Source organism: Sedimentisphaera salicampi (assembly GCF_002117005.1).
In the GTDB taxonomy this organism is placed as follows: domain Bacteria; phylum Planctomycetota; class Phycisphaerae; order Sedimentisphaerales; family Sedimentisphaeraceae; genus Sedimentisphaera; species Sedimentisphaera salicampi.
In genome coordinates this window covers 2,364,528-2,422,198 of record NZ_CP021023.1, presented here as the reverse complement: position 1 = coordinate 2,422,198, position 57,671 = coordinate 2,364,528, and the positions used below count along the sequence as shown (strand labels likewise).

General features: G+C 49.0%; 40 protein-coding genes and 1 tRNA gene (2 of these 41 cut by a window edge). 13 read left to right on the top strand and 28 right to left on the bottom strand.

The window, feature by feature from the left end:
- The 17 genes from STSP1_RS09175 to STSP1_RS09090 all read right to left on the bottom strand — a co-directional run.
- Positions 1-855: the 5' portion of an alpha-mannosidase gene (locus STSP1_RS09175; RefSeq protein ID WP_161491692.1), read on the bottom strand. It extends 2,919 nt beyond the left edge of the window; 855 of the gene's 3,774 nt are visible here — the first part of the coding sequence; its start codon is at positions 853-855; the stop codon falls past the left edge of the window.
- 651 nt (positions 856-1,506) lie between these two features.
- On the bottom strand, positions 1,507-2,676 hold the full coding sequence (locus STSP1_RS09170; protein ID WP_085756051.1) for an aldose epimerase family protein: 1,170 nt from the start codon (positions 2,674-2,676) through the stop codon (positions 1,507-1,509).
- 168 nt (positions 2,677-2,844) lie between these two features.
- Entirely contained in the window at positions 2,845-3,984 is a 1,140-nt protein-coding gene (locus STSP1_RS09165) for a 4-phosphoerythronate dehydrogenase (RefSeq protein WP_085756050.1), read from the bottom strand.
- A gap of 125 nt (positions 3,985-4,109) precedes the next feature.
- Complete coding sequence (gene rpsI / locus STSP1_RS09160; protein WP_085756049.1) at positions 4,110-4,607, bottom strand: 30S ribosomal protein S9; 498 nt, start codon at positions 4,605-4,607, stop codon at positions 4,110-4,112.
- 19 nt (positions 4,608-4,626) lie between these two features.
- Positions 4,627-5,055: a 50S ribosomal protein L13 gene (gene rplM / locus STSP1_RS09155; RefSeq protein ID WP_085756703.1), complete on the bottom strand. Its 429-nt coding sequence runs from the start codon at positions 5,053-5,055 to the stop codon at positions 4,627-4,629.
- A gap of 304 nt (positions 5,056-5,359) precedes the next feature.
- Positions 5,360-7,735 (bottom strand): glycoside hydrolase family 2 TIM barrel-domain containing protein, encoded by a 2,376-nt coding sequence (locus STSP1_RS09145; protein ID WP_085756047.1) that lies wholly within the window; start codon positions 7,733-7,735, stop codon positions 5,360-5,362.
- 172 nt (positions 7,736-7,907) lie between these two features.
- On the bottom strand, positions 7,908-12,572 hold the full coding sequence (locus STSP1_RS09140) for a right-handed parallel beta-helix repeat-containing protein (RefSeq protein ID WP_085756046.1): 4,665 nt from the start codon (positions 12,570-12,572) through the stop codon (positions 7,908-7,910).
- Positions 12,573-12,600: 28 nt separating this feature from the next.
- Positions 12,601-14,220, bottom strand: coding sequence for a right-handed parallel beta-helix repeat-containing protein (locus tag STSP1_RS09135; RefSeq protein ID WP_161491691.1), 1,620 nt, complete (start codon positions 14,218-14,220; stop codon positions 12,601-12,603).
- Between the two features lie 14 nt (positions 14,221-14,234).
- Complete coding sequence (locus STSP1_RS09130) at positions 14,235-15,731, bottom strand: sulfatase-like hydrolase/transferase (RefSeq protein ID WP_085756044.1); 1,497 nt, start codon at positions 15,729-15,731, stop codon at positions 14,235-14,237.
- Positions 15,732-15,734: 3 nt separating this feature from the next.
- Positions 15,735-17,240, bottom strand: a complete 1,506-nt coding sequence (locus STSP1_RS09125) for a sulfatase family protein (protein WP_085756043.1) — start codon at positions 17,238-17,240, stop codon at positions 15,735-15,737.
- A 10-nt stretch (positions 17,241-17,250) separates the two neighbouring features.
- The gene (locus tag STSP1_RS09120) at positions 17,251-19,113 is read right to left on the bottom strand and encodes a LamG domain-containing protein (protein ID WP_085756042.1); all 1,863 of its coding nucleotides are present in this window, start codon (positions 19,111-19,113) and stop codon (positions 17,251-17,253) included.
- Positions 19,114-19,425: 312 nt separating this feature from the next.
- Positions 19,426-22,131, bottom strand: coding sequence for a pyruvate, phosphate dikinase (gene ppdK, locus STSP1_RS09115; protein ID WP_085756041.1), 2,706 nt, complete (start codon positions 22,129-22,131; stop codon positions 19,426-19,428).
- A 222-nt stretch (positions 22,132-22,353) separates the two neighbouring features.
- Positions 22,354-22,698 (bottom strand): C-GCAxxG-C-C family protein, encoded by a 345-nt coding sequence (locus STSP1_RS09110; protein WP_085756040.1) that lies wholly within the window; start codon positions 22,696-22,698, stop codon positions 22,354-22,356.
- Positions 22,682-23,335, bottom strand: coding sequence for a dTMP kinase (gene tmk / locus STSP1_RS09105; RefSeq protein WP_085756039.1), 654 nt, complete (start codon positions 23,333-23,335; stop codon positions 22,682-22,684). Before tmk ends, STSP1_RS09110 begins: the two co-directional genes overlap by 17 nt.
- On the bottom strand, positions 23,332-25,197 hold the full coding sequence (typA, locus tag STSP1_RS09100; RefSeq protein WP_085756038.1) for a translational GTPase TypA: 1,866 nt from the start codon (positions 25,195-25,197) through the stop codon (positions 23,332-23,334). Before typA ends, tmk begins: the two co-directional genes overlap by 4 nt.
- A gap of 314 nt (positions 25,198-25,511) precedes the next feature.
- Positions 25,512-26,858, bottom strand: coding sequence for an ABC transporter permease (locus STSP1_RS09095; protein WP_085756037.1), 1,347 nt, complete (start codon positions 26,856-26,858; stop codon positions 25,512-25,514).
- A gap of 125 nt (positions 26,859-26,983) precedes the next feature.
- The gene (locus STSP1_RS09090; protein WP_085756702.1) at positions 26,984-27,616 is read right to left on the bottom strand and encodes a PH domain-containing protein; all 633 of its coding nucleotides are present in this window, start codon (positions 27,614-27,616) and stop codon (positions 26,984-26,986) included.
- Positions 27,617-27,750: 134 nt separating this feature from the next.
- Between STSP1_RS09090 and ispH the strand changes: the two genes are divergently transcribed.
- The 5 genes from ispH (at position 27,751) to STSP1_RS09065 (ending at position 35,271) form a co-directional block, all read left to right on the top strand.
- Positions 27,751-28,584 (top strand): 4-hydroxy-3-methylbut-2-enyl diphosphate reductase, encoded by an 834-nt coding sequence (ispH, locus tag STSP1_RS09085; protein WP_085756036.1) that lies wholly within the window; start codon positions 27,751-27,753, stop codon positions 28,582-28,584.
- 284 nt (positions 28,585-28,868) lie between these two features.
- Positions 28,869-29,540, top strand: coding sequence for a TetR/AcrR family transcriptional regulator (locus STSP1_RS09080; RefSeq protein WP_085756035.1), 672 nt, complete (start codon positions 28,869-28,871; stop codon positions 29,538-29,540).
- A gap of 23 nt (positions 29,541-29,563) precedes the next feature.
- Positions 29,564-30,931, top strand: a complete 1,368-nt coding sequence (locus tag STSP1_RS09075) for an efflux transporter outer membrane subunit (RefSeq protein ID WP_085756034.1) — start codon at positions 29,564-29,566, stop codon at positions 30,929-30,931.
- Between the two features lie 37 nt (positions 30,932-30,968).
- Complete coding sequence (locus STSP1_RS09070) at positions 30,969-32,168, top strand: efflux RND transporter periplasmic adaptor subunit (RefSeq protein WP_123807026.1); 1,200 nt, start codon at positions 30,969-30,971, stop codon at positions 32,166-32,168.
- Entirely contained in the window at positions 32,161-35,271 is a 3,111-nt protein-coding gene (locus STSP1_RS09065) for an efflux RND transporter permease subunit (RefSeq protein WP_085756032.1), read from the top strand. Before STSP1_RS09070 ends, STSP1_RS09065 begins: the two co-directional genes overlap by 8 nt.
- A gap of 140 nt (positions 35,272-35,411) precedes the next feature.
- On the opposite strand, the gene STSP1_RS09060 is transcribed toward STSP1_RS09065, so the two are convergent.
- Positions 35,412-36,515 carry a formylglycine-generating enzyme family protein gene (locus STSP1_RS09060; protein WP_085756031.1) on the bottom strand — a complete coding sequence of 368 codons (1,104 nt, stop codon included), beginning with the start codon at positions 36,513-36,515 and terminating at the stop codon, positions 35,412-35,414.
- 229 nt (positions 36,516-36,744) lie between these two features.
- Between STSP1_RS09060 and STSP1_RS09055 the strand changes: the two genes are divergently transcribed.
- On the top strand, positions 36,745-37,737 hold the full coding sequence (locus STSP1_RS09055; protein WP_161491690.1) for an alpha/beta hydrolase: 993 nt from the start codon (positions 36,745-36,747) through the stop codon (positions 37,735-37,737).
- Here the strand turns inward: STSP1_RS09055 and STSP1_RS09050 are convergent.
- The 5 genes from STSP1_RS09050 to nusA all read right to left on the bottom strand — a co-directional run bounded on the left by STSP1_RS09050 (position 37,715) and on the right by nusA (position 44,258).
- Entirely contained in the window at positions 37,715-38,467 is a 753-nt protein-coding gene (locus STSP1_RS09050) for a YebC/PmpR family DNA-binding transcriptional regulator (RefSeq protein ID WP_085756029.1), read from the bottom strand. The genes STSP1_RS09055 and STSP1_RS09050 overlap by 23 nt on opposite strands.
- Positions 38,468-38,530: 63 nt before the next feature.
- Entirely contained in the window at positions 38,531-39,739 is a 1,209-nt protein-coding gene (locus STSP1_RS12640; protein WP_193432578.1) for a hypothetical protein, read from the bottom strand.
- A gap of 27 nt (positions 39,740-39,766) precedes the next feature.
- A complete protein-coding gene (rbfA, locus tag STSP1_RS09040; RefSeq protein ID WP_085756028.1) occupies positions 39,767-40,165 on the bottom strand; it encodes a 30S ribosome-binding factor RbfA in 399 nt (132 codons plus the stop codon).
- Positions 40,166-40,187: 22 nt separating this feature from the next.
- On the bottom strand, positions 40,188-42,944 hold the full coding sequence (gene infB, locus STSP1_RS09035; protein WP_085756027.1) for a translation initiation factor IF-2: 2,757 nt from the start codon (positions 42,942-42,944) through the stop codon (positions 40,188-40,190).
- Positions 42,945-42,983: 39 nt separating this feature from the next.
- The gene (gene nusA, locus STSP1_RS09030) at positions 42,984-44,258 is read right to left on the bottom strand and encodes a transcription termination factor NusA (RefSeq protein WP_085756026.1); all 1,275 of its coding nucleotides are present in this window, start codon (positions 44,256-44,258) and stop codon (positions 42,984-42,986) included.
- 681 nt (positions 44,259-44,939) lie between these two features.
- On the opposite strand from nusA, the gene STSP1_RS09015 reads away from it, so the two are divergent.
- Both STSP1_RS09015 and STSP1_RS09010 read left to right on the top strand, forming a co-directional pair.
- On the top strand, positions 44,940-47,003 hold the full coding sequence (locus STSP1_RS09015) for a penicillin-binding transpeptidase domain-containing protein (RefSeq protein ID WP_085756023.1): 2,064 nt from the start codon (positions 44,940-44,942) through the stop codon (positions 47,001-47,003).
- Positions 47,004-47,043: 40 nt separating this feature from the next.
- Complete coding sequence (locus STSP1_RS09010) at positions 47,044-47,790, top strand: hypothetical protein (protein WP_085756022.1); 747 nt, start codon at positions 47,044-47,046, stop codon at positions 47,788-47,790.
- Positions 47,791-47,869: 79 nt separating this feature from the next.
- Here STSP1_RS09010 and rnr read toward each other — a convergent pair whose 3' ends face one another.
- The 3 genes from rnr to dapB all read right to left on the bottom strand — a co-directional run bounded on the left by rnr (position 47,870) and on the right by dapB (position 52,170).
- The gene (gene rnr / locus STSP1_RS09005) at positions 47,870-50,119 is read right to left on the bottom strand and encodes a ribonuclease R (protein WP_085756021.1); all 2,250 of its coding nucleotides are present in this window, start codon (positions 50,117-50,119) and stop codon (positions 47,870-47,872) included.
- 757 nt (positions 50,120-50,876) lie between these two features.
- Positions 50,877-51,377 carry a GNAT family N-acetyltransferase gene (locus STSP1_RS09000; RefSeq protein WP_085756020.1) on the bottom strand — a complete coding sequence of 167 codons (501 nt, stop codon included), beginning with the start codon at positions 51,375-51,377 and terminating at the stop codon, positions 50,877-50,879.
- 1 nt (position 51,378) lies between these two features.
- Positions 51,379-52,170 carry a 4-hydroxy-tetrahydrodipicolinate reductase gene (gene dapB / locus STSP1_RS08995; RefSeq protein ID WP_085756019.1) on the bottom strand — a complete coding sequence of 264 codons (792 nt, stop codon included), beginning with the start codon at positions 52,168-52,170 and terminating at the stop codon, positions 51,379-51,381.
- A 158-nt stretch (positions 52,171-52,328) separates the two neighbouring features.
- Between dapB and STSP1_RS08990 the strand changes: the two genes are divergently transcribed.
- Together STSP1_RS08990 and STSP1_RS08985 are read left to right on the top strand one after the other, a co-directional pair.
- Positions 52,329-52,760: a glycine zipper domain-containing protein gene (locus STSP1_RS08990; protein WP_085756018.1), complete on the top strand. Its 432-nt coding sequence runs from the start codon at positions 52,329-52,331 to the stop codon at positions 52,758-52,760.
- A gap of 119 nt (positions 52,761-52,879) precedes the next feature.
- Positions 52,880-52,952: transfer RNA gene (locus STSP1_RS08985), tRNA-Glu, on the top strand.
- 58 nt (positions 52,953-53,010) lie between these two features.
- Here the strand turns inward: STSP1_RS08985 and STSP1_RS08980 are convergent.
- Both STSP1_RS08980 and STSP1_RS08975 read right to left on the bottom strand, forming a co-directional pair.
- Entirely contained in the window at positions 53,011-53,406 is a 396-nt protein-coding gene (locus STSP1_RS08980) for a four helix bundle suffix domain-containing protein (protein ID WP_085756017.1), read from the bottom strand.
- Positions 53,407-53,920: 514 nt separating this feature from the next.
- Entirely contained in the window at positions 53,921-54,106 is a 186-nt protein-coding gene (locus tag STSP1_RS08975; protein WP_077540241.1) for a hypothetical protein, read from the bottom strand.
- A gap of 559 nt (positions 54,107-54,665) precedes the next feature.
- Here STSP1_RS08975 and STSP1_RS08970 point away from each other — a divergent pair.
- From STSP1_RS08970 to STSP1_RS08960, 3 genes are all read left to right on the top strand, one after another.
- The gene (locus STSP1_RS08970) at positions 54,666-55,535 is read left to right on the top strand and encodes an electron transfer flavoprotein subunit beta/FixA family protein (protein WP_226997478.1); all 870 of its coding nucleotides are present in this window, start codon (positions 54,666-54,668) and stop codon (positions 55,533-55,535) included.
- A gap of 61 nt (positions 55,536-55,596) precedes the next feature.
- The gene (locus STSP1_RS08965; protein ID WP_085756016.1) at positions 55,597-56,625 is read left to right on the top strand and encodes an electron transfer flavoprotein subunit alpha/FixB family protein; all 1,029 of its coding nucleotides are present in this window, start codon (positions 55,597-55,599) and stop codon (positions 56,623-56,625) included.
- A 30-nt stretch (positions 56,626-56,655) separates the two neighbouring features.
- A protein-coding gene (locus STSP1_RS08960; RefSeq protein ID WP_085756015.1) for an acyl-CoA dehydrogenase family protein crosses the window boundary here: on the top strand, positions 56,656-57,671 show its 5' portion. 775 nt of this gene lie beyond the right edge of the window; only the first 1,016 of its 1,791 coding nucleotides appear in the window; the start codon lies at positions 56,656-56,658; its stop codon lies off the right edge, out of view.

Genomic DNA, 57,671 nt, shown 5'->3' with positions numbered 1-57,671 from the left:
GCTGGTGAGCATCATCTCTCCCTTGTATTTCGGAAGCCTTTCCTTCTGGGCGGGAGTTATATCGTGATAGATCTGCTCAGAGGAGCTGAGAACCACATCAACATCTGAATCCTCATTGTTCAGGCTTGATACTGCTTTCTTAACGTCTTGCTCTCTGGGAGCACCGCCCGTATCACCTACACCGTAGTAGCGGTAGTCGGCATAAACTCCGGTAAGCCTGCCTGTATTGTTAATGCGGTTTACCCATTCCTGATCTGTATCCATTCTTCTATCCACACTCGAAACATACGCTCCGGGATTAAGTGCAGCTATAACGGAATTTCCGTCCGGCCCTTCCCATACTCCCACGGGGAACGGGATGCCAATAGCTGAGCCCCATGTAAGCTTCTGTGTTGAAAAGCCTTTCAGGCCGGCGTGGGCGAATACCGAAGGCAGAGAGTGCGGGAATCCGAAGCAGTCCGGCAGGAGGAAGTCCTCGCTCTTTTTGCCGAATTCATTCTGGAAATACTCGTTGCCGTAGAGTATTTGGCGAATTATTGATTCCGGCGATGGTACGAGCACATCGCATTCGTCCACCGATGAGCCAACCACATGCCAGCGTCCCTTGTCGATATATTCCTTGAGCTTTTCAAATTTATCCGGGTAATACTCTTCCATCATTTTGTAGCGTACTGAGCCGGTGAAGTTGAAAACGTATTCAGGATATTTCTCAAAAAGCTCGAAGTTGTCTTCGAGAGTTGCCTTAATGAATTCGTTTATAGTTTGTTTGTAGTGCCAGCGCCATTGCGTGTCAAGGTGCGCATAGCCTACAGCATAAAGTGTTTTATCTTCGCTTAAATCTCTCGACTGTGCCAAACAGAATTCTCCCGTAAAAACCAGAAATGACAAAAAAATCCCTGCGGTTAATTTAAAACCCATTTTCAAACCCTTCAATTGTTTCTGAATAATCCTTAAACGCATACACCCCTGTATGCATAAAAATAACTATAACTAAAAAAGATTTATTTTAAAGCACCGTTTCCAAACTTAAAAAAGCGGTGTGCGACAATTTTTTGGGCAAAGCTTTTTAAAGCTGAATCTATCCGCTTGTTCCGGCCCGCCTTCGGCGGGCCTCCACGTGCGGCTCGGTTTAAATGTTCGCCTCGTAAAATCGCTGCTGAATACTAACGACAATCAGAGCCACGCATGAAGTCCGCCTACGGCGGACGAAATAAGTGGACAAAAGGCAATGAGAAGCAATAGGTATAAGTTTTTTCCGCCGAATTTTCACGCTTCGCAGGCAAGGCGCTCGCGCAGGTTCGCCTCTACTTGCCAACAAAACCAGCAGACAAAAAATCCTTAGCGAGTTTTCCGCCGCAGGCGGACTGGCTCAGTAATATAGATAGCAATAAATTCTACAAAGCATTGCAACATAATGATTTGCATTTTGCCAAAAAATATTGTCGCACACAAAAAGCGGCAGTTCAATTAAGTTCTGCCGCTTTGATTTATGCTTTTTATTTAATTTTATTTAGTTTTGAATTTGTAAATAGTTTTTGTGTTGTAAACCTCTCCAGGCTTCAGGATAGTTGAGGGGAACTGAGGTTTGTTTGGTGAGTCTGGGAAGTGCTGCGTTTCAAGACAGAAAGCGCATCTCTGAACGTATCTTTTGCCTTCCTTGCCCACGATTGTTCCATCAAGGAAATTGCCGCTGTAGAACTGAAGGCCTGGCTCTTCTGTCCAAACTTCCATAATTCTGCCGCTGTCAGGCTCGTAAACCTTGGCCGCAAGACCCATACCCTTGCCTTTATCGAGCACAAAGTTGTGGTCGTAGCCTTTGCCGTATTTCATCTGTATATCAGCAGAGTTTATGTGTTTGCCGATTTTCTTCGGCTCTGTAAAATCGAAAGGCCCATAAACATCCACGATCTCGCCGGTGGGGATAAGCCCTTCATCCACAGGCGTCATTTGTGAAGCATTTATCATAAGTTTATGGTCGAGGATTTTCCCGCTGCCCTGTCCATCAAGGTTGTAGTAGTTATGCTGGGTGAGGTTCACAGGCGTAGCCTTGTCCGTTTCGGCCTTGTAATCTATTACCAGCTCATTGCCGGTAGTGATAGAATAAGTTACAACGCAGCGGAGGTTGCCCGGGTATCCTTCCTCTCCGTCTTTGCTGAGGTAGGTGAGAGTGAGGTTTGCAGCATCTTCAGTTACTGAATGCGTAGCAGACCACACACGCTTATCGAAGCCCCTGTCCCCGCCGTGGAGGTGGTTTTCGCCGTTGTTTGTGGCGAGGGTGTATGTTTTGCCGTTCAGCTCAAACTTGCCCTTGGCAATACGGTTGCCGTATCTTCCGATAAGGGCGTTGAAGTAATCGCTCTTCTCCTCGAAATCCTTGAGATTATCGAAGCCCAAGAGGATATCACCGCTTTTGCCGTTCTTATCCGGCACGTTGAGATACGTCATTACCCCGCCGTAGGTAATAATTCCGGCATCCATACCTTTGCCGTTATCGAGCACGTATTCGTACACCTTCTGCCCGTCTTTGGTGGTGCCGAAGAAGCTCTTCTCAACAGAAGGCTTAAGACTCTGTTTGGGGCATTTCTTGGGTGAGTCGTTCTTCTGGGTTTCAGTGCATGATGAAAGCACTAAAACGCAAAGCGCTAATGATAAGATTGAAAGTTTACGCAACAGCATTTTAATAAGCTCCTAAAATTGATTAACAATATAACAGTTGTATTATAGACATTGCCGGCTTTAAGTCCAGCAAAATACAGTCTGCATGCTTTTACTGTCAGTATAATAACAATAAAAACGCTGTTTTTACAAAACTTTTTTTTAAGCCTCACTTTTTTATGCCTTTTTTTATCTCTCAGGCGGCGGGAAAACCGCTTTGCACAATGCAGCAGCATCCTCTGGTGCTGAAACGCTCTTTACCGTGCTGAATTCCCTTCTTACAGGATAATCCCTGCGGAGCCTGTCGAAAAACTCCGGGCGTTTATCCTTATGGACAGAGAGAATTTCACGAAGTGAGCTGTCATCTTTTTCAATATCATAAACCTTCTTAACAGCTTGATTAAGACGGCATTCTATACTGCCTGCTCGGCCGATTTTGATCTTCTCCACATCTGGACGCGGAAGGAAGTCTTTTTCGTCCACTCTCCTTGAGAGCTGGAAATGGCTGCACATAGCATTAACCACCATCCTCATAGCCCGCACTTTTGCCTCAATAGCGTGGCCTGCGATATGAGGGGTAGCTATAAAGGCCTTTTTCAGAAGCCTTGCAGGTATGTCCGGCTCGCCTTCCCACACATCTATGACCGCATCGCTCAGCCTGCCCGAATCAAGGGCTTTCAATACTGCCTCGGTATCAGCGACAGCGCCTCTTGAGGTGTTTATAAGGACTGCACCCGGCCGTATTTCAGATGCAAAATCATTACTGAAATAATGCAGTGTTTTATCAACGCCCGAGCGTATAAGCGGGGTATGGAAAGAGATAAAATCGCAGCCGAGAATTTCATCTATCGGACGATATTTTTCATCTCCCGAAGCTCTTCTGAGGGGCGGGTCGTTGAGAATCACATCCATACCAAGCCCTCTGCACCTGCGTGCCACCCTTGAGCCAACGTTCCCCGCTCCGACTATCCCGATAGACTTTCCCTGAAGCGAGAAGCCCCTTGTGCAGGCGAGATTGAGAAGCGAAGCAGTAACGTAATCGGCTACGCTCACGGCATTGCAGCCTGCGGCAGAGGCGAACGCTATGCCATGCGATTCGAGGTAATCCTTATCTACGTGATCAGTGCCAACGGAAGCCGTGGAGGCAAATTGGACAGTGCTGGCGGCAAGCTCTTCTTCGCCGAGCTTTCTTACACTTCTTCCAAGATAGGCATCGATATCCTTGAAATCTGAAGGGCTCATATCGCGGCCGTGTTTGATTAACGCCTCGCCCAGTCCCTCAAGTGCCTTCTCAATGAAGGGAATGTGTTTGTCTGCTAAGATCTTCATAGCTGGAATTATATAAGATTAAGATTACATTTTGAAGCTAAAAACAATAACAATGGGGTTGAAAGGCGTTAAAAAAGCCGCATCGAATAACGAATGCGGCTTTGTATTGCAATTTTTTGAGAAGATTAACGTTTTGAGAACTGGAATCTTCTTCTTGCTCCCGGCTGACCCGGTTTCTTACGTTCTTTCATTCTCCCGTCTCTTGTGAGCAGGCGTGCATCACGCAGAGGTTTTGCGAATGAAGATTCGTCGTAGTTTGCCATGGCTCTTGCAAGACCCAAAAGAGCAGCGCCGGCCTGTCCAGTAGTGCCGCCGCCTTCGACATTGATAAAAACATCAAAGCTCTTCATCGCATCGCATTCTTTCAGCGGTGCGAGAACTGCTTCCTGATCCTGCTGGAGCCTGAAGAATTCTTTGAGCTTCTTGTCGTTTATTGTAAGTTTTCCTGAACCCGGTTTGATCCTTACGCGGGCTACAGAGCTTTTTCTTCTCCCTACGCCCCAGAAAAATCCGCCTTTATCCGGCTTTGCCTTCTTCTGCTGAGAAGAACCCTGCACTGCCTGAGCATCGCTCTGGCCTGCTATTGATGGATCAATGAGCGGGGTTTGTGTATTTTCATTCATTTTATAAAACCCTTTTCAATTATAATTCCAACTTTTCCGGCTTCTGTGCTTCATGTCCGTGCTCCTTGCCGGCATAAACTTTCAGCTTCTTAAGCATAGCATCGCCGAGATTGTTCTTAGGAAGCATCCTTTTTACAGCAAGCTTAACCACCTCATCAGGCTTCTTGCTGATCATTTCGCTGAAAGGAACGATCTTCCTGCCGCCCGGATATCTGGTGTAGTGATCGTAGAATTTAATTTCCTGCTTGCGTCCGGTAAGCTTAATCTTATCGGCATTAACAACCACAACATAATCCCCTGTATCAACGTGGGGGGTATATGTAGGCTTGTTTTTGCCCATCAGTATCGGGGCTATCTCTGCTGCCAGACGGCCGAGCACCTTGTCTTCTGCATCAATCAGAAGCCATTTGCGCTCCACCTGCCCCTCTTTTGCCATAAAACTTTTCATTTCAAGCTTTCTCCACATCTATTTTATTAACCTGCCTTCATCGCAGCGTCCTCTATTAAATGAACGGGTTAACCAAGGAACAGCAATAAGCTTTTCTGCGAAACTGTGGACATCTGCAGAACCGCCTACGGCCGCCGAAATCGCTGCAATTGCGTTGGCTGTACGATTACACGAAACGGTAATGTTAGTTAATGAATTATAAATTTCAACAGATTTATTGCTATTTTTGCAAAAAACTTGAGCGGGAGGCATAAAAGAACTCCCGCTCTGTGATTAACCCAAAAACGTGCTGTCGGGGCACATATCAATCCTTCTCGCCGGAAGAGGCGGAAGATACCTGAATCTCGCCGGGCTTGAGCCCTTCAGAACGGGCTTTCAGCTTAAGCGGCTCTCCGCCTTCCATCCGCACTATACAAAGGCATCTGCCCTTGTATGCCGGCCAAGACTCTGTTTCCGTAAAGCTTCTGAGGCACTTCAGATCGCCGTTTGAAAGGGAGAGAACCTCTCCGCCGCCTGTTGCGCTGAATTCGATTTCATTTCCGGCATTTTTTACAAGCCTGCCCTGAGAATCCAGAACCTCAGCCTTTATGTGGCATATTCCGTCTTCACGGGGGGTATCTTCGGCTGTAAGCCGTATTTCTGCGGGCTCGCCTGTGGTTTTCAGTTCATAGCTGCAAACTTCTTTGCCGTTTTCGATTCCTTCTGCCCTCAAAACGCCTTTCTCGTAAGGAACGCCTCTAAACTTGATTATACCGTTCGGAAAATCGGCAAGCTTTTTCTCTTCGATTTTCTTATCGTTCACATAGATCGCTGTTTTTTCACAATTAGAATATACAGCAAGATCAACTTTTTCCTTGCCTTCAAAATTCCAGCTTTCAGTGAGATTAGGCCAGCCCCACTGCCCTATTTTCGAGAAGTCGTCCGGGTCCTGCTGGTAAACCGCTGCATATACGCTCTTATTATCAGACCAGAACGCCTCATAAAGGTAAGATTTTGTCTTTCTGAAGCCTGCGATATCGAAAAGACCTGCGCTTGAACCGATTTTCGGCCAGCCTGATTCGCCCAGATAATCAATACCTGTCCAGAGGAAAACCCCTGTGTTAAAATCGCTGCGAGCGGCATCGAGCCAAGGTGCGCTCTCAATCTTAGCATAACGCCTCTTATCGCTGCTGTTGAAATATGTGTAGGATTCAGTGCTCACAAACGGCTTATCGGGATTGGTCTCTGCCAGCTCATCCGCCCACTGCTCGCCGTAGTTGAGGGCGATAAGATCCATATACTCGCAAGACTTTAGAATATTCTGCACTTTCTTCTCAACGTTGTAATCTCCGCCTCTTCGCATACCCGAAACCACAGGCCTCGTGGGGTCGTGGTATCTAACAAAACCGCCCAGCATTTTGAGGTATCCGTTCTGCTCTTTGCTCCCTGCTGGGAGATTCTCATTTCCCACGCTCCATATAACAACGCAGGGGTGATTTCTGTCTCTTTTGATGGTGCTGAGGTAGTTATCCCGCCACTCATCGCGGAAGTGTTCATCGGCAAATTTCTCATTCTCCCATTTATCCACAAACTCATCCATCACGAGAAATCCGAGCTCATCGCAGATATCGAGAAATTCCGGCGAAGGCGGGTTATGTGCGGTTCTTATCGCGTTGCAGCCAATCTGCCTGAGGTTTTCAAGCCGCCTCTGCCATACTCCTTTCGGAACAGCCGCCCCGAGAGTGCCTGCTTCGTGATGAAGGCATACGCCCTTGAAATCCATATTCTCGCCGTTGAGAAAGAAACCTTCTTCTGCATCAAACCTCAATCTGCGTATGCCGAATCTTGTTTCGCGGGTGCTTTGGGTGTTCCCGCCGGCAGAAACGATGCTTACGGCCTTGTAGAGATGGGGCGCCGTGGTTGACCAGAGCTCTGGCGAATCAATCTCAAGCTGCTGATTTATCTTGAGCTTCTGCTTGAAGCGGGCGGTTTTCTCAGTTGAAACCTCTTTTATTTTCTCGCCATCAGGGCTGTAAATTTCTGTTTTGAGCGTGAAATCCTGCTTTTCCCCGTCATTTTTTACGGTGGTTTCAATCTTCACAGAGGCATTTTCACTGCTCACCTGCGGAGTGGTTATATACGTGCCCCAGTTAGTTATGTGAAGGGGGTTTCTGAAGGTAAGCCACGCATTGCGGTAAATCCCGGAGCCGGAATACCAGCGGCAGTTCGGCTGGTCGGAATTGTCCACGCGCACGGCTACAGTATTCTCTTGACCAAATTTTACGTAATCTGTGATATCGTGGTAGAAGGTTGTGTATCCGTCGTACTGCATTCCGAGCGAGCGGCCGTTAATCCAAAGCTCGCTGTGGCGGTAAATACCATCAAACTGGAGCTCAACCCGCCTGCCTTCGTGTTCAGCGGGGATTGAGAATTTCTTGATATACCAGCCTATACCAGCCGGAAGGCAGGCATTTCGGCCAGTGTTATCTTTGCTGAACTCCCCTTCTGCGCTCCAGTCGTGAGGGAGGCTTAGCTTACGCCATGAGCTGGAGTCGTACTGCGGGGATTTGAAATCGCCGTCTCCGAGGTGGAAACGCCAGTCGCTGTTGAAATTGTGCCTTGCGGGATAATCTGCGAGAGTGTTAGAGCAAAATAACGCAAAAATAAGGCACAGAGCCGCATAAATAGAAGTTTTGGGCATAATTGAAATCCTCAATCGATATTATAATGTACATTTAACTTTTCTGCATAGCTGATTTTCATCTTACTGTTAAATGTTTATGCAATGAATAAATCTGACAAAAATAAATTTCAGATTTCAGAATGGACATTAATTTCAAGAAAAACCTCAAATTGCTTAAAGGCGGATAACATTACTGACCAATTTCAAATGCCCCCAAATCGGGCAGGCCGACAATCGGATTTCCTCTGAAATCTTCCTGAACCTCAAGGCCGATTTCCAGCCCCACGCTGTCTTGGGGGAGTTTGGGAATTTCGATACCCGCATCCTGCACTTCAGATGTGTTGGTTGGGATATAGTCAAGCGGGTCAGTTCCGCCGAGATTAGTGAATACAGGCCAGCCGTAGATAGGAGCCGAATCTTGAATGGGCATAGTTGAAGGCCAGATATCCTGATAGATGTACATATTATTTTCAAAAATCACATTGCTCACCTGCCCTGAATCCCCAGAATCATGAGATGTATCCCCATACATACAGAAGATGTTGTTTGCGATAAGAAGCCCGTCTGTTGTTTTTTCAATCCTGAAACAGGATCTCCCATCACCCTTAGTGTATATCGTATTGTTATAGATGTAAGTATTGAAAGGGCCTGTCTTTGCATTCCCTGAACCGACATAACCTCCTGCAAATATGGTTTTCCCTTCCTGTACAGCCCCGTTTTGCCCCTTTACCCTGAAGCCGTCATTAACGCTAACGTTGTAGCGGTATGCGCAGTTGTAGTTGTTGCCGAGGATCTCGATGAATCCGCCTTCGTTGTCCATGCTGAAGTTATACTGAACTACAACATCTGAGCAGTTGAAGTCTATATGTGCGCCGCAGGAATCGGCCTTGCCTCTTGCGTGCATAAAGCTGTTTTTCTCTATAAGCACATTATGGCAGCTCCAAGGCCATATCCCGCTGCCCCTGCCGTGCATTCTCGGGTCAACGTACGCCCCGCTTGCATCAACGGTGTTCCCGCGCACGAGCACATCTCTGCACCTTCCCGGCTGGATGCCCGGGCCGCCTATATCAGCGAGCGAATTGTTCAATATCTCTACATTCCTTGTATAGCGGCTTTGGTCGCTGGTTTGTCGCGTATGCACGCCCAGAGCGTAATGGCCGGTGGTCTCGATGCGGCAGTTTTCTATTGTTATTCCGTCGAAATACGGATCGCCCCAGCCCTGAGCCAACACTTCTATTCCTTTGCCCATATTCGATGTTGGGTTCCTGCCTCCCGAGCTCACCGCAACTTCTGCGAATATATCGTGGATATACAGATCAGAGAGCTTTATTCCCTCCTGCACCTGCGAACCTGAAGCGAAGGCGTAAACGCCGTAGCGCTGCGTTTCTGCGCGGGGGTCTATAGCCTCCTGGCCGTCGGAGGTGATTTCAATCCCGCTCACCTCAACGAAGCTCGAATCAGTTATTTCTATGCCGGCAAAGAAGCCTGCTGAATCAATTACAGGCTTATCGCCATCAGACCAAGAGCTGATTACAATAGGAGCTTTTTCGGTGCCGCTGGAGGTTATCTGCAGAGAGCCTTCGAATGTCTGCCCCGATTTAAGCAGGATCGAATCGCCCATCTCATAGCTTTGAGAGCTCGCCTTGGAAAGTGTTTTCCAAGCGGACTGCGGAGTAAGGCCGGAGTTTGAGTCGTCTCCGTTTTCGCTGTCCAAGTAGTATTCTGTGCCGGGCTGGAGGATAAGCCAGCTTTCAGCGAGAGCTGAAAAATCCAGCAGGTTCACAAAATCGTCTCCGCTTTCCGGAGCTATATCAGCAGAAGGCCTCATTGGAGCCCCGAGCCACTGATAAACCATCATCATCAGATCGGTATGGTCAACGAAGCCGTCTTCGTAGATATCAGCTCCGCCGCTCTGATCGGCTTGAATAGTCAGAAGCCTTGCGCTGCCTGCGGGCACAGTAATCGGTACTTCATCAGAGCTGCGTCTGAGCTCGCCGAGAGGCTGCTGCTGGGAGCCGAGCTGATCGTAAACTGCCCAAGCTCCGGTTTCGCTGCCGAGCTTCAGCTTAACATCTCGCTCTTCAGGGCTCAAGGCTGCAGAATCCATAAGCATCGCATAATAGAGATCCGGAGAGCTCTCACTCTCAATCACCTGCCAGAAGCATTCATTTTCCACATAAAAGGGCATATTGGTTCGCTGAGCCTGAAGCTCGGAGCTTATCTCGGTTTCAGCAAGCATAAGCCTGTCGTAATCATCCCAGCTCACGCCGTCTGTCTGGTATGCCTTCCTGCACCACGGCATTGCCTCAAGCTGCTGCTTAGTTTTGTAAGGCACGAAAAGCGGGAAGCCGGATGCGGATGTGGGGAAGAAATTATCCCATCTTCGTTTTGTATTGAAGAAGATTGAGGTAAGGTCGTATTCGGGCACGTCTTTATATGCGTTCCAGCATTCAAGGTTGTTGATAACGTATGCCGTGCTGTCAGGCGAGTAATTATTCCAATCGTGGTTTACATCCTCCTTTCTCAGGTGAGCATAATCGGGCTCGGGGGCAGCAGCAGCCACAGGCGAGATGCCCTTTATCTGCTGCCTTGAGGGAATTGAGGGGAACACCCCTGATTCCACTATCTTAAGAAAGTTCCACATCCCCTGCCTGTATGTATCGCTCCACCAGTGCGTATTTGGGTCTATGCCTCTTTTGTAAATCGGATTTTCCGACGCCGTAACTGAATTAAAGCGAAACACCTCAGCACCCATGGCAAGCTGAGAGAGCAGATGACGCAGAACGATATGGCCGTTCCGCATGCCGCCCCATTCTGCTATTCTGTTTGAGGCGAGCCAGTCTCCAGCGAGATTGCAGCCCCACGATTCAACCTGCCCGGACATCCATAAGCCTACGCGTTCGGAGAAGCTTAGATCTACAGCATTGACGTTGGAATTTTCCACGCCCGGCATCAGGATGTCTTTGTAAGCGGGGAAATAAGTGGAGGCCTGAGAGGGCGTCATAGCCGAGAAGATTGCCCCTTTTCCGCAGAGCATTATTTTTGCAGGCTCTTCGCCGATCTGCTGAGCCCTTTGAAGCACAGCATCCATATGCGGCTTATATGCGTCGATATAGTTGGTTGTATGAAGCTCTTTTGTTCTGGCCATCATATAACATTCGCCGTCCACCACAGAAGCCTCGTAGCAGTCTGCGAGGTTTTCTGCAGACATATAGAGATTTGCGCCGTGACCGATTTTCAGGCAGAAATGGACCCCTCTGGATGCCAGCTCTTCGCAGTAGGCCACCATACCTTCGGGCGTTACATCCGGATCGCCGCCGTTTGGCCCGATAACCTTTGGATTATGGCTTGCGGCAAAAACAACCCTCTGCGGATCTCCGCCGAGCATATTTTTCCAAGGCAGCATCGCATCTTCAACCTGCTGGCCGTGGGCTTGGATGTTTTCGGGAGTCATCTCCCAGCCGAGCCAGCTTTCGAAGTAGTGAATGAACCAAATCGGCCTGCCTGAATGAGCCTGCTGGCCGGCGAAATTATCGAGGCTGCTGGAGAGCTGGTCTAAATTTGAATCAACCTCGCCCAGAACGCCTCTTCCGTCTATTGTCTGCGACTGCTGCTTCCAGTCGTCGCCTGATAAATCCACAACATAGAAATGGTCGTCTCCCGTGATCGGGCCTGCAAGCACGATTTTATCGAGCCCGCCGCTGCGGTCCTCAAGCCTTGCGGCATCTGTGAAGTGGTAAAGGGGGTGGGCGTTTGTATAATCTGACACTTTGCATCTGTTTGTTTCTGGACTTTTAGAGGTGTCGTAATTCACGAGATACAGATCATCGCCGTAAACGGTGAAAAGCTCGGTATCGGGGTACTCAGCTCCATCTTTGAAATCCCCCGGAATACCCTGCTGGAGGAGGTATCTGCCTGTGGGTGTTTGCTCAAAGGCATTTCCATAGTCTTGGTCGAGATAGAGAAGCTCGCCGTCATTAGCAAATCCAGTGAGTCTTGTCTCCTCAGAGCCGGATTCGGGATGCAGCACGCCCCAGTGCGCAGCGATTTCCTCATCTCCGTCGCCGTCCATATCATAAGCCCAGGGGATTTGTTTGTCTGTCCAGCCCATTCCAACATAGCCCCAGGCAACCGTAGGGCCTACATCATCGTAGAGCGGGGCTGTGAGCTGTGAGTATGAGGGGCGGGCAAACGTGTCGAGATCGTAAATTTCGATATAACGGTTTCCTGCAAAGCCTCTCTTAGCATAGAAAACCGCAGCCTCCTCACCTCCTGAGCCGTCGTAATCACCAGTTACCACACGCCTTACAACGCCTTTATTCTCGGGCGTTTTAGATGCAAGCTGATTTCCGCTCTCATCAAGGAAATACACGTTCCCGTCAACCCCGCCTGTGATAATAACGGTTTGCCCGGAGCTTGTCTGCCCTGTATCTGCGCAGTACATAGCCCCAGAACCCACAGACCATTCGCTCAGAAGGCTGCCTTCGCTTGAGAGTATTCTGAGCTTGCCGTCGGTTCCGGGGATGAGTATCTCCTCGCCCGGGCTCTGCGTGTTTGCCTGCGCTGCCTTTATCATAATGTTAAAGCTCACGGGCGTTGAATACTCCCAGAGAAGCGGGCTGCCGCCCTGCGGGTGAAGTGCGGGGCGGTCGTAGGCCTTGATCTTCCCGTGAACGGACATACATACAACGTAATCCTTCACTCCAACATCATCGAAGTCTGCGGCGGTAACGTGGATTATGTTATCGCCGCCTGTATTGTAAGGCTGGAAGGCGGACTGCGCCAAAGCCTGAAAACTAATTATGCACAACAATAGAAAAACAAACCGCTGATTTATTAAAAAACGCAAGAGCATAGCAATTCCTCAATACAAATAAATAACGTTAATCGATTTCAAAAGCGCCGATATCCGGCCTTCCTTTTATTTCATTTCCTGCAAAATCGTGCGGGGGCTCAAGCCCTATATCAAGGCCGATTTTATCGCCCGCAAGCTTGGGGATTTCTATTCCCTTATCCTTTATCAGCTCTTTATTTTCGGGTATATAATCTTGGGGCAGCCATCCGCGGGGCTTTTGGAAATCAGGGCTTCCATAAATCGGGGATGAATCTTTGATGCCTAAATCTTTCGGAAGCGTATCTGGGCTGCAGTAGAGATTGTTCTTGAATATTACCGGCTCAAAGGGATTTTCTGAGCGGGCTTTCTGGCCATCCTGATCGCCCAAAACATTTACCGTTTCGCCGTTAAGGCAGAATATATTATTGGCAATCAGCAGCCCCTGAGTAGTTGGTGAGATCGAGAAGCAGGATCTGCTGCCGGGCTTGGTGTAGATCGTGTTGTTGTAGATATAGGAGTTGTACGGCCCGTGCTTTTCTCTGTTTCGCCCAACGTAACCGCTTGTCCAGAGGATCTTGCCTTCCTGATGTGCGCCGTTTTTGCCTTTCTCGCGGAAGCCGTCGTTCACGCTGATGTTGTAGCGGTATGCGCAGTTGTAGTTGTTCCCGAGTATCTCGATGAATCCGCCTGCGTTGGCAGCGCTGAAATTGTACTGAATTACCACATTCCGGCAGTTGAAGTCTATGTGCATCCCGCAGGAATCTGCCTTGCCGCCTGCGTGGGTAAATTTATTCTTCTCAATCAGCACATCTGTGCAGCCCCACGTCCAGATTCCGCTTCCTCGTGAGTGCATCCTTGGATCGGCAGTAGAGCCGGAGCGGTACAACTTATTGCCCCGCACGAGCATATCCTTTGCCCTGCTGGGCTGGATCCCCGGCCCGCCGATATACTGAAGCCTGTTGTTCAGAATACGGATGCCGGTGTTGTTGAATTCTTCATTACTGCTGCCGCTTCTAATCCTTATACCCGTAAAGCCAGTTTTAAGTATGCGGCAGCCTTCAACAACTGCATCAGATAAATATGCCTTACCGTTTGAGGCTAAATAAATGCCTACCGCCCTGTTTGAGGTTTTGTTTTTGCCGTCTGACGGGGTTTGCTTGGCAGCGAATATATCGTGTATATCGAGGTTTTTGAGACGGAAGAAATTGTGCTCGCCCCCCTTATCCGCCTCTACAAAAACAGCGTATCTCTGTTTCTGGCTGAATTCTTCCTTTGCCTTGCCCCCGTCGCCTGTTATTTCGATATCCTTGAGCACAACGCCGCTGGAGTTTTTGATATGTACGCCGGCGAGGTAACCTGCGGCATCTATAACAGGCTCTGAGCCTTTGCCGTAAGAAGCTATAACAAGCGGATTATCCGCCGATGCCTTTGCGGTGATTTTTAGCGAGCCGTTTATTTCGCTGCCCCGCTTAATCAGGATTTTATCGCCTGAGGTAAATGATTTCGAGTTTACCTTTTCAAAACCTGCAAGCGGGGAGCTTTCAGAAAGGCCGGAATTGGAATCGCTTCCCTCGCGGCTGTCTATATAATACGTGTCAGCGGATGCACTGCATACAAACAGCGGCAGAATAAAAGCTGCCGCTGCGATTAGAGCTGTTTTGGTATTCAATTTGCACTCCATTTTTAAGTAAGTTTTAATTTGCCGCTTTTGAGCATTGGTTCTTCAAATTTTTTCATCTGCTCAACAAGTGCTTTTTTAAATCTCTTCGACACCTCAGCATATTCCTCTTTATTGCAGAAGTTTGTTAGTTCATCGGGGTCTTTTTCGAGATCGAAAAGCCAAGGCCTGTCAACAGTAGAGAGAACGAGCTTGTATCTGCTGCTCACAGCAGCAGCCCACTTCTCGCCTGCATGGCGGAAATACACTATTCTCTCAGAATCGACAATCTTCTCGGGGCTTGTAAAATCTTTAGAGATGTCCTCGCCGTGGCAGCCTTTTAGCTCGCCTTCAAAGCCCATCAGCGAAAGGATCGTGGGTGCAAAGTCGGTGTTGGTGTTTGCCTTCTTGATGATTTTGCCCGGCTTAATTTTGTCCGGATATTTGATAACAAACGGAATGCGGGCAGATGTCTCGTATGGCAGGCCTTTGTTGTGGCGGTTGTGCTCACCCATCAGATCGCCATGGTCTGAGGTGAAGATAACGATCGTGTTTTCCTCAAGGCCGGTGCGTTTGAGGAAGCTGAGGATCTTGCCCACATTATCATCGATGCACTTTACCATACCGAAATATTCAGCAAGCCCGTTTCTCTGCCACTCATTGTAACCGTCTGTCCATTGCTTGCCTTTGCTCACCCAGCCGGGAACCTCCTTGCCTGTATTCATTGTGCGGGGCTCTTCGAACTTATCCTTATCAAACATTTTATTGTACGGGCTTCGCACTTTGTTCGGGCCGTGGGGATCTGGGATTGAACACATAACACAGAACGGCCTGTCTTTATCGCGCTCTATGGCTTGTATTGTGCGGTCGCAGAGGAAATCTGTTGTGAAAGATTTTTCGTCTGCCTTCGTGATGTCATATTTATAGTTCCATTCGCCTTTGAATTTACCCACAATCTCTGCCCCGTCAGGGGTATCTTTGAGGATCTTCCAGTGGCCGCGGTTGTACATATATCGATTATCCTGATAGCCGAAATTCCGTTTTGGATCCCACTGCGGTTTGCCGTTGCCGTCCAGATGCCATTTACCCAGATACGTTGTGGCGTAGCCCTTTTCCTGAAGAACGCCTGCAAATGTTTTCACGCTTGATAGCATGGGAATATCATTCTTTTTTACCGCTGTGGCTTGCGGATAGAGTCCGGTCTGAAGAGAGGAGCGGGAAGGCGAGCATACCGGCGAGCTCGAATAGCAGCTTGTAGCGATTGCGCCTTGTTTTGCAATGGAGTCTATGTGAGGGGTATCAACCTTAAGCCCCTCGCCCCACATATATGCCTGTTCTTTACTGAGCATATCACGGCAGCAGCCGAGGGTTCTGAAATTGTGTTCGTCGGTGTGTATTATAACGAGATTCGGCCGGCCGGTTTTTCTTGCTCCTAATGTTTCCCCTGCAAGTGCTAATGCCGCAGCAGAGCAGGCCGCAGAGCTGATGAATTGACGTCTTGATAAAATATTTGCTCTACTCACTGATTAACCTTTCCTTGGATTCTTCCATTCTTGAATAACGTATTTATCCGTTGTAACCGGATCGTCCATATCTTTCTGCCAAGCGATAAGCTCATTCTTCAGTTTGTTTTCAATCCGGCTGTAGGCGGGATTTCCGCTGAGGTTGTTCCTTTCCCAAGGGTCTTTGGAGTAATCGAATAATGCTGTTTTGTTCTCTGCGTAATGCACTGCGTATTTGTAGTCTTTGCTCCTTATAATCCGCAAAGGCTGAACAGCCCCGAGGAAGTAGTATTCAATGAATACGTATTCCCTTCCCACAGGTTTAGAAGTTTTTATCGCCTTTACGAGGCTCTCCGCATCCGACCTGCCCTCGTTGGGCTTCTCAGCCCCAGCAAGCTCGCAGATAGTTGCAGCAAGGTCTGCCTGACTCGCAATATCTTCAATCTCTTTGCCCTTGGGTATTCCTGGGCCTGCCAATATCAGCTGTATGTGCATCTGCGCATCAAACGGCACAGGCCCTTTATACTTCAGGCTTTCATGCTCGCCGCTCATATCTCCGTGATCTGCTGTGCGAATTATGATTGTGTTCCTGAACTGCTCGGGATAATCTTCTTTCAACACATTCAGCAGATCGCCTATCTGCTCGTCCACCATCTCATGAAGCGAATAGTACAATGCGCGGTATTTCTTCCAGTATTCGAGTTTTTCTTTGCGGGAGAGGGCCTTGTATTTTCCGCTGTTCCCGTAAGGGTATGCCCAGTCTCCTATTGCCGGCGGGATGCCTTCTATCTCTTTATCCCAGCCGGGAGGAGGGCTAAGCTTATCGCCGAGCCTTTTTAATATCCTTTTCGCTCTTTTTTCTTCTCCGGGCACTCGTTTGATTTTACCTTTGAGCCACTTTGTTGCATTCTCGGGATCGGGAAGCTCTTCACCCTCGAAGATATAGTTCATATGGTATATATCGTGCGGATTGAGGAAATGCGCCTGATAAAACCATGGCTTTGATTCATCCCTGATCTTCATAAATCTTTTGAAGTAGTCATCCTGCGCGGCATCATCTGTTCCGCCCAACACTCTCCCCACGCCGAGCCTTTTCTTGGGCTCAAGCAGATGCCACTTCCCGCCGTAACCGTTGAAGTATCCAGCTTGCCGCATCTTATTGCCGAGAAATTCCACGCCTTCGGGGATATGTGCGCAGTATTTTTTGTTGGTGTTGGCAACGTGCCGCGTTTGATGCGGATAGAGACCGGTCTGGATTGTGCTTCTTGCGGGGGTGCATTGTGCTGTAGTGCAGTAGAAGCTGGAGAATGAGGTGCCGTTTTCATAGAGCCAGCGGTTTGCTGGCATATCAAGCAGACCTCTTGTCTGCCTGTCCATCCAGCTTTCCTGATCGGTAACGATAAGCAGGATGTTCGGGCGGGAATCTCTCTTCGCAGCTTGCAAACCCGAACCCAAAGATGCTGCCGCAAGACTGCCTCCAGCCGCAGAAAGAAACTGCCTTCGTGATATATTGCTTTTATCTTTTCTCATTAGTGCTCTCCTATTCCGCCATCCCGCTCACTTCTGCCGGGCTCAGAGGTCTTGTCCAGAGGGATATATCATCCATCATTCCAACAAAAGGCGTTACATTCAGCGAATCGAAGGCCTTCTTGCTGTATCCAAGGCCGCCGAAAGAGAGCCTCACTGCCTGATTGAATGAGAGCTTAGTATCGCTGCCTTTGAGCTTCGTTTGGCATTTCTCGCCGTCAACATACACGACAACTTCCGAGAGCTTGCAGCCGTCTTTCGGCATAACGGCGGCTATATGATGCCAATTATTGTCGTTAAGACGCTCAGACCGGGCAAATAGGCTTGAAGATTTGCTCACTTCAACCTGAACGAGCCCCTGATTGAGATTCAGGTTCATAAAGTCCCTTACGTTATTACCCCATATTGAGCCGGTGTTTATAAGCACCATCTTTTCGGGGGATTCGGTTTTCACTCGCACTGAATAGCTAACAGCGTGTTCATCCTGAAGCGGGCCCATTCCGTAGCAGGCCATTCGGCTTTTCTCTGTAAACTTGCCGGCTTTGCCGCTGCCGGTTTCGGCAAGGCTTACGTTTGCCTGCACAGCATCGTACTGAACGCCGAACTCACCTTTATTCGGGATGGTTTCAGTGGTGGTTTTGATTCCTCTGATATTTCTGTCGCGCAGGCCGAAAATTGGTCTTTTGTGCAGATTGCTGAGCTCTTCAAAATCAAAGTAAAACAGGCGGGCATCGGGGTCCATGAAATCGAGCATACCCTCGCCCTTGAATTCAGTCTCGCCTTCGGATTTATCTATTATTAGCCTCCCAGCTTTCGAATAGCTGCCTTCAAGTACGCTGCGATTCGGGTTTTCATAGAGATTGATGTCTATAACATCATCTGTAATATCTGCGGTGAGGAGGTTTGTAAAGAAGTTTCCGCGGCTTACAAGCTGAACCAAATCAGAGCCGCTGTCTTTGGTTACGGTGTTTGAATGCACCTCTCCTGCGAAATACAAATCAACGCCGTATTCCCTGAGCACCTTCCAAAACGGATTATCAGAATTATCGTCCATCATCATACCGCTGCTGTTTACCTTGCGAACAGGGTAAATAACGGGCAGATGACCCTGCACGATTATGTGCTTGATTGAGCTGTCTTTGTTTGCCTCGCTGAGCACGTTCTTGAGCCAGTCGAGGTGTCTGCCGGTAACGGTGCCTGTTACAGAGCCCTCGCCGCCGATACGCTTGTTTGGGTTTTCCTGATGAAACTGATCAACCGTGATGAAAAGCACGTTTTTATGCTGGTAAGCGAAAGAAGTGTCCTGATACTTTGTGCCCAGAGGACGGGAAGGTGCATCGCCTATCGGCTTGTCATAAATAAATTCACCGTTTTCATCATAATTGAACTCTTTCGCGAAGGCCTCACGAAACTCCGGCTGGAGCTTTGATACCATACTCCCCGCAGGCCATGGGTTATCGCCCATTTCGTGATCGCCTACTGCCATTATTATTTTATCATATCCGCCTTTTGCGAATGCATTGAGCATACCTTCATAACAGTAATGGCCGGCCTTCAGAACGGTTTCTTCCGGCGAGAGGTTTGGTGAGTAATTATTTCTGAAGCGCTTTGTGTCCCAGTGGCCGCCGTTGCTGTCGCCAGGGATAAAGACAAATTCTCCGCCGTAATTATCCTTAAGCATTTTTGCGGCTGCGATATCTTCCTTAACCGCCTTCTCTCTGCTGCCGTAATCATCCCCTCGAACGTGGATGTATTTTTCGGCGGAGTGCCAGTCTGAGAGGGTTATAAACCGCCATTGCTGATCTGCATCAACGTTTGAAAATCCAAAGGTCAAGGTGAACACCGCTAAAATGAAAAATTTAAATTTACTACTCATTTTGTCTCCTATTATCATTTATTAAAAAACTGGCTTATCACTTTAGATATGTTATAAGTGAGGGGTATTTTTACGGAAAAAACAATTTTTTCTTCCGCTGACGTTTTTTTAATCATATTAGAGGCAGATAGCGAGGAAAAAGAGCATTTTCTTTTCTGCTGAATACAAATGACAATCACTCCCGCACAAAAGGCACACAACAGACGGATAAAATAAGCGAACATAGGACACTCATTACAGCCTCTCATCCGGCGCATAGAAAAGCAGAGCCCGAAAACCCGAGCTCTGCTGTGGATCTGCTGTAATCGAGAACTACTTAGACGCTGCCTGTGCGGCCGAGAGCCTTGCAATCGGCACGCGGTATGGAGAGCATGAAACGTAGTTCATACCTTGGTCAGCGCAGAATTCAATAGTGTTGGGTTCACCGCCGTGTTCGCCGCAGATACCAACCTTGAGGGTTTTCTTCTGCTCACGACCAAGCTTAACGCCCGTTTCTATCAATTTGCCGACACCGCTCTGGTCGAGAACCTGGAACGGGTCGTCTTTGTATATGCCGTATTCAATATACTTGGCGGTAAACTTGGCAACATCATCACGGCTGAAGCCCAGAGCCATCTGAGTGAGGTCGTTGGTGCCGAAGCTGAAGAAGTCTGCCTCTGCGGCAATTTCATCAGCAGTGAGAGCGGCTCTTGGAACTTCAATCATAGTTCCAATCTTGTAGGTAAGCTTTGTGTCGTGGCTTTTGAGAACCTGCTTGATCTCGTCAACGATCTCTTCCTTCACGATCTTGAGCTCTTCAACATGGCCTACAAGCGGAATCATAATCTCAGGTACAACCTTCTTCTTAGGTGTGCTGGCTGCTATTGCTGCCTCAATGATTGCCTTTGCCTGCATCCTGTAGAATTCAGGGTATGTAACAGCGAGACGGCAGCCGCGGTGTCCGAGCATCGGATTGAATTCATTGAGCTTTTCAACCTGCTCTTTAACCTTCTTGAGCGAAACGCCCAAGCGTTTAGCCATCTCAGACTGTGTTGCCTTATCGTGAGGCAGGAATTCGTGCAGAGGCGGGTCGAGCAGTCTCACCGTAACCGGCTTGCCTGCCATCGCCTTGAATATACCTTCGAAATCCTTCTTCTGATATGAAGCAAGCCTTCTGAGAGCACTTTCGAAGTTCTTCTTTGTCTCAGAATACTTAGACTTAATCTTCTGCTGCTCTGTCTTTGTTTCGGCTTCTTCCATTTCTTTTTTCATTTCGGCATAGTTGTCTGCTTCGAGGATAGCCTGACGAACATACCAGACCCTCTTGCCCTCGAAGAACATATGCTCAGTACGGCAGAGCCCGATACCTTCAGCACCGAAACCTACGGCCTTTTCGGCGTCTTCCGGCGTGTCGGCGTTTGTGCGTACTTTAATCTTGCGAACCTTATCGCAGATTGTCATAAACTTCCTGAAGTCTCCGCTCATCTTCGGCTCTACAGTGGGCACAGCACCTGCCATCAGCTGACCGTTAGACCCGTCAAGGCTAACCCAGTCGCCCTCTTTGAATGTCTTGCCGGCAACGCTGAACTTCTTGGTCTTTTCGTTAATTGAGATATCGCTGCATCCTGCAACGCAGCACTTGCCCATACCTCTTGCCACAACAGCGGCGTGTGAGGTCATTCCGCCGCGTACTGTGAGGATGCCTTCTGCCGCTGCCATTCCGCCGATATCTTCGGGGCTTGTTTCTGTACGAACAAGCACTGTCTTTTTGCCCTGAGCTTCCCATTTCTCTGCTGCTTCAGCATCGAAAACTACCTGACCAACAGCAGCGCCTGGAGATGCCGGCAGCCCTTTAGCCACAACATCCCTCTTGGCATTTGTATCAAAGCTTGGGTGAAGCAGCGTATCGAGCTGATTCGCCGTTACTCTGTGAACCGCTTCGCGGTTGTTAATCAAACGCTCTTTGAGCATATCAACTGCAATTTTGATAGCAGCTGCGGCAGTTCTCTTGCCGTTTCTGGTTTGAAGCACAAAAAGCTCGCCTTCCTGAATCGTAAATTCAATGTCCTGCATATCTTTGTAGTGCTTCTCGAGCTTGGTCATTAATGCGGTAAGCTCTTTGTAAAGATTCGGCATAGCTTTATTGAGGCTCTTAAGCGGCTGCGGAGTTCTGATTCCCGCAACAACATCCTCGCCCTGAGCATTAATAAGATACTCACCGTAAAATTCTTTCTTTCCGGTGCTGGGGTTTCTTGTGAAGCAAACGCCTGTACCTGAATCCTCGCCCATATTTCCGAAAGCCATCGCCTGAACGTTTACCGCAGTTCCGAGGAGTGACTCAATCTTATTAAGCTTGCGGTATTTGATTGCCCTTTCGCTCTCCCAAGAGCCGAATACAGCATTCACTGCATTTACAAGCTGTTTCTTTGGGTCCTGCGGGAAAGCTGAGCCAACGTGCTTTTTGTATATAGCCTTGTATTTCTCAACTACATCCTGAAGCTGCTCAGCAGAAAGCTGATTGTCGTTTTCAACGCCGGCCTTTTCTTTTGCGGCATGTATTGCTTTTTCGAAGTTGCTGTGTGAACATCCCATCACAACATCAGCAAACATATCAATGAACCTGCGGTAGATATCGTAAACGAACTTAGGGTTGCCGGTTTTCTCGATAAGCCCTTCAACAGCCTTGTCGTTGAGGCCGAGGTTCAAAACGGTATCCATCATACCGGGCATTGATACAGCCGCCCCGCTTCTAACGCTTACAAGCAGCGGGTTCTTGTTGTCGCCGAATTTCTGCCCCATCGCCTTCTCAAGCTTAGCGATGTTCTCATCGACTTCCTTGTTCAAGCCTGCCGGCCATTTGCCTTTGTTGCTTTCATACTCTTGACAAACCGAAGTGGCTATTGTGAAGCCCGGCGGAACCGGCACTCCAAGATTTGTCATTTCTGCAAGGTTAGCACCTTTGCCTCCAAGCAGATGTTTCATTTCAGCCTTTCCTTCGGCTTTGCCTTTGCCAAAGAAATAAACCCTTTTCTCAGCCATAAGATTTCTCCTGAATTAAGACGAATTTGTCTCATGCATCGCCATAGGCAATACAAAACTCTTTTTAATGGAGTATATAAGCAGAGTGCTTTGTGTCAACAGGATATCGCCGCTGAGAGGCTAAAAGAGTGAATATTATGTTCAAATTTGCAAAGATTAATGCAAATTCTTCTCCGGCCAAAAAAATAAACCTATGATAAATACTCAGTGCGCAGTAAAAATCTATGCGCACTTTTGCTCAAGCTCTGCAAGCAGCTCGGCAGCAAGTCCCACACATTCTCTGCACGGGAAGCCGAGCCTTTTGAGCTCTCTGCATTTTGTATGTCCTGCTTTTTGTTCGAATCTTCTGCAAAGCTTTTCGGCCTTTTCGGGATTGTTTTCAACGAGCATCAAAGCAGCATAGAGCGCACCGCAAGTGCCCCCTTCGGCTCTTCCTCCGCCTGAGGTTCTATGGCTTTTTATGCAGTCTTCTGAAACTGCGTATTTATCTCTAAAGGCAGATAAAACTGCCTGAGCACAATTATATCTCTCTTCGCCGTGAAATTTTTTCTTAGCTGTTTCTACCATCTGTTAATTCCAGTTTTTCCAAAACATTTCTGTGAACTTGTTCAATACTTCCATATCCTGAAACAACCGATACGTCAAAGTCCTCTAAGTGTTTGGATAAAGCGGCCAGCTCCAAGTATCCTTCATATACCAGCCGATGATAACCAATACCTTTCTGCTCCATTCTGTCGAAGCTTCGGGTTATTCTATTCAGCCCCTCCTGCGGGTCAACCTCGATGATGAAAGTTTTATCCGGCCATACCCGCGGCAGGCTAAGCTCAGCGATTTTTATAACGTTTTCAATCCCGAAGCCGCCAGCCTTGCCCTGATATGCACATGTGCTGGAAAGCCAGCGGTCCATCACAACACACTTGCCCTCTTCAATCGCAGGCGAGATCTTTTCTCTCCACAGCTGGGCTCTCGCTGCCATATAAAGGAGGACTTCAGAATTATCAGACATCGCCGAATGCTCAGGGCTTAGAAGGATATCACGAATCTTCTCGCCGATAACAGTGTCGCCAGGGTCTCTGAATGCAGAGGTTTCAACGCCTGCTTTGTTTAAGGCTTTTCTGAGCATCTGAGCCTGAGTGCTTTTGCCGCTGCCGTCTGGGCCGTCGAGCACTATAAACTTTCCTCTGTATATCTCCGGAGAAATCATTTTTCAGTCTGCTTCTTTCTGTCCGCTCTTCTTCTGTCCGCCTCTTTGAGGTAAACCTTCCTCATTCTCACAAAATTCGGCGTAATTTCAACAAGCTCATCATCCTGTATATATTCAAGCGTGGCCTCAAGGCTCATCTTCCTTGCCGGCTTAACCTTTGCAGAATCATCCTTGCCGGAAGCACGCACGTTAGACAGGGCCTTCTGCCTTACCGGATTTACGGGTATATCCTTATCCTTGCAGTGCTCGCCAACAACCTGCCCTTCATAAACAATGTCTCCAGGCGAAACAAAGAAAAAGCCCCTGTCGAACAAATTATCCAGCGAATAGGGCGTAACCTGTCCGGGGTCTGTGGCAATCATCACTCCCGCCTGACGCTGCGGTATCGAGCCTCTCATTGGGCCGTACCTCTCGAAACGATGGTGAACCACAGCTCTGCCCTGCGTTGCGTTGAGCAGTCTGGCGTGGAGCCCGAAAAGCCCGCGGCTTGGAATGAGAAACTCAATATGAACGAAATTATCCGCTCCGGATTTTGTGGTAAGGTCCTGCATTTCAGCGCGGCGGTCTCCAAGCAGGCTCATCACAGAGTTCTGACAGTCCATAGGGCAGTCTATGCTGAGGATTTCAAGAGGCTCCTGAAGCACACCATCGAACTCTTTAAATATCACCTCCGGTTTGCCTACGCATACCTCGTATCCCTCTCGCCGCATATTTTCAAGCAAAATTCCAAGGTGCATAAGCCCCCTGCCGGAAACCTTGAACTGCTCGCCTGTCGGCCCGGGCTCAACCCTGAGAGCAACGTTTGTCTGCAGCTCTTTCTGAAGCCTCGCCCATATCTGCCGGCCTGTTACATACTTGCCGTCTTTGCCGGCAAGCGGGCCGTCATTCACCCGGAACGTCATTGTCATTGTGGGCTCATCAACCGATATAAGCGGCAGCGGAGAGGGCTTATCCGGACAGGCGATGGTGTTGCCTATATCCACCGGTTCAAGCCCCGCAGCAGCGCAGATATCCCCGCAGTCAATCCAGTCAACAGGGCGTTTTCCGAGACCTTCAAATTCATACAGATCAACAATCTTCTGAAGGGTGTGTCTGCCTTCTTTATCGATCACCGTAACCTTCTGAGCCTTAGCGATCCTGCCCGCAAAAACCCTGCCCACTGCAATCTTGCCCACATACTCGGAATAATCCAGCGTAGTAACGAGCATCTGCAGAGGGGTTTTCGGATCGCATACGGGAGCGGGAACGTTTTGAATAACAGCATCGAAAACCGGCTTCATATTGTCATTCCCGCTGCTTAGCTCAGCTCGCGCCCAGCCTTCCTTCGCCGAGGCATAAACTATCGGAAAATCAAGCGTTTCATCATCAGCGCCAAGCTGAATAAGCAGCTCAAACACCTCATCGGCCACATCATCGCATCTGGCATCGGGGCGGTCTGCCTTGTTTATAACCACTATCGGCTTGAGCCCGTTCTCCAGAGCCTTCCCGAGAACGAATCTTGTTTGCGGCATCGGCCCCTCAAACGAATCGACAATGAGAATCACGCCGTCGGCCATTTTCATCACCCGCTCAACTTCGCCTCCGAAATCGGCGTGCCCGGGGGTGTCAACTATGTTGATTTTGAATTCCTCGCCCTCGGGCGTGGTATAGTTTACTGCGCAGTTTTTGCTGAGGATCGTGATCCCGCGCTCACGCTCGAGCGGATCAGAATCCATCACAAGATTATGTTGTCCGCCGGCGAGCTTGTCGAGATCTGCGCTTCGAAACATACCGCTTTGGTACAGGAGCTGATCTACAAGCGTTGTCTTGCCGTGGTCAACGTGTGCTATTATCGCAACATTCCTTATATGATGAATTTCCATTTAATTTCCTCTTTGGGGTAGAATTGGTAAGTGAATGATTTGCGCAAAGAGTACAAATAACTCCAGCAAAGTAAAGCCTAATTTTAGCCGTCCGGCGCCCGCTCTGGTTAACTCCTATTAAACCATACAGAACAAGGGGGGACAGGGATAACTCATTATTGTACAAGCAAAGCGTTCTCGCAGAACTTCTTTAATCCCCTTCGTTCCCTTTTCGCCGCAGGCGGGCTGGCTCAGTGAAGAAAACGAAAAAAATCTGTGTAACCTGTGGATCATATCTCCGTGAAATCTCTGCGGATTATCCCGCCTGCAAGGAGTTAGAGGTTTTCTACTCTGAGCGTTTCAGACGGGCGTCTAAAAGCAGCCTGCACAGCGGGCACTGCCGCCCCAAGCAGCGAGGCGAGCACAGCAAATATAAACACCGGCGCTATCACGCCCGGCTGAAGCTTATTGGGTATCTCATCGATTACATACATGCTCCGGTTCCAGAGCTGCCAGCCGTAATTCTCAAACAGCCATGTTTCAAGCTCGTTTATCTTGCTCAGAAACGCCCACGCCCCAATCGCTCCGGCAGATGCCCCGAGGGCTCCTGTGAGCGCTGCAAATTTCATAAAAACAGCAAGAACGGATCCATTCGAGAGCCCGCAGCTTTTCAGGATTCCGATATCCTTCGTTTTCCCGCTCACTATCAGCACAAACACCACAAGCACTACGAACACCGTTACGATCCCGATAAGCAGGAACATAATCGTAAGCATAATCTGCTCTTTCTCCACCGGCGCTATCACCTCGCTTCGATACTGCTTCCAGCTCTCTGCCCGTACGTTGTCCAGCAGCTCGGGGTGTTCTCCCGAATAGCCCTCCCTGAAATCAGCAAGAACTGTCCTTGCCTCTCGGCAGCCTTCCTGCAGCCCTGTTTTCGGGGAAAAGCGAAGGTGGAGCGAGGTAACTCTCGGGCTCTGTCCTGCCATTCCGCAGAGCAGCTGCGCCTCTTCCAATGGCACGTAGAAATTGTAGTTGTCTTCTTTTGCGAGCTTTGAGTTCGAATCGTTCACAAGGCGGAATGTTTTGCTGCTCGAGATATCCGCCCCCGCCTGCGCGGGCATACCGCTTGGAGACAGGGGGAATGTGGTGAGTGTGAATTCAATGCTGGTATCGATGGTGTGGTTGTATTTTCCGCTTTCGCTTCGCTGATTCATCATTGCCACACCTCTAATGCACCCTGCTGCATCACTGCCCTGCGTTTTAAAGACATCGGAAGGCTTGCCGGCAGGTTCATAAAGGCTCCCGCAGAAACTGGTAACCTCGCAGTGCTTCTCGGGGAGAACGCCGATAATATTCACGCCGATATTGCTGGGCAGCAGCCTGCTTGAGAGCAACCCGTAGCTGTTTACAACAGGGCTTGCCGCCTCAATCTTTTCGCTTGCCAGAAGCCTCTCTTCTAGCTCCTCAAATCCTGCAAAACCGGTGAGGGAGGTGGAGCTTATGATGCAGTCTCCGAAGAAATCGTGATTGCGGTCTTTGAAATCCAGCACAAGGCCGTTCATTATCGTCATCACAACAATAACGATAAACACAGACACCGCCACAGCCCCTGCAGCGAGGAATGTTATAAGCCTTCTGCGGAAATACCTTGCCGCAAGGATGTTTTCGAGCCTGCTCAATGTTTGCCTTTCTCAGAAAATTACAATCGAATATGCAGCCGATTCTCGGCTCGGCATAATTCTACCCGCACCGGCAGGAAGGTCAACATTATCAGTTAAGCATTTTCCGCCCAAGGCAGACTTCGCTATTTCCCTATTAAGGATTCTATCTGAGAGTACAGTTTTTCGGGCTGCTCAACGTCTTTTATCCTTATCCCGCTTGAAGCACGGTTTTGCTGATAGCCGCTTGCAGGCGTTGCGAGGAAGATTGTTCCAAGCCCGAAACGCTTCTGCACAACCCCCCTTCGCATGGAAGTCTCGGTGATTTTATCGTATTTGATTGTTTTATCCTGAGCTGTAAGAAAGCCCTCGGAATATTCGAGGCGGTCTTTGAAGAAGCGGTATTCAGTTTTCTCGTAGGTTTTCTTCTTGAAAAAATAAACCAAAGCCGGCACTGCGAAAAAGAAAATCGCACCAAAGAAAACAAAAGGCGCCCATTCGGGGATCCCCAGTTTCCAAGCCTTAACTGCGCCCAAACTCATCCCCCCGAGAAAACCTGCTCCCCATGCCGTGAGGAACAATTGGACAGGAATAAAAGATGCCACACTAAGAAGCGGATTGAACGTAGGGCTCACCTTTATCGAAGGGCTCCCTGCATCGTGCTGAGTGTAATCATTTTGGCTGCTTCCAGCCGAGTTATATTCTGCTGTCGGTGCGCCGCAGCCCTCGCAGAACCTCGCATCATCGCTGATCTGCCTGCCGCATTTACTGCAATACATATTGCTTCCCCTGTAAATAAGATTATTTTAGAGATTGCGCTTAAAGGAACAGTTGTGCCGATTTCGGCAAAACAATTGCCCTGAACTCAAGTTTTTGGATAATAACAAAATTAAACTGATTACACAAGGTGAATATGAAAGTATTAACAGCAGAAAAATGCGGTTTCTGCCTCGGCGTTCGCAATGCAATTAAAATCGCCGAACAGACGCTCGAAAAAGAATCCCCCGTTTACAGCCTCGGGCCTGTAATACACAATCAGGATGTCGTAAGCAGACTCGCTGATAAGGGGTTAGTTACAGTTGAAAGCCTTGATAAAATACCCGGAGGCACTGTACTGATTCGCTCGCACGGGGCAACAAAGGCAATGATCGAAGATATTCAGAGCAGAGGTCTGAGCATAGTTGATGCAACCTGCGTGCTGGTAAAGCATGTTCAGCAGAAGGCCGCTCGGCTTGAGGCTGAGGGCTGGATGGTTGTTATAGCAGGAGACCCGAGGCACCCCGAGATAATCTCAATCGCCGGTCATACTGAGTCTGCTGTGGTAGCCGAGACCCCCGAGCAGATGAAGGAGCTTGCAGGTTCACACGAAAAAACGGCTCTTTTATGCCAGACTACGCAGTCTTACGGATTTTTCTCCAATATGGCAGCGGCAGCGGTAAACGCTGACTTCTCAGAGATAAGGGCGGTAAACACGCTGTGCAGAGAATCGCAGAGGAGGCAGCAGGCAGCGAAGCAGCTGTCTGAAAAAGTGGATGTGATGTTCGTTCTCGGCGGGCTTCACAGCGCAAACACCAGAAAACTCGCCGAGCTGTGCAGTGAAGGATGCAAAAACGTATATCACTTGCAGAACAAATCTGAGCTCAAGCAGGAGATGCTGAGAGATTGCAGCTCTGCAGGAATTACCGCAGGCGCATCAACGCCGGACTGGGTGATTCAGGAATTCACCGAAACAATCCGTGAGATTTGAGTTTCTTTTGCCGTAAAAAATGTAAGGGCGGATCAGTGCGGGCGACGGTTTTTTCTGCTCCGACCAACAGGGCCTTTCAAGAACGAACACTTATTCCCGAGCGGCTGTCCGTGCGATTCCTTGAAGATTCTGGGTTCCCCTTTGTTTGTCTGTGAGCCTTTATCTCTTCCTTTTGTCTGATTAGGCAAAAAATTATTCTCACAATAAAAAATAATTGAACATTCTCAGTTCAAACGCATAATTCAAATAAGCATTTGAAATGTTCGTTTAATTGAAAGAAGAAAATGCCAAAAACGCATAAAGAGGTAAAGGATAGGCTGATTGAGGCCGGAATGGAAGTTTTTTCCGAAAAAGGCTATCGAAACGCCACAATCGCCCAGATCTGCAGCCAAGCGGAGGTAAACATAGCTTCCGTGAATTATTATTTTGGCTCTAAAGACCGCCTCTATCAGGAGGTATGGCGGCGGGCTTTCGCAATAGCCCTCGAGAAATACCCCCTCGACGGCGGGCTCGGAGAGGATGCCCCGCCTGAAGATCAGCTTCGGGCATTTATTCAGGCAAAGGTTTATCAGCTTCTCAACCCGGGCAAGCTCGGCTCAGCCGGAAAGATACTTTCAAACGAGCTCAGTCAGGAAACCGAAATCCTCAAAGAAATTAAGCATGAGGTGATCCTGCCAATGGCAGAGCTGCTTGAATCTATTGTACGCAAGATTCTGGGCTCAAACGCGCAAGAGCGGCAGGTAAAACTCTGCGCAATGAGCATAATCAATCAGTGCATAGTGCTTGGTGTAATGCAGGCGAAAGGGGCTTTTGGGCCGAAAAACATATTTTCCGGCGTTATTCCAGACTCGAAAAACCGTGAGGCAGGTCTTGAGAAAATCGCTGAGCATATCTACCAGTTTTCTCTTGCCGGAATAAGAAAGATTGCAGAAAACTGCCAAGAGCAGAAAGATTAGTTTCGTTAAAACGGAAAGCAAATATGAAAATAACACTTTTATATCTCTTCTCTGCTGCATTCATTCTTTCAGGCTGTTCCACAAAATCGCCGGAGAAGATTGAGACCAGCCGGCAGATTCCAGCGGAGTTTAGCCGAAATGGCAATGCTAAGCTGCCTGAGAAATGGTGGCAGCATTTCGGCGATGAGAGGCTCAGCGGGCTTATAGAAGATGCCCTGCAAGACAATTTCACAATCAAAGCCGCCTACTCACGTATGGAGCAGGCAAGGCAAAACGCTGTCAAAGCTGGCGCAGGAAAGCTTCCCGAGGTGAACTACTCGGCTCAGGGCTCGCGCAGCAGAAGCAAGGCAATGAACGAAACCGCTTACTCGAATCAGTTTTCCGCCGGCCTTCAAGCCTCCTATGAAATAGACCTCTGGAAGCGCATTGATGCATCTCAGAAGGCAGCGCAGAAAACCTTTGAGGCAAGCCGGCAGGATTTGACAGCCGCCAAAATCAGTCTGAGCGCTGATATAGCCGAAGTCTGGTACAACCTGAAAGCTGGACTCCTTGAGAAGCAGATTATAGAAAAGCAGGTTCAAACAAACCTCAAATCGCTCGAAACTGTACGGATGCAGTACCGTCAGGGAATGGCAAATGCCTCCGATGTTCACAGTCAGGAAAGGCTTCTTGAGGCGGCAAAAGGCAGGCTTATAAATGCTGGGAAAAACGTTAATCTTCTGGAGAATCAGCTTGCTGTTCTTCTGGGCAGAGAGCCGAAAGAATTTTCTGCCGACCCCGAAGCAGAAATCCCCAAGCTGCCCGCGCTTCCTGAGGCGGGGGTACCTGCCACGCTCCTCCAGCGAAGGCCGGACTTGATCAGCTCGCTGAATTCCGTTCGCTCTGCAGACTATTCTGCAGCGGCATCTATCGCCCAGCAGTATCCCTCGCTCACTCTCACCGGCTCGCTTTCCGGAGCAGACAGCGATATTGAAGACGTTTTCGACAATTGGCTCGGCTCGATTGCCGCCGGACTCACCGGCCCGCTTTTCGATGCAGGCAAGCGTGAGGCAGAGGCAAACAGGGCAAGGGCAGTATTGCAGGAGCGAATAAGCAGCTACCGCCAGAACGTTATTACGGCTGTGAAGGATGTGGAAGATGCACTCGAAACCGAGCAGCGGGAGAATGAGTATTTCAGGAGCCTGCAAAAACAGCTCGAGATGGCAAAGAAAAACACAAAGTCTGTAAAACAGCAGTACATAAACGGCCAGCAGGGATATATATACCTGCTCAATGCAATCGAAAACCAGCAGGAACTCGAGATTTCGCTCGTGAATTCAAGGCTTAATCTGGTTAAGGCGAGAATAGCACTGTGCAGGGCTCTTGCAGGAGGCTGGGAGAAGAGCAGCTGAATTTTTAGCAAAATCAAACAGGGACATACGAATAAATATGAAGAAACTACTCAACATTTCAATCAATTTAATACTTCCTCTTTTGATAATAGCAGGCGGATTGTTAATAGCGAAGTATCAGCTCGACAACAAACCGGAGGCAAAAAAAAGAAAGCCCGAAAAGCAGGCGAGGCTCGTAACAGCCGAGAGCTTCAGAAAGGGTGATTATCCCGCCGAAGTGCGGGCTATGGGAACAGCCCAGCCTGCAAGGACAGTTTCGTTAAGACCGGAGGTCTCGGGCAAGGTGGAATGGATAGCTGACAGGCTCATCCCGGGAAGCTTTGTACAGTCGGGCAGCGAGCTTGTGCATATTGAAAAGACAGACTACCTCAGCGATCTTGAAAAAGCCCAAAGCGCTCTGAGCTCTGCAAAGGCCGATTTAGAGATTCAGAAGGGAAATGTGCGTGCTGCAAGGAGTGATTATGAAATGATGGGCGAGAAATTGAGCGAAGAAGACAAGGCTCTCGTGCTGAAAAAGCCGCAGCTGCGAAAGGCAGAAGCGAACGTAAAAAGCGCAGAAGCCGCCCTTGCAAGAGCAAAGAAAAACTACGAAAGATGCGTAATAAAGGCCCCCTTTGATGCAAGAATAAATGAGAAAAACGTTGAGCTCGGCGAGCTGGCAAATGCATCTGCAGGCGTTTTAGAGCTGGTGGGCACAGAAGCAGCTTGGATCGAGGTGCTCGTTCCGGAAAAGCAGCTCAAATGGATTGAGCTGCCGCAGAAAAGCGGGAATGAGGGCTCAAAGGTTAAAATCTACAACGATTCTGTATGGCCTGCGGATGCATTCAGGGAAGGCTCTGTCCTTCGGCTTATAGGCACGCTCGAGAAAAACGGGCGTATGGCAAGGGTGCTCGTGGAGGCGGAAGACCCGTTCTGCCTGAATGAGCAGAACAAAGGCGGAGAGGAAATCCTTTTCGGAGCGTATCTCAGGTGCCGGATTCACGGCAGGACGATTGAAGATGTTTTCCGGCTCAAAAGAAGGTACATCCACGACAACAACACCCTATGGGTGGTCGGAGAGGATAATAAACTCGAAATCAGGAAGGCTGAAATCGTTTTCAGAGAACACAGTTTTGTTTATGTAAAGAGCGGAATCACAGAGTCCGACACAGTGGTTACATCCGATATCGCCGCTCCTGTGGAGGGTATGCCGCTCCGAATAAGCGAGGCAGCAGCCGAGGAGAACGCCTATGAATAACAGCCATACTAAACTCACCGGCCCAATCGCATGGATGGCCAAGAATCATGTTGTGGCCAACCTGCTGATGATTGTTTTTCTTGTGGGGGGCTTTCTGCTTTCTTCGCAGATAAAGCAGGAGGTGTTCCCTGAATTCGATCTGGACAGAGTTACAATCACCGTTCCTTACCCGGGCGCAAGCCCAGAGGAAGTAGAGCAGGGGATTGTGCTTGTGGTTGAAGAGGCCGTGCGCGGTCTGGACGGGGTGAAAGAGATCACCGCCAACGCTTCTGAAGGGGTGGGCGTGGTAACTGCGGAGCTCTTGGAAAGCGCAGACCAGCAGAAGGTGTATCAGGATATCCAGCAGGAGGTGGACAGGATTATAACATTTCCGGACGATGCCGAGGAACCGGAGGTAAACCTGAACGTAATACGCAGGCAGGTTATCGATATGCAGATCTACGGAGACAGCTCCGAGTGGGTACTGCGCGAGGTGGCAGAGCAGGTGCGGGACCGTCTGCTCAACAGCGAGGGCATAACTCAGGTGGACCTTTCCGGCGTTCGCGATTATGAGATATACGTAGAGATAGACAAGAACAAGCTTCGCGGGCTTGGCCTCACCCTCAGCGAGGTATCAAGGATCATAGACACAAACTCTCAGGAGATTCCCTGCGGCACACTTCGCACCGATTCCGGCGATATCCTCGTTCGCATTATGCAGAGGAAAGACTGGGCAGATGAGTTTGCCCGTATCCCGATTGTTACCAATGATGACGGGTCTGTGCTTTATCTTAGGGATATAGCGGAGGTAACAGACACATTCGAAGACACGAAAACCGAGGGCTTCTTCAACGGCAAACGGGCAGTCGGGATAAATGTATTCAGAATCGGAAAGCAGACACCCATCGGTGTGTCTGAGAGCGTGAATGAGGCGATGCAGTCGATAGAAAGCAGCATCCCGCCCGGGATAGACTGGGTTATCACCAGAGACCGCTCTGATATCTACCGTCAGAGGCTTGAGCTGCTCTTGAAGAATGCCTTCATCGGCCTTACGCTCGTGCTTCTAACGCTGGGTATATTCCTTGAGATAAGGCTGGCTTTCTGGGTAACGATGGGTATCCCGATTTCGTTCCTCGGCGGACTGCTGTTTTTGCCCGGGCTCGGGGTAACAATAAATATGATATCGATGTTCGCATTTATAATCTCGCTTGGTATTGTGGTTGATGATGCAATCGTTGTGGGCGAGAATATATACGAATACCGAAAACGTGGCGGAAACTTCCTTGAAGCTGCTGTCAAAGGTGCAAGGGAAGTGGCAGGGCCGGTAACATTCAGCATTATTACCAACGTTGTGGCCTTTATGCCGCTTATGTTTGTGCCCGGTTTTGTGGGCAAGATATGGAAGGTAATCCCGCTGGTTGTTTCAACAGTGTTTATAATTTCGCTCGTTGAGGCGCTTTTCATTCTCCCTGCGCACCTCTCACGACAGCATAAACGCGAAGGCTGGCTTATCTCCAAAATCCATAAGTATCAGCAGGCATTCAGCAGAAAATATGAAAAATTCATAACCAATCAGTTCGGCCCTCTGCTGAAATTCCTGCTCCGATGGAGGTATGTGGTTATAGCGTCAGGAATAGCGATTTTTATCGGCATTCTCGGCTACGTCCAGAGCGGACGAATCGGGACGATCCTTATGCCGCGCGTGGAATCTGATTTTGCCTATGCCTCTGCAAAGCTGCCCTTCGGAGCACCGCTGGAAGACGCAAGAGAGGTGGAGGATATATTAGTGAAAGCTGGAAGAGATATCGCCGAAAAGAACGGAACAGACAATCTCTCCCGCGGGCTGTATTCAGTTATTAACGGGAACAATGTTTCTGTGCGTTTCTTTCTCACAGATGCCGACGAAAGACCGCTCTCAACAACGCAGGTTACCCGCCTCTGGCGCAAAAATACAGGAGAGATACCCGGGCTTGAAATGCTTCGTTTCGAAGCCGACAGAGGCGGACCGGGCTCGGGAGCTGCGATTACCGTTGAGCTGAGCCATAGAAATATCGGCATACTCGAAAACGCTGGGGAGGCTCTGGCCGCAGAGCTCTCTGAATTCGGCAATGTGAAAGATGTTGACGACGGATATACGCCGGGCAAAAGGCAGTACAACTTCAAGATAAAGCCGGAGGGACGAAGCCTCGGTCTGACCGCAGCGGGAATCGCCTCGCAGGTGCGAAATGCCTTCTACGGAGCAGAGGCAGTAAGGCAGCAGAGAGGCAGAAACGAAGTGCAGGTGCGAGTGAAGTATCCCGAAAGCCAGCGAGTGAGCGAGTATGACATAGAGCAGTTCCTCGTTCGCACGCCCTCAGGTACAGACGTTCCGCTTTTGCAGGTGGCAGATTATTATATCGGCCGGTCGTACACTACAATCGACAGAAAAGAGGGCAAGCGGGTGATTCAGGTTACAGCGAATGTTGAGCCGATAAGCCAGACGAGCAAAGTGCAGACTGCCCTTATGGAAGAGATACTCCCCGAGGTGAAGAAAGACTTCCCGGGCCTTTCATACGGCTGGGAAGGCCGGCAGGAAGACTTCAACGAAAGTATGAAAGCGCTTTTCCTCGGGCTGATAATGGCGGTTCTGTGCATTTATGCGGTGCTTGCAATTCCGTTCCGCAGCTACTGGCAGCCAGTGATTGTGATGATGGCGATTCCGTTCGGGATTATCGGGGCTGTGCTCGGGCATATACTGATGGGATATTCGCTCAGCATTATGAGTATGATGGGCGTGGTTGCGCTTGCGGGAGTGGTGGTGAACGATTCGCTCGTGCTGATCGATTTTGCAAACAATCACAAGCTCGAAGGCTCCACGCCCCTGCAGGCCGTGCACAGGGCGGGGCTGAGACGTTTCAGGCCGATTATGCTCACCACCCTCACAACGTTCGGGGGGCTTGCGCCGATGATCTTCGAAACTTCCCGGCAGGCAAGGTTTATGATTCCGATGGCAATATCGCTGGGCTTCGGGATCGTCTTTGCAACCGTTATTACACTGATCCTCGTGCCGTGCCTGTATGTAATACTGGACGATGTAAAAATGCTCGGCGAAAAATTCAATCGCTTCAGGTTTGCAGAAAACTGAATCACAGAATGCAGAAAACCGAAGCGGTAAATCATTTAGCTGCGATCAGCTGCCCGTTTCTGAAGTTTTAAGCTTTATTTGCAGATGTTTATCAATAAATAGCTTATATTCAAGAAACAGGCAGCTGTCCCTATTTAAGGTTATTCATCCAGCACAACGCGGAAGCCGTAGTTATGGCTCATAAAGTCTTTTTGCTGATAAATCTTATGTGATACGCTGCAGTAAGACTTATCGTTGCTCCAGCCTCCGCCCTGCAGGGTTTTGTAATTGCCGGAAGCGCCGTATTCTGTCCATTCGCATACATTCCCCGACATATCGCAAAGGCCGTAGCCGAATTCGCCGAAGTGCCCAACCGAAGATGTGTATGGGAAGCTTGAGAATCCTTCAGGATTGGCGAAAACGCCGTCTTCATAGTAATTTGCTTTGGAGAAGTCTATCGCAGCTCCAGTTGCATACACATACGAGCCGTCGAAATCTGCAGCCGCCTGCCACTCAAAATCTGTGGGCAGACGATACCAGCTGTAGTAGTCGCAGAAGGCCTTTGCTCCGTAATAGCTCAAGCACGCAACCGGGAATCCGCTCACATCCTGCCCCTCGAACGTTTCCACATAGAAAACCTCGCCTGACCAAGCAATCTGGCTGGAAGATTGAGTGGTATCGTAATACACGAGGTCGTTCTGTTCGTCTGCACCTGTAACTACGCCGCTAACCAATTTGATATCCCCGCTCGCAGCAGCATCATTGAGGAACTGGCAGTATTGGGCGTTTGTGGTTTCATACTTGCTCATATAGCCGGTGAAACCGCCCTGCCCGTCAATAGGATTGCCTGCGGTGTCCTTCATATTCGAGCCGTCGTCCTCAATGTAAACCCATGTCATTCCGGCAGCATCGCCCACTGCTCCCTTAGATGAAAGCAAATCAACCGCGCTTGCGGGCGAAACGTTCTCCCCGCCGGCGGGGCTCTGGCTTATAATATGCCCCTTCTGAACTGATTCATCGTATCGCTGGCTTACGTTTCCTACGACGAGATCGGCGGCGAGTATCGCAGCTTCGGCATCATTATAATCCATACCCTCAACAACAGGCACCTGCACAAACTCTACCTCCAGCCAGTGCATACAGAGGCGGGAGAAGTCTTCAATATCAACAATCCCATCGTTGTTAATATCGCTTGCCGGATCCCAAGCGGCTGAAACTGATGCTGCGATAAAAAGGGTTGATAATAAAACAATAAGATACTTCATTTTATACTCCTTTAATACCTAAAAACCGTACAAAATTCTCTACAGGTATTTTACCACGAAATCCCCTCGTTCAAACGTTTTTTTTCAAAATCCGATTTTTTTTAATATGCTCTCAATCGGTGCGGGAAAGTTTTTGAAATAATATCCGCAGATTTCTCGTCTTTCAATCCAAACCGGCGCTGGTATGAGTTTAAGGGTATGGTTAAATCAATTTATGAAGGGGAATAAGATGAGTAACTCAGCAGCAATTTTTATCGGTATTCTTCAGGCAGCTTTCGCAGCAGCCAGCGCGGGAAACGAGGATTCTATAGAATGGGTTTCACGGGCGTTGAAGGCAGAGGGCTTGCAGCAGAGTACCTTTGAGAGCAAGATAATCGGGCAGGAGGTGAGCTTTCATATTTATCTTCCAGAGGTGTATAGTATGCAGCGGGAAAATCATTTTCCAGTTATGTACTGGCTTCACGGCAGCGGAGGCCGCCCTGCACAGGATTATCAAGCAGGCGGGGGCAGAGGGCCTGCCGTGCTTTCTGGGCATTTCGGCGGAGCTATGCGGGCTGGAAAAATACCGCCAATGATTATTGTGTATCCAAACGGGCTTCGAAAGGGGATGTGGGTTGATTCGAAAGACGGAAAAACGCCGGTAGAATCGCTGCTGGTCAAGGAGTTGATCCCGCATATAGACGAAAATTTCCGTACTATTTCGGAGAAATCAGGACGTATGATCGCCGGCCACAGCGCAGGCGGATACGGAGCAGCGAGGATCGGCTTCAAATATCCAGAGATTTTCTGCGCTGTGTCGATGCGGGGTTCAGGGCCGCTGCAGGAGGTGTTTACCCCTTCGATAGGGCCGAAAGGGAACGCTCAAACCCGCAGGCGGATTCTCAGGAAAATTTACGGCTCTGATCAGGAATACTTCAAAAAACTCAGCCCGTGTTATCTGGCAGAGAAAAATGCAGATAAAATTCGCGGGAATCTGAAAATCCGTCAGATTATTGGGGATAAAGATTACTGTCTGCCCGATAATGTTGATTTTCACAGGCATTTAGAAGGCCTTGATATCCCTCATGAGTTTATCGTTTTAGAAGGCGTGAAGCACGATACCGCTCAGCTTATGCAGGTTTTGGAAAAATCCTCCAGCTACTGGCAGTTTTATCAGACTGTTTTCGATTCTCCGAAACCATCAAAGAAGGCAGAGAGCTTTAAGATTCAATCTGCTTCATAACCGAATCGGGAATATCGAAGTTTGAGTACACGTTCTGTACATCATCGTGTTCTTCGAAAGACTCTATGAGATTGAGGATTTTCTGGGCTTTCTCCGGGTCTGATATTTCCACGTTGTTATCGGGAACCATCGCCACCTCAGCGCTTTCTACCTCAATGCCTGCATCATCAATCGCAGATTTAAGGTCGTTGTATGCCTCCGGAGCGCAGCTTATCTCGTACATATCGCCGTGGTTTTCCATATCATCCGCTCCGCTGCTGAGGACAAGATCCATAAGCTGCTCCTCATCGGCCTTATCAGCAGAGATGAAAATAATGCCTTTTTTGGCAAACATATAGCTCACGCAGCCGCTTGTCCCCATAGACCCGCCTCTCTTTTCAAAGAGCTTTCGAATCTCCGGGGCTGTTCTGTTTCTGTTGTCTGTGAGCGCATCTATCATAACCGCCACGCCGCCGGGAGCGTATCCCTCGTAAACCACCTCCTCAAAGCTCACAGCTCCAAGCTCGCCGGTGCCCTTCTTGATGGCCTTTTCGATAGTATCTTTGGGCATATTGGCCTGCTTGCCCTTATCGATGGCGTAGCGCAGGGGCAGATTCGTATTCGGATCGCCTCCGCCGTTTTTGGCTGCTACCATAATCAAACGTGAAATCTTGCTCCATATTTTGCCGCGTTTGGCGTCGTTTGCAGCCTTTTTGTGTTTAATTCCAGCCCAGTGTGAATGACCTGCCATTTATGTTGATTCCTTATATTAAAATCGTTATATTTTACAAGTCTCAAACTTGAGACTTTCATTTCAGCTTTTCTTTTTTGTTTTTTTGGTTTTAGCGGAAGTCTTTTTGCCGGCTGAAGCCTTTTTTGAAGTCTTTTTGCCGGCAGTTTTCTTAGTTGAAGCCTTCTTTTTTGCTGAAGTTTTCTTAGAGGCAGCTTTCTTTGTGCCGGTTTTCTTGGAAGCGGAGACCTTTTTGGAAGCAGTTTTCTTTGCTGAGCTTTTCGAAGCCTTCTTCTTTGCAGCAGAAGAACTGTCCGCAGAGCTTTTCTTTGCGGAAGCTTTTTTAGCTGTCTTCTTTGCGGTTTTTTTGGCCGTTTTCTTAGCTGTTTTCTTGGCGGTCTTTGAAGAAGCTTTCTTTTTTGCCCCCGTTTCCTTCTCAGAGCTCTTTGTGCTGGAAGACTTCTTCTTTGCCGAAGCCTTTTTGGTGGAAGTTTTCTTAGTGGAGGTTTTCTTTGAAGGCGCCTTTACTGAGTTTTTGTCATCAGCTTTAGCTTCAGTTTTTTTCTCAGCAGGAGCGGCCTTTTTCTTAGCCGCAGATTTTTTCTTCGTTGTTTTCTTTGCAGCCTTCTTTGAAGCGGTTTTCTTTTTCGCTGAAGACTTCTCCTTTTCCTTCTCTTTTTCTTCATACTCAGCAGCAAGCTCTCTGAGCAAATAGAAGGTTTTTTCTGTATCCTTGCTGGTAATCTGCCTTACAACGAAATTCTTAATCTCCTTGTTTTCAGAGTCTGGATGAACGAGCCCCTCGCTCTTGAGCATATCGGCAATGCACTGATTAACCGGTAAGACGTGCGAATGCTTTAAGAAGAGCAGGACATAATCAGCTGCAAACTCAGAGATCCCGCCAACGTCATCAAGTATCTGTTTGGCCTGCTTTTTGCCTGCCTCATCAAGCTCTTCGAGGGTTGTTCTGTCGAGATTGGTGAATATTGCATTGAGGGTGTTAATAAGATCATCCGATATTTTCCTCTGCAAATCTGGGCTCACCCCTGCTTTATCAAGGATAGAAATAATCTCTTCATTCCTTGATACCCTCAGATCGTTCCAGTCAACAAAGTGCTCGCGCATTAGCTTGAGGCACTTATCCACCATCTTTTCAGAAATAAACTCGCTTAAAATCCCCCTAACCATACAGTCAGTGTTGGTTGGGAACTGTGCTGATTCGTAATTCCTGCCTTTGAAAGACTTTTTAAGGAAATTTTTCAGCTTCTCTGAATACTGCTTGGAGTTTTTCATTTACAACTACCCTTAATTGGGGGACAACTATTCTTCGTCTTCAGGTTTCTGTTCATCATCGCTGTCGTTCTGGTGAAGCTCTTTTGAAATCTTGTCGATTATTTTCAGCGTTTCATTGGTTTGGTCCTGCTTGATATCCTGATGCAGTGTTATCAAAGGGCAAAACCTCATCTGCAGCTCGCCGGCGATCTCAGACTGAATAAAGCCCCTTGCATGGGTTATGGCCTTGAATGAAAGCCTGCTTTCTTCTTCTGAAACGCCGAAACAGCTCAAAAACACGTCTGCATACCGCAGATCCGGCGATAACTCCACTGAATTGACGCTTACAAACGACTTTATTCTCGGGTCCTGAAGCTCCCCGATAGCCTCGCTCACTATATCTCGGATAACTCTGGCCACCCGAAGCTGCCTTCTGGAACTGTTCATAGAGCACCAGCCTTCTAAGGACTTATTCTACCGTCCTTTTTACTTCTACAATTTCGTAAGCTTCTATCTGATCATCCACTTTCACATCATCATAGCCGGCGATTTTCAGCCCGCATTCATATCCGCTTTTAATTTCACGAACATCTTCCTTGAAGTGTTTCAATGATTCTACAGAAGCGTTATCTTTTATTACAATATTATCCCTGATGAGCCTTACCCTGCTGTTTCTTGTTACCTTCCCGTCGGTTACGTAGCAGCCGGCAATAGTGCCCACTCCCGGAACCCTGAATGTATCTCGAACTTTCAGCCGGCCGAGGCTCTGCTCCACCTCATCCGGAGCGAGCATACCAGACATTGCATCCTTTAGGTCTTCTGTGATTCTGTAAATCACATTGTAGAGCCTTATATCAACGCCCTTGGCATCAGCAAGCTGTTTTACTTTCACATCAGGAACTACATTAAATCCTATAACCACCGCATCGGAGGCCTCTGCCAAAACAACATCACCCTCAGTTACTCCGCCTACGCCGGAGTGGATGATATTTATTCTAATCTCGTCTGTGGTTAAGTCGGAGATGTATTTATGGAGCACATCTACAGAGCCCTGGACATCAGCACGGATAATCACCTTCAGCTCCTGAACATTGCCCGCTTCAATCTGTGAGAAGAGGTTGTCGAGAGTAACCTGCGAGCGTTTCGAGAGCCTGCGTTCTCTTGCGTGGGATTTAATCTCTTCTGCGGCCTTCTGAGCCTTGTTAATATCTCTGAGTATGAAGAATTTGTCTCCCGCAGAAGGCACATCGCTGAGCCCTGTTACCTCTACCGGCATTGAAGACTTCGCTTCCTTGAGCGATTTACCGAAGCTGTTTTTCATTGAGCGGATTCTTCCGTAGCCCGGCCCTGCAAGGATCACATCGCCCTTCTTCATGCAGCCCTCGCGAACGAGCACAGTGGCAACCACGCCTTGAGTGGTGGTCATTCTCGCCTCAACTACCCAGCCTGTTGCGGGTATGCCCGGGTCTGCATTGAATTCGTTAATATCTGCAACGAGATCTAAATGCTCAACGAGCTCGCTGATTCCCTCGCCCGTTTCGGCGCTGGTTTTTATCACATCAGTCTGTCCGCCCCATTCTGTGGGCACAAGGTCGTGCTCGGCAAGCTGGCCGTAGATCTTGTTGGTGTCAACGCCCGGGATATCTATCTTGTTCAGCGCAATCACTATCGGAACCTCAGCAGCCTGTGCGTGCCGGATAGCTTCAACTGTCTGAGGCATCACGCCGTCGTCTGCTGCCACCACAAGCACAACAATATCTGTCATATTGGCTCCCCTTGCACGCATTGAGGTGAATGCAGCGTGCCCGGGAGTATCGAGGAAGGTTACTTTCTTTCCGCCAATTTCAGCCTGATAAGCGCTGACATGCTGTGTGATTCCGCCCGCCTCGCCTGATGCCACAGACGCCGAGCGAATCTTATCCAGAAGCGAGGTCTTTCCGTGGTCAACGTGGCCGAGCATCGTTACGATAGCCGGACGCTTAACTTCTTTGCGTTCACGGTTTTCGAATTCCTCGCTGATTTGTTCTTCTATTGTCTTCTGGTGTTCAATCTCAAGCTCTACGCCAAACTCCAGCGCAACCAGCTCGGCCGCCTCAACAGAGATGCTCTGATTGGCATTCGCCATCACTCCCTGCTTCATAAGCTGAAGGATTATATCGTTCACCTTAACAGCAAGGGCAGATGAGAGAGACTTAACACTGATCGGCTCTGAGATTACGGCCTTTTTAGGACGCTGCTGCTCTGCTGTTTTCTGCTGCTTTTCGTCCTTCTTCTTGGACTCTATCTTGCGCGGGGTTTTGAAGCCCACTTTCTTGCCTCTTGCGGCAGCAAGACGGGCTTTTCTTTCCTCAACATCCCTGCCCCTGAGCTTGCTTTTCTTGGCAATCTTCGGGGTTTTGATTTTTTCGTCTTCTCCGCCTTTGTGCTCTTTCTTTTTCTTATCTTTTTTGCTTTTGGCCGGCTGGGGCTGAGCAGATTCCGGTACTGGCTGAGGCGAAGCAGGCTCAGGTTTCTTTTTGAAATGCTGCTTTGTTTCCTCGCCCTTCTTTGCAGGCCTCTTTTTGTGGTGTCTGGGTTTGTGAACAGACTCCATCCTCACAACCTTCGGCCCGCTCAGCTTCGCAGGAGCCGGCGCATCCAGCCTCGGTCCTGCCGGTTTGATGTCTTCAGCCTTTGGAAGCTCAACCATCTGAGGGTTTTTGCCGTCGTCGGTTTTCTTCTCTTCCTTCTCAGCGGAAGCAGGCGTCTTTTGAGCAGAGCTCTCTTCCTGCTTTTCTTCGGTTTTTTCTTCCGGTTTTTCTTCCGGTTTTTCTTCGGGTTTATGCCCTTCGCCCGCCGGCTTTTCAGCCTTGGCGGGAGCTTTATGCCTTTTGGAGGTCTTGCCGGTGAGTTTGCTTCTGGGCACAGGTTTTTCCCCTGCAGTTTTCTGGTCCTGAGGTTCCTGCTGCTCGGGCTGTACTTCTTGTGAAGGAGTTTCGGCCTTTTCGGCCTTTTTCTTCTGCTGTTCTACGCGGTATTTATCATCAACGGGAGCAGCGGTCTCCACAGTGGTGTTGTGTTCACCAGCGGAGAACCATTCTCTGATTGTAGCTGCACGCCCAGCAGAAAGGGTTGACATATGATTTTTCACATCCATACCCTCTGCCTGGCATTTTTCCACAATCACCTTGCTCTTAACGCCAAGTTCCTTAGCTAAAATATGAACTCTTGTTACCGGTTTTGCCAAATTATTGCTCCCTTTTTGGGCTCGAAAACCCTGAAACTTTTACTCTTCCCGGTCTTCCTGCAGGTCTGACTGCTGCTCGGGCTGTTCATCCTCTTGCTGAGCATCCTCTTGCTGAGCATCTTGCTCTTCAGCGGCTTTAGCACCACCTTCTGCCTGCTCCGGGAATTCCTCTTTGAGCTTTTCTCTTGCAGCCTCAATAACCTTTTCGGCCAGCTCGGGCTCAAAATTCAGCTCCTCAACGAGCGGCTCAGCGCCCACTTCATCAAGATCGTCAAGGGAAATTATGCCCAAGGCTATCAGTTCATCCACAAGCCTCGGCTCGCCCTCTAAAAGATGTTCAAGGGCATTATTAAGTGTATCTACGCTTTCATTATATTCATCAGGCGTAAGAATTTCAATATCCCAGTCGGTAAGCCTTGCAGCAAGACGTACGTTTTGCCCGTGCTTGCCTATAGCGAGACTGAGCTGGTCTTCCGGGACCACTACTACCGCCTTGCCGAGCTCAAAACAGAGGGTGATCTCCGAGGCAACCGCCGGCTTTACAGCGTTGATAATGAATGCCTGAGAAGACTCGCTCCACGGGACTATATCAATCTTCTCCCCGCTGAGCTCATCCACAATGCTCTTGATTCTGCTTCCTCGAACACCTACGCACGCACCGATTGGATCTATTCGATCGTCAACTGATTCCACAGCAATCTTCGTGCGGTATCCCGCTTCTCTCGAAAGCGAGCGAACCTCAACGATGCCGTCTGCAATTTCCGGTACTTCAAGCTCAAACAGCCTTCGGACAAAATCAGGGTGCGTTCGAGACAGAACGATCCTCACCTGACTCGTGCCTTCTTTCACCTCTGTTACGAGGGCTCGAACTGTCTCGCCCGGGCGGAAGTTTTCGCCTGCTATCTGTTCGTCCTTGGGCAGCTCGGCTTCCACGCGGTTTCCAAGGCCTACGACAATCTTTTTGCGGCGTTCTTTCCGCAGAACTGTACCTGTGATTATATCGCCTTTACGCTGGACAAACTCGGCAAAGATGCTGCCTCGCTCGTCTGCTTTAATCCGCTGAATCATTACCTGCTTAACCGTCTGAGCGGCTATCCTGCCCATAACGCTTATATCAAGCGGTTCATCGTCCATATACGCCGTTATCTCTCCGCTTGTTCTGTCTATATGGATGGTGTACTCGGCATCCTGAACGCCGTAGTATTTGCGCACACCGGAAGCCATTGCTGTTTCGAGGTCCTGAAAAAGCGACTCCAGATCAATATTCTTATCTCTGGCTATATTCTCTATTATCCTGACAAGTTCCTGATTCATATTTTTTCCGTTCCATATAAAAACAAAAAAGCGGAACCCACGGGCGCCGCCTCTCTATAACTGACAAAAATATACACCGCCGCCTGCCGCAGCAGCTCGAAAACCGGAGCAATTACGTAATCATCTGCAATCGCCTTTGCTAAAAATATTTTTCTCAGTATAACGAAGCATAAACCCGCTATAAGTAAACTGTTCACAAAAAAAAGACACTTCCGTGTCTTTATAATTAATTAGACATTTCCCGCCGCAGTTCGCAGTTAGCTGACACTGCAACTGGAGCTATTCTAATACAACCGCTAAGGCGTGTCAACTGCTTATAATATTATTTTGGAAAATCTAACTGCTGAAGGTGAAAAAACTTAATAAAAAGTTCACCGTAAAGACAAAATGAGAGCCAGAACAAGCAAGCTTTGTATCTCTCAAATACGGCTCAAAAAAGCGAAGTAAACAGAGAAAAATTGACCGGCACAGGGAAAATAAATCGAAAACGGGCTATTTTTGATTTGCCCGGAGCAAAATATACAATATTATCAGTGTTCAGTCTGCCGATAAAAGGCTTTGAGCTGAAAATGGCCGGCGTGAATATTGAGCCAAAAAACCGAATTCTCAATATTGCTGAAAGCGGGCTCTCCCAGCCGAATTTTTCTTCAATGTAAACATATTTCAGAATAAATTTATCGGATGTACGAAGGCAGAATCAAGTTTATAGTGGCTGTGTTTATCTTTCTTCTCTGCATAACCGCAGCGAGGCTGGTAAACCTCCAGCTCGTTCACTGCGAGGCAACCAGGGACCAGATCTCCCGCACCGGCGTTAAATCGGCACGTGTTTTGCCCACTGTAAGGGGCAGCATCACCGACCGCTTCGGCGAGAAACTCGCTGTTGACAGTCCCGTATTCCAGCTGATGATTCGCTATGAGCTTTCAAGACTGCTTGATGAGAGATTCTGGCTTGCTAACGCTATCGTCCGCTCGGAGGATAAGGGCATAGGCTTGGAAGAGGCGAGGGAGTATTGGGAAAATCAGCTCGCCTCTGATATTGAGCTTCTGGATACGATCCTCGAATATGCAGAGAAATTCTCGCCGGCAAGCCTTGAGGAAATCAAACAGGAAATATCGCAAATCAACGACAGGATGTGGCGTTTGAGAAGGTATTTCGCCTGGCGGAGAAACTTCCCCAATTCCAGCTCAATATCCGATTTCGACAGCCTTCCACAGCGTGAGAGGCTCGCTAAAGAGGCCTTTGTAAACGACCTCTGGGAGATGAAAAATAAGTGGTTCGCTGTTGCCGATATCTCTCAGGACAAGATTTATCACGCCCAAAACACCCTTTCCTCAAATCCCGAAGTTAAGATATCCACAAGGGGCAGAAGGAAATACCCGTACGGGAAAACCGCCTCGCAGATTATCGGCTGGGTTAACCCCTCACAGCCCGATAAAGAGCTTTTCAAAAACGACGAGCTCATTCGCTACAAAGAGAAGGAAGTGGCGGGGTTTGCGGGAACTGAAAGGATATGCGAGCCTTTCTTGAGAGGCAGGCGGGGCAAGATTGTGTACACAAAGCGGGACAGGCCTCCCAAAGAGAAGGCAAGGGAATTCGGCGATAACGTTCGCCTCACCCTCGACATCAAACTCCAAGAAAAGATTGAGAAGCTGCTCAAAGACCCCCTGAGGAATCCAAACAGCGATAAGATCTGCAATGCTGTGGTCATTGATGCACGCAATTCAGAGATCCTTGCCGCTGTTTCTCAGCCCGGCTTCAATCTGCAAAACGCAAGGCAAAACTACAACCAGATCATATCTGATCCAAATAAACCCTCCGTGAACAAGGCTTTCGAAAAGCTCTATCCGCCTGGTTCCACGATAAAACCGCTTATCCTCGCCGCTGCTCTGGAGGAGGGGGAAGTGGGCATTGATGAAACAATAAGCTGCTCTCTGCCGGCCGACGAGAACTGGCCGCGCTGCTGGCTTCAGAGGCTCGGGAGCTGCCATGATTATCAGTTTGAGGGTGAAGGCGGGAACAACGGCAGAAACGCCATTCGCGGCAGCTGCAATGTGTACTTCACTAAAGCCGCTCACAGGCTCGAGCCCCGCAAACTGCAAAAACACCTTTTCGCCGCAGGCTTCGGAAGGGAGATTCTCTGCCCGATTGATTTCTCGCTTGTGGGATGGAAGGTGGAAAATATGCCCTCTGAAGACAGAAACCTCCCCGAATCTCGGGGCATAATATGGAGCGGATACAACACCCCCGAAGGAACGAGCTTTGAGGGGATCCCGCCGCTTAGCAACGGGGAGAAACGCTGGTTTGGAATGGGGCAGGGAAATCTGAGAGTGAGTCTGCTTCAAATCGCAAACCTGTACGCATCTATAGCAAGGGGCGGGGTGTTTGAGAGGCCAGTAATTTATTCAAACATCTCCGAGCCGCTGAGAAAGCAGGATCTGGGCTGGTCTGAGGCAACGGTTAAAAACGTCGAAAAGGGGCTCTGGATGGTGGTAAACAAGATTCACGGCACTGCATACAAGCAGTTCAAGGGTTCGGAGCTAATGGAGCTGGACGTTGAGATATACGGAAAAACCGGCTCCACCCAAAACCCTGAAAACGCCCTTTTCGCAGGCTACATCGAGGCTGAGAATTCCACTGTTGCGATCGCTGTGATCGTGGAAGGCGGACAGAGCGGGGCAAGAGACGGAGCCCCGCTTGGAAGAGAGCTCTTTAAAGTGATTGAAGAATGCGGCTATTTCGATTAAATTAGCAGTCTGGTTTTGAAAAATTATTTTACGGGGATATATGGACGACGGAAAAAAACTGAACTATTTCGAACTGTTAAACAAGGCATACGATTTCTATAAGGCCAACTGGCAGGCACTGCTCAAATACGGTGCGATATTCTTTATCATAATGACCCTCGCTCAGGTGCCGATTGTGGTTTATCTTTTCTCGCAGGGCTACGGCGAACAAACCGACCTGATAAAGTTTTTCAATAAGCTCTCGCCAAATTCGCTTGGAGTAATCTTTATGCTCTCAGTGGTTACCCAGCTTATAGCGGTTTGCCTAATAACCGGGCTGATACGCGTTGCGGGGGCGATGCTGGAGGAAAAGGAGCATTCAGCATCAATGCTCACAAACTGTTCAGACTGCTTCTGGCGGATTTTAGGCTGCTACTTTGCAATGCATATCGCAGCCCTTGTGCCGGTGTTTGCAGCGGGCGTGCTCGGGCTTGCAGCGATTGCAGGCGGGACGGGAACTGTTGCTGCCTTTGGCGTGTCGGCGTATCTGGTGATGAGGATGATTTTTGCGCTTTTCTTTATCGCCGAAACGAAAATGACTGTGCGGGAGTCTGTGCTCTCCAGCCTCGCCATGACCGGCAGCGAACACGGCTTAATGCTCAAGCTTATCCTCACGGTATTCGCCGCATTCCTGCTCACGCTGTACACCTACGGTTTCGCAACGGTGATTGTTATGCCGTTTATGGTTTGCGTATTCACCTTCGTTTTCAGAAAGCTGAAGGAAATCAAAACAAAAAAACCAGAGTAAAAGCTGCTCAGCGCCCCTGAAGGCAGGATGGCAAGCATAAAGCGTTTCGTAAATCATCAGCCCTTTAAGGCGAATCCCGCTATTTGCTCTTTCGTTTGGATTTGCGTCTTTTTCTGCTCTGTGTGTATGAACGCCTGTCTTTGGTTTTCGCCTTGAACTTGTGTTTCTTTTCGTGTTTGGGTTTGAGTTCTGTTTTTTTTACGAGCGGCTCATTTGGCAGCAGGGTGATCTGGCGAATCGGAACAACCACATTCGAGATGGTAACATCTATCTCCAGCCCAATCCGCACGCGCACTCCGCTGTGCTGACCGGTAAGGGTTTGGGATTTCTCGTGAAACTCCCATCTGTCCGGCCCGAGCTGCTCAGAAGGTATAAATCCTTCAATCCCGAATTTCTTGCACTGAACGAAGATCCCCTTGCGCACAACACCGCAGACGTAGCACTCGAGTGTTTCGCCGACCTTCTTCTCGAGCATCTGAAGAACCAGCACCTTCTTGAGGTCTCTCTCGGCGTTCTCCGCCTTGTCTTCCGTTTCGCTTATATGCGTACCAAGCTGGACAAGGTCTTGCTCTGAGGGGATTTCCATCTTTTCGCTGAGCCTGCCTTCTTTGAGATATTTATCGAGCAGGCGGTGTATGGTGAGGTCTGCATACCTTCTGATGGGGCTTGTAAAGTGGGTGTAATGACGGGAAGCGAGGGCATAATGGCCGATGTTCTCGGGCGAATAAACCGCCTTCTGAAGGCTCCGGAGCACGGCATTATTCACTGCATACTCCAGCCCCGTTCCGCGAACCTTATCGAGGATTTTGCGCAGGGATTCTCTGTCTGCGCTTGGCGGCATTTTCATCCCGCAAACGCTCACAAAATCCGCAAGTCTCTGGGCGCTGAAGGCGTCCGGGTCTGGGTGTATCCTGCGGATGAACGGGATATCGAAGCTCTCGAGCAGTCTTGCAACCGCCTCATTCGCCTCCACCATAAACATCTCGATTATCGTATGCGGGTAGCTCTGGTCTGCGGGGTTTGCATCAACCACCTCGCCGTCGTCGTTTAGCACTAGGTCTATATCCGGCAGGTCGAGATGTATCATCCCGTCCTCCTCGCGGCGTTTTTCGATCCGGCGGGCGAGCATATCCATATCTCTGAGCAGCTTGTTGATCTCCTGCGGGAAATCGAGCTTTTCGCCCTGAAGCATCCTGTCTGCGTCCCTGTAGGTGAGCCTCGCTGAAGACTGAATCAGGCTGTTGGCATATTTGGTTTTGTTCTTGACTACCCTGCCCCGCTTGTCGTATGTGATGTAAACGCTCTTGGCGAATCGCGGCTGGTGCGGCTGGAGCGAGCATACGCCGTTGCTGAGCACCTCCGGGAGCATCGGGAGAACCCTTCCGGGCAGATACACGCTGTTTCCCCGAAGGCCTGCCTCCTCATCGAGAGCTGAGCCCTCGGTTACAAACCGGCTTACATCTGCAATATGGATCCCCAGCACGGGGTTGTTTTCTTCATCAAATTCGAGGCTGATAGCATCGTCGTAGTCTTTGGCTGTATCTGGGTCTATTGTGATAAGCTCCTTGCTGCGGATATCCTCATAGCCCTTGCCCGGCTTGAAATCAACTTCTGCACATTTTCTCGCCTGATTCCTGCATTTTTCATCGAATCCGCTTCGAAGCTCGAAATTCTTGACAGTAGCTTCGATTTCGGTTTCGTAGAGCCCCGCCCTGCCTATAACCTCAATTATCACGGCCTTCCCGAAGTTTTTATCCTTTGGATACTTCAGCACCTCATAATAAACCTTATCCTCCTGCTTTGCCCCCTTGATCTTCGGGTCGTCAACGAAGAACGGGGCCTTGAAGAAATTCCCGTCCGGGACAATCATCCACCTGCCCTCATTCTTATAAAGTGTGCCGGTGGAGGTGGTTTTAGCACGCTCAATCACCTTTGTTATCTTGCCGGCAAGCAGGAATTTCTTGCCCTTGCGGCGCCTTCGTATTACCTTCGCCTCCACGGTATCCCCGTCGCACGCACCGTTTATATTGTGCCGTTCTATGCGGAGATCGCCGTCTCTTGTGGCAATGAGCGGGGAAACGAAGCCGAATTCCTGCCTCGTTGAGCGGAATGTGCCCTTCACAACATCTCCTGAGCTGGGCAGGGTGATGCGGGAATTTTTACCGAGATCCAGCAGACCTTCCTCGAGCATCTTCCGCACAGTCTCGCTGAACTGCTCTCTCTGCTGCTTATCATCAGCTCCGAGCATCTCCGCGAGCTCTTTTTCAGTTACGGGGGAATATTCAGAATTCTTTACGAATTTCAGAATCCTGTTTTTAAGACTTTTCATAAAATCTTGTCCTTTTGCAAATTTAATAAAACGGGATTATAACCCTTTAGCTGGGATTTACCAAACAATAATATGAGATAAAAACCGCTTAAAAATTCTTAATACACCCTCAAGCATACAAAGTTCACTGAAAAGTTTGCTCTAGTGTGCGAGAATATTTTTGGCAAAGCTTTGTGTTCCGTCCAGCCTGCAGAGGATTTTAAGCGTAGCTCGGTTTAAATATTTCGTTTCGTGAAATCGCTGCGTGTTACTAGCCACAATCAGAGACGCACGTGGAGTCCGCCGCAGGGGGAGAACAAACGGATAGATTCGTGGCTCGTGGCAGAGTAGCAGAGCTGCAAGTCCGCCTGCGGCGGATGGCAGAGTAGCTCGTGGCAAAATCATTAGTGAAAAATCAGCGCTGATTAGTGGTTAAAAAAATATCTCTCCGCTTCCTCCGATATCTCCGTGTAAAAAATACAATTTAAACATTGGAGAAGAGTTTGGTATTGCGGTGAAACGTTCTTCCGGCAGAGAGCTTTCCCCTCTCATTTATGAAAATGTTTTCTCTGATGTAAAAGAGAGTTAAACCGAACCTGTCCGCCGAAGGCGGAGAGGGAGGCAAGAAATTAGACAGGATTAACAAGATTGACAGGATGAGATAAAGATTTCATATTAATTTTAAATTGGCTTTCTCCATCAAAAGAACCTTATCTTAAATCATTAGTGAAAAATAAGTACTGATTAGCGGCTGAAAAATCCCCTCTCCGCCGGCCGGTCAGCCTCCCAGCTCGAACACCATCTTGTAGTCATCCATCACATACCCGCCGCCGATATCCATCACGATAGACCCGCGGTTTTCAAAACCGAGCTTCTCGTAGATCCTGATCGAATCGGAGTTGTTCTTATTCACCGTGAGGTAAATCTCATCTGCACCGCCGGCTTCGGCAAGCTGCTTAACGTATTCAAGGCTCTCTCTGCCAAGCCCCTCGCCTCTGAATCTCTTGGCTACGTAAAACTTGCTTAAAAACGCCTTCTTCTCAGGCTCAATCTGCAGGGCGAAATACCCCGCATCCTCGCCGGCAGTTGTGGTAAGGCAGTATTCGCAGCCCTCAGCGATGCTCCGGGCTATTGCCCGCTCGCTCTGAAACTTATCCAGCATATACTCCACCTGCGCCTCGCCTACAATCGGGATATAATGCTCTCTCCAGATTGCGAAGGCAAGCCTTGATGTGCGTCGGATAAGCTCCTCGCCCCAAACTTTCACAAATTCCGCCATCCTACAGCCCGAGCACATCCTTCATCTTATACCAGCCCGGCTCTTTGCCGGCAAGCCAGCCTGCTGCCCTTATCGCCCCCCGCACGAAATTATCGCGGTTGTGCGCCCTGTGCTGAACGGTAACAGTTTCCCCGAGCGTGGAATACATCACCTCGTGGAAGCCGATTATATCGCCGCCTCGCACGGCGTGCATACCGATCTCGCCGTCTTTGCGGAGCGAATCGGGTCCCTGCCTTCCGTGCTGCACGCTTCCGGGCATATCGCGGCCGGTCTCCTCGGCAATCCTCTCGGCGAGGGTTGTGGCAGAGCCGCTGGGGGCATCCTTCTTGAACTTATGATGATGCTCGATAATCTCGATATCATATTTCTCGCCCAGCATCTTGGCGAATTTGCCCACCATCTCGAACAGGAAATTCATCCCGACGCTCATATTCGTCCCGTATATCACGGGGATATCCTTTGCCGCCCGCTCGAGCTTACTTATCTGCTCGTCAGAGAGCCCTGTAGTGCCCATAACAAGGCCGATTCCTGCGTTTTGGCAGTATTCGATTGTCTCATCGGCGGCAGGTGCGAGGGTGAAATCGATCATAACATCCGCAATCTCCGGCTTCCTCGAGCTCAGAGGCAGGCCGATCCTCCCGATTCCGGCAGCCTCGCCGGCATCATTGCCCAGAAGCTCTGAGGAGCTGTGCTCCAAAGCCCCCACAATATCGAATTCCCCGCTCTCCACAGCCAACGCAAGAATCCTCTTGCCCATTCTTCCAGCAGCACCGTTTATTACCAGTTTTGTCATAAAAAACTCCTTCAAATTTATTGAAAGTTCAGTTAAAATTGTTATAAGTTGCAAGTTCGCAGGGTTTTCAGCACTCAGCGAACTAATACAGCAATATATCAGTATTTACAGTATGTTTCAAGGTTTTTAGAAATATCATTTTGCGAGGTTAAGATAAAATGAGCTCATTGATCAAAAACACATTCCTTCTGGCCGCAGCGATCGGACTGGTTATCTCAGCAGCGGGCTGCCAGAGCGAATCGGGCACTGGAACGCTTCTGGGAGCAGGAATCGGAGCCGCTATCGGACAGGCCGTAGGCGGGGATACCGAATCCACTGCTATCGGTGCCGGCGTTGGCGGTGCTGTGGGCTACGGCGTGGGCAAGCATAAGGAAAACCAGCGGAAACAATCACAAACCCCCGCCCAGCAGCAGAATTACAGCCCTTCAGACTCCGAGACGATCGAGAAAACTGTCTCCTTTGAAAACAGCAACGGCTCGCAGTCTTCGGTTACGCTGAGATACATCAACGGCAAATGGGTAGGACCGCAGGGCGAAACATATTCCACCCTACCGACAAAAGCCCAGATCAAAGCCGCATACGGCTCATAAATATGAACACGAGCGGAGAAAATTTTTCAATTTTTCGCAAAAAAAAATTGAAATGGCTGGGCGAGTCTGTATCATACCCGTTCCTGTTTAATTCCGCGGGGACTCCCCGCTCTCCATAAGGCCCCATCGTCTAGTGGACTAGGACATCAGGTTTTCATCCTGAAAACAGGAGTTCGATTCTCCTTGGGGCTATTGAGCCGCTTCCGCAAACGACGGAGGCGGCTTTTTTTATTCCCCCGCTCCACGGTTTTCAATGCTGATTATGATTGCCATCTCTTTTCTGCTTTCTGATTCGATGCATTCTTTCTGAAAACCCGCCTTCCTGCTCAAATTTTTCCGCGAGGCAGTAGATCTGCTTATCCAGCAGCCAGCACGCAAGATTTAAAAGCGATAATGCCCCGTTCGCTGCCAGCTCCTGGCTCACAAAGACTCTGCACCGTCCATCACGGACTCCCACGCCTTCATCTTGTGTTTGTCCGTGGATGTCTGTGGGCGTCTTAATCTTTCTCTCTGAGATTATCCATTCCCTGAATTGCTGCAAGCTGCTGCATCTTCTCGACTTGAATCGCATCAAAGCCGGATGCTCGGGGGGAAGCTGAGCGAGCCTGCTGGAAATATTGAGGAGTGCGACAATTTTTTTGGGCAAAGCTTTTTAAAGCCGAATCTATCCGCTTGTTCCGGCCCGCCTGCGGCGGGCCTCCACGTGCGGCTCGGTTTAAATGTTTGCCTTGTAAAATCGCTGCGGAATACTAACGACAATCAGAGCCACGCATGTAGTCCGCCTTCGGCGGACGAAATAAGTGGACAAAAGGCAATGAGAAGGCAATAGGCATAAGTTTTATTCGCAGAATTTTCACGCTGCACAGGCGATCACTCGCGCATGTTCGCCCCTACTCGCCAACGAAACCCGCAGACAAAAAATCCTTAGCGAGTTTTCCGCCGCAGGCGGACTGGCTCAGTAATATAGATAACAATAAATTCTACAAAGCATTGCAGCATGATGATTTGCATTTTGCCAAAAAATATTGTCGCACACTGATAGCAGTTGTGAAATCTATGCGGGTCTTGCCGCGATGGATTTCTTAAAAAAAAGGGCTGCAAAAGCAAAACTCATGCAGCCCTTATATGATAAACAAAAGGAAAATACTGCAACGACTTATTTAGTGAGAGTAATCGTGCTTAAGCACCATATCAATCTCGTGGTCGTGGCAGAGGTGGAACATGTTGCCGTAGAACATCTTCTTAGTCCGAGGTCGATAGCCGACCATATCTACGCCGTCTCTAACTTCTGTACGCCATCCGGACTTCTCAAGAGTCTTGGTTACCTTCTGTTCCAGTGCATCCATAGTTCACCTCCGTGAATAAATAATGTTTTTTAATTAACACAAAAAAAACCGCTTCAAGAATAATACTCCTTATTCTCCGAAGCGGTTTGTATTTAACTTTTCTTTTTCGTTCATACGTGTCTCGTTTCACCAAAGAAAAAACCCGACTCGCCGGAACTTACGTTCTGGCTCACCGGGTTTGTTCTTCTGGTTTTTTTACTTTTCTCAACTTGGATAGCCTCTAATAATGAATCTTCCAAATCTCATTGGCTGTTAATATAGCAGATTAAAAGCTGCGATTCAAGCCAAAATTAAAAAATTTTTAACATTTTTTAAATCTAAGCTTAATTTTTTCCCATTCTTTGAGTCTTAAAGCCGTTCAGTCTGTCAGTCAGTAAACGAAAATTTCAACAGCTTAGAAAAGCTTTCGGCTGAAAAAGAGAGTAATATCTGGATGGTTTTGGGCGTTTCCGAGGCTTCTGCGACACGTCGCACATATTGACTTTAACCCGCTTTTTAATAGACTGATACGGATTTTCACTGAATTAAAACAGAAATTAGTAATATTAGGAGAAAATTTGTGGCTTATAAGTGCATAGTTCTTATTAAGCAAGTCCCTGATACCAGCCGTATCACGGGCGAAGCGATGAACGAGGACGGAACGGTAAACCGAGGGGCGCTGCCTGCGATCTTCAATCCCGAAGATCTCAACGCCCTTGAGCTTGCTCTCCAAATCAAAGAAAAATACGGCGGCTCAGTTACCGCTGTAACGATGGGTCTGCCCTCAGCCTCAGAGGTTCTGCGTGAGGCCATGTTTATGGGTGCTGATGATGCGGTTCTGGTTACCGACCGCCGCTGCGCTGCGAGCGATACGCTCGCTACCAGCTATATTCTCACAAGAGCTGCTGAGAAAATCGGCTACGACCTGGTGCTTTGCGGAAGGCAGGCTATAGACGGAGATACCGCGCAGGTTGGCCCTCAGATGGCAGAGAAGCTCGATATCCCGCAGATAACTTACGTGGAACAGGTTCACGAGCTCAGCCCTGAGAAGATTGTCTGCCGGCGAAATATGGGTAACGGCTGGCAGAAAACAGCCTGCAAACTCCCAGTTCTGCTCACTGTTACCGATCAGGCAAACGAGCCGAGAATCGGGGCTGCAAGACGGATAATGAAGTTTAAGAACGCCAAAACCCCTGCCGAGATAACCAAAGAAGGCGGAAGTGAAGAGGATATCAGCCTGATGAGAGATAAGGGGCTGCTTATCGGACAGCTTAATTTGGATGATGTTCAGGCAGATTTGCAGTGGTGCGGCAGAGACGGCTCTCCAACCAAGGTTCATCGGATAATGAGCGTTGTGCTCACTGCAAAAGAGAGCAAAGAAGTGGAGCCTAGTGCTCAGGGCATCAACGATATGGTGCACGAGCTTATAGAAGACCATACAATAGGCTGATTAAAAATGATGTTTACGCAGGCCTTGTTTTCAAGCCTGCTGATTTTCAAGGGATTTATAAATGATAGAAGTAAACAGACAAGGCGAGGTGTGGGTTTTTGCCGAGCAGCATCTTGGGAAGGTGGAAGATATTGCCTTCGAACTGCTTGGAAGAGCCAGAGAGCTTGCAGATAAGCTCGGCGTGAAAGTGGGGGCTGTTATTGCCGGAGACAGCATTAAATCTGTCTGCGAGGAGCTGATACAGTACGGCGCGGATAAGGTTTATGCAGTTGAGAACAACCTGCTCGAGCATTACCAGACAAATTCATACACGAAAGTCTTATGTACTCTAATTGAAAAACATAAGCCGCAGATTGTGCTCTATGGAGCTTCGCCTGTGGGAAGGGATCTCGCCCCGAGAGTGGCGAGCAAGATGAAGGCCGGTCTCACAGCGGACTGTACAGACCTGCAGATCGGAAACCATGAAATCAAGAAGACCGGCGAAAAGCACGAAAATCTGCTCCTGCAGATACGTCCTGCCTTCGGCGGAAATATCATCGCAACAATCATAAATTACGACCGCTGGCCTCAGATGGCAACGGTTCGTGAAGGGGTTATGCCGATGCCCGAGCCGGATGCAAAACGCAAAGGCGAGGTGATAGATGAGAGCGTAAGCCTTTCCGCCCAAGACCTGCCGATAGAGATTATTGAGCAAGTACGAAGGGAGAAGTCGGTTAATCTGAAGGCCTCAAGAATTATTGTTGCAGGCGGAGCAGGAGTAGGCAGCAAGGAGAACTTCCGGATGATATGGGATCTTGCAAACGCCCTCGGCGGAGTTCCCGCTGCCACAAGAGCAGCAGCGGATCTCGGTTATATCGGGAAGGATTATCAGGTAGGCCAGACAGGCACTACCGTTCGTCCCAGCCTTTATATAGCTATCGGCCTGAGCGGAGCTATTCAGCATCAGGCGGGGATGAGCGAATCGAAGAAGATTATTGCTGTGAACAACGATCCGGACGCAGCGATTTTTGATGTGGCGCATTACAAGGTTTGCGGAGATCTCAACGAAGTTGTTCCGCAGATGATTAAGGCGGTTAAAGAGAAGGTTTAAAGGCCGGAATAGAAAGATAAGGAAAAGATTATGGGCAACTTTTTTACAGATAACGACGACCTTCGCTTTGTATTGAACAATATGGACCTCAGCGGTATCTCCAACCTGACAGAGCAAGGGTATAAATTTGCAGATAAATTCGATTATGCCCCGGCAAGTGCTGAGGAGGCAATCCAGAATTACAATATGGTGATGGAATCTCTCGGCCAGCTATGTGCAGATTTCATTGCTCCAAGAAGCGAAGAGATGGACAGGCAGGGCAACACGCTCACCGAAGACGGGAGAGTGGAGCGTCCTGAAGCGATGAATGAAATTCTCGATAAGCTCGCCAAGGCGGATGTGATGGGGATGACCCTCCCATACCGTTTCGGCGGCCTGAATTTCCCAACCACGATTCTGTCTGTGGCAAACGAGATGATATCTCGGGCAGATGCCTCGCTGATGAATATCTTCGGGCTTCAGGGTATTGCGGAAACAATAAACTCGTTCGCTTCAGAAGAGATTAAGCAGGAATACCTTCACGACCTCGCAGCGGGCACAAAAACCGGAGCAATGGTTCTAACCGAGCCGGATGCCGGATCAGATTTGCAGGTTTGCAAGGTGAAGGCCTTTCAGGATTCCAGCGGGCAGTGGTATCTCCACGGCGTGAAGCGGTTTATCACAAACGGCTGCGGCGAGGTTCTCCTTGTGATGGCAAGGAGCGAGCACGACCGCAAAGACGGCCTTGGCCTGAGTCTGTTCGTCTGCCACAGCGGGCCTAGTGTGAAAATCCGCAGAATTGAGGATAAGATGGGAATCCATGCCTCTCCCACCTGCGAGATATACTTTGACAACACCCCCTGCAAGCTCATCGGCGAAACCCGCCGCGGGCTGGTAACCTATGTTATGGCTCTTATGAACGGAGCAAGGATCGGGATATCCGCCCAGTCTGTGGGAATAGGCGAGGCGGCATACCGTGTTGCGAGGGATTATGCAGCGAGCAGAGAGCAGTTCGGCGGACCTATCGAACACCTCCCGGCAGTTCGTGATATGGTCGTCGAGATGAA

What these genes read in the sequence shown, in the direction of transcription:
- STSP1_RS09170 (WP_085756051.1), bottom strand. Translation starts at nt 2,676, where the DNA reads ATGCTGTTGCGTAAACTTTCAATCTTATCATTAGCGCTTTGCGTTTTA.
- STSP1_RS09165 (WP_085756050.1), bottom strand. Translation starts at nt 3,984, where the DNA reads ATGAAGATCTTAGCAGACAAACACATTCCCTTCATTGAGAAGGCACTT.
- rpsI (WP_085756049.1), bottom strand. Translation starts at nt 4,607, where the DNA reads ATGAATGAAAATACACAAACCCCGCTCATTGATCCATCAATAGCAGGC.
- rplM (WP_085756703.1), bottom strand. Translation starts at nt 5,055, where the DNA reads ATGAAAAGTTTTATGGCAAAAGAGGGGCAGGTGGAGCGCAAATGGCTT.
- STSP1_RS09145 (WP_085756047.1), bottom strand. Translation starts at nt 7,735, where the DNA reads ATGCCCAAAACTTCTATTTATGCGGCTCTGTGCCTTATTTTTGCGTTA.
- STSP1_RS09140 (WP_085756046.1), bottom strand. Translation starts at nt 12,572, where the DNA reads ATGCTCTTGCGTTTTTTAATAAATCAGCGGTTTGTTTTTCTATTGTTG.
- STSP1_RS09125 (WP_085756043.1), bottom strand. Translation starts at nt 17,240, where the DNA reads ATGAGAAAAGATAAAAGCAATATATCACGAAGGCAGTTTCTTTCTGCG.
- STSP1_RS09120 (WP_085756042.1), bottom strand. Translation starts at nt 19,113, where the DNA reads ATGAGTAGTAAATTTAAATTTTTCATTTTAGCGGTGTTCACCTTGACC.
- ppdK (WP_085756041.1), bottom strand. Translation starts at nt 22,131, where the DNA reads ATGGCTGAGAAAAGGGTTTATTTCTTTGGCAAAGGCAAAGCCGAAGGA.
- STSP1_RS09110 (WP_085756040.1), bottom strand. Translation starts at nt 22,698, where the DNA reads ATGGTAGAAACAGCTAAGAAAAAATTTCACGGCGAAGAGAGATATAAT.
- tmk (WP_085756039.1), bottom strand. Translation starts at nt 23,335, where the DNA reads ATGATTTCTCCGGAGATATACAGAGGAAAGTTTATAGTGCTCGACGGC.
- typA (WP_085756038.1), bottom strand. Translation starts at nt 25,197, where the DNA reads ATGGAAATTCATCATATAAGGAATGTTGCGATAATAGCACACGTTGAC.
- STSP1_RS09090 (WP_085756702.1), bottom strand. Translation starts at nt 27,616, where the DNA reads ATGTATTGCAGTAAATGCGGCAGGCAGATCAGCGATGATGCGAGGTTC.
- ispH (WP_085756036.1), top strand. Translation starts at nt 27,751, where the DNA reads ATGAAAGTATTAACAGCAGAAAAATGCGGTTTCTGCCTCGGCGTTCGC.
- STSP1_RS09080 (WP_085756035.1), top strand. Translation starts at nt 28,869, where the DNA reads ATGCCAAAAACGCATAAAGAGGTAAAGGATAGGCTGATTGAGGCCGGA.
- STSP1_RS09075 (WP_085756034.1), top strand. Translation starts at nt 29,564, where the DNA reads ATGAAAATAACACTTTTATATCTCTTCTCTGCTGCATTCATTCTTTCA.
- STSP1_RS09070 (WP_123807026.1), top strand. Translation starts at nt 30,969, where the DNA reads ATGAAGAAACTACTCAACATTTCAATCAATTTAATACTTCCTCTTTTG.
- STSP1_RS09065 (WP_085756032.1), top strand. Translation starts at nt 32,161, where the DNA reads ATGAATAACAGCCATACTAAACTCACCGGCCCAATCGCATGGATGGCC.
- STSP1_RS09060 (WP_085756031.1), bottom strand. Translation starts at nt 36,515, where the DNA reads ATGAAGTATCTTATTGTTTTATTATCAACCCTTTTTATCGCAGCATCA.
- STSP1_RS09055 (WP_161491690.1), top strand. Translation starts at nt 36,745, where the DNA reads ATGAGTAACTCAGCAGCAATTTTTATCGGTATTCTTCAGGCAGCTTTC.
- STSP1_RS09050 (WP_085756029.1), bottom strand. Translation starts at nt 38,467, where the DNA reads ATGGCAGGTCATTCACACTGGGCTGGAATTAAACACAAAAAGGCTGCA.
- STSP1_RS12640 (WP_193432578.1), bottom strand. Translation starts at nt 39,739, where the DNA reads ATGAAAAACTCCAAGCAGTATTCAGAGAAGCTGAAAAATTTCCTTAAA.
- rbfA (WP_085756028.1), bottom strand. Translation starts at nt 40,165, where the DNA reads ATGAACAGTTCCAGAAGGCAGCTTCGGGTGGCCAGAGTTATCCGAGAT.
- nusA (WP_085756026.1), bottom strand. Translation starts at nt 44,258, where the DNA reads ATGAATCAGGAACTTGTCAGGATAATAGAGAATATAGCCAGAGATAAG.
- STSP1_RS09015 (WP_085756023.1), top strand. Translation starts at nt 44,940, where the DNA reads ATGTACGAAGGCAGAATCAAGTTTATAGTGGCTGTGTTTATCTTTCTT.
- STSP1_RS09010 (WP_085756022.1), top strand. Translation starts at nt 47,044, where the DNA reads ATGGACGACGGAAAAAAACTGAACTATTTCGAACTGTTAAACAAGGCA.
- rnr (WP_085756021.1), bottom strand. Translation starts at nt 50,119, where the DNA reads ATGAAAAGTCTTAAAAACAGGATTCTGAAATTCGTAAAGAATTCTGAA.
- STSP1_RS09000 (WP_085756020.1), bottom strand. Translation starts at nt 51,377, where the DNA reads ATGGCGGAATTTGTGAAAGTTTGGGGCGAGGAGCTTATCCGACGCACA.
- dapB (WP_085756019.1), bottom strand. Translation starts at nt 52,170, where the DNA reads ATGACAAAACTGGTAATAAACGGTGCTGCTGGAAGAATGGGCAAGAGG.
- STSP1_RS08990 (WP_085756018.1), top strand. Translation starts at nt 52,329, where the DNA reads ATGAGCTCATTGATCAAAAACACATTCCTTCTGGCCGCAGCGATCGGA.
- STSP1_RS08975 (WP_077540241.1), bottom strand. Translation starts at nt 54,106, where the DNA reads ATGGATGCACTGGAACAGAAGGTAACCAAGACTCTTGAGAAGTCCGGA.
- STSP1_RS08965 (WP_085756016.1), top strand. Translation starts at nt 55,597, where the DNA reads ATGATAGAAGTAAACAGACAAGGCGAGGTGTGGGTTTTTGCCGAGCAG.